This window comes from Streptomyces sp. IMTB 2501, from assembly GCF_001953885.1.
In the GTDB taxonomy this organism is placed as follows: Bacteria; Actinomycetota; Actinomycetes; order Streptomycetales; family Streptomycetaceae; genus Streptomyces.
This window is the reverse complement of record NZ_MQUS01000003.1, coordinates 56,756-113,235: the sequence shown is the minus strand read 5'-3', so window position 1 is coordinate 113,235 and position 56,480 is coordinate 56,756. Positions and strand designations below refer to the sequence as shown.

The following is a 56,480-nucleotide window of genomic DNA, read 5'->3' as shown; positions in this document are numbered from 1 at the left end:
GCGGCTTCGCCATCGCTCAGGCCCGGCTCGGCCCCGGCCGGATCCACCACTGCATGCGGCTGATCGGCATGGCCGAGCGGGCGATCGAGCTGATGTGCCGGCGGGCGGTGTCCCGTACGGCCTTCGGCAAGGCGCTGGCCCAGCAGGGTGTCGTCCAGAACTGGATCGCCGACGCCCGGGTCACCGTCGAGCAGCTGCGGCTGCTGGTGCTGAAGACGGCCTGGCTGATGGACACCGTCGGCAACAAGGGCGCCCACACGGAGATCCAGGCCATCAAGATCGCCACTCCGCGCGCGGTGGTCGGCATCCTGGACCGCGCCATCCAGCTGCACGGCGCGGGCGGCGTCAGCCAGGACTTCCCCCTGGCCGAGCTGTACGCGAGCGCCCGCACCCTGATGCTGGCCGACGGCCCGGACGAGGTGCACCAGCGGTCGCTGGCGCGACGGGAGCTGAAGAAGTACCTGTAGAGGAACACAGGTGAGGGGCGGTCACCCGGGGTGACCGCCCCTTGCACAGCACAGCGGGCCGGGGCTACGGGCGCAGGGCTCGCAGCAGCAGGTCGGCGAGGTGGTCGGCGACCTCCTGCGGGGTGAGGGGGCCGTCGGGGCGGTACCAGGTCGACAGGTGGTGGACGGAGCCGAAGTGGTAGTCCACGACCAGGTCGGCCGGGGTCGCCGTGGAGAAGACGCCCTTCTTCTGGCCCTCCTCGATGAGCGCGCGGAACCGTTCGTGGTAGCGCCGGCGCTCGGCGCGGACCTGCTTGTTCTTCTCCGGGCTCAGATGGTGCATCGAGCGGAAGAAGATCATCGCGTCGTCGAGGTTCTCGATCGTCGTGACGACCACGTCCGCCGCCGCGCCCCGCAGCCGTTGCTCGACCGGCGCGTCCATGTCCGCGAAGTGATCGAGCCGCTCCATCTGGACGCGCAGCACGCGCGCGTACACCTCGTGCAGGAGGTCGTCCTTGGAGCCGAAGTAGTGGTACAGCGCCCCCTTGGTGACGCCGGCCGCCTCCACGATCTCCTGCACGGAGGTGCGGTCGTAGCCCTGCTCGGCGAAGAGCCGGGTGGCGGCGGCCAAGAGCCGCTGCGGGACGGGCGTCCCGTCTCCGTCCGTCGTCCTGGGCACTGCCGCCACCTGCCTTTCGGTCCTGTCGTTAGTTGTCGTCGGTCCGGGAACGCAGTTCCCGACGGAGGATCTTGCCACTCGCCGTCTTGGGCAGGTCGGGCAGGATCTCCACCTGACGCGGGTATTTGTAGGCGGCCAGTCTCTCCTTGCAGTACACCGCGAGTTCGTCCGGGTCCGCATCGGCGCCCGGTCGCAGGCTGATGAAGGCCTTGACCGTCTCGCCGCGATAGCCGTCGGGAACGCCGACGACGGCCGCCTCGCGCACCGCCGGGTGGGTGTACAGCACGTCCTCGACCTCACGGGGCCACACCTTGAAGCCGGACGCGTTGATCATGTCCTTCTTGCGGTCGACGACGTACAGCCAGCCCTGGGTGTCCATGAAGCCGATGTCGCCGGTGCGCAGCTCGCCGTCGGGGAAGGTCTCGGCGGTGGCGTCCGGGCGCCGCCAGTAGCCGGGGATCACCTGCGGGCCGCGTACGACGATCTCGCCCTGCTCCCCGAACGGCACCTCCGCGCCACGCTCGTCCACGATCCGCACGAGCGTGTCGGCGCCGGGCACCCCCACCGACAGCGTCCCGGAGACGGGGTCCACCGGTGCCTCCAGTCCGGGCGGGACGGCGGCGCACGGGCCGGAGCACTCGGTGAGGCCGTAGCCGACGCGGATGTACGGCCCGAAGAGCCCGCGGAACTTCTCCACCAGGGCCGGAGGCACGGGCGCGCCGCCGGAGGACAGGTTCACGAAGGAGGCGAAGTGCTCAGGGGTGGCGTCCGGGTGGGCGGCCAGCGCCATGAAGGCGGTGGACGGGCCGACCGTGTAGTGCGGACGGTGTTCGGCGAAGGCCTCCAGGACGAGTCCGGGCTCGAAGCGATAGGCGAGCACCAGGGTGCCGGCGCTGTTCAGGCAGGCGCCGAACTGGCAGACCATGCCGGTGATGTGGAACAGCGGCGCGAGCGCGTAGTACACGGGCGCCTCGGGCAGCGCGAGCCCGGTCCGCTGCCGCTCGGCGTTGTGCATGATGTTGCCGTGCGTGTTGGTGGCGCCCTTGGGCGTGCCGCTCGTACCCGAGGTGTAGCTGATCAGCGCGATGTCGTCCGGGCGTGGCTCGCGGCCCTCGGGCGCCGTACCGCCCTGCCGGGCCACGGTGACCAGGTCCTCGGCGTCCGGCGCCTGGGGCAGCCGCTCGAATCCGAGCACGCGCGCGTCGTTGCGCATCTGGAAGTCCAGCTCACACCCGGTGAGCACGATCCGCACCGGCGAGTCGGCGGCGGTGTCCCTGAGATACGACTCCCAGGCCCGGTCGGAGCAGACCAGCGCGGCCACCTCGCCGTCCCGCAGGACGTGCCCCACCTCGCCCGACTTGTACATGGGATTGACCGGGACGACGGTCGCGCCGGCCTTCCAGGCCCCGAGGACGGCGAGCACGAAGTGCGGGGAGTTCTGCAGCAGCACGGCCACCCGGTCACCGCGCTCCAGCCCGCGCGCGGCGAGACGGGCGGCGACCGAGTCGCTCATCTCGTCCACCTCGCGATAGCTCAGCCGGGCGTCGAAGTAGGCGAGGAAGGTGCGCTCGGGCGCCTCGGCGACGGCGGCGCGCAGCGCGTGCACCAGGGAGCCGGCGGGCTCGACCGGACCGCGCTGGACGTCGTTGAGCAGCGCCAGCCAGGGCCGGTCCGCGTACCGGGACGCGCTCACCGGGCCTCCTCCCACTTGCGCTGGATGTGGTTCATACCGCTCAGCCAGCGGCCTGGATCGGCGGCCCGCGCCTGGTAGTACTCGGCCACCTCGGGGTGCGGCAGGATCAGGAAGCGGTCCTCCTCGATACCCCGGAACAGCGCCTCGGCGACGGCCTCCGGCTCGATCGCGGTCGACTGGAGCACCAGCTCGCCTGCGCTGCCGGTCGCGTCCAGCATGTCCGTGCGCACGCCCTGCGGACAGATCGCGTGCACCTTCAGACCCCGGTGGCGGTAGGTGAGCGACAGCCACTCGGCGAAGGCGTAGGCACCGTGCTTGGTGACGCTGTAGGAGGGGGCGCCGATCATGGTGAGCAGCCCGGCGGCCGACACGGTGGACACGAACCGCCCGGCGCCACGCTCCAGCCACCCCGGCAGCAGCTCGTGCGCCGCCCGGACATGCGCCATGACGTTCACGTCCCACGACACCGCCCAGGACTTCTCGTCGAGCGGCTCGCCCGCGCCCGCGGCCTCGAAGGCGACACCGGCGTTCGCGCAGTACACGTCGACGGTGCCGCCGAGCGCGTCACGGGCGTCGCGGACGACCGCGGAGGCGTCGCCGGGCACGGCGGTCCCGCCGATCTCCTCGGCCACCGCCTTCGCCTTCCCGGCATCCAGGTCATTGACGACGACCCGCGCACCCGCGGCGGCGAACCGCCGGGCCAACGCGGCCCCGATCCCCCCGCCCGCCCCCGTGACGACCACTCCCGCATCCTGCACGGCTTCCACCATCGGTCTCCTTCGACACGACTTCGCGCGGCGCGCATCGGCTCTGGTTCGATCCAGACTAACCAGTCGGTATGTGTAAAAGGAAGGGGGACTGCACCAACCTCAAGGGGCGCGGGGAACTGCGCGAGCAACCACTGACGGCGTGCACGTCACCCACGACGGAGGCCACCCCCATGCACCTGTCCCGACGCAACCTGCTCGCTTCGGCCACGATGGCAACCCTTCCAGTCCCACCCCAGCACCGCGAACAACTCCGCACAGGGTTCGAAAGGCTCGCAGCCGACGGTTACTCGGCACTGAGCGGCCAGCGCATCGGCATCGTCACCAACCCGACCGGCATCGCCACAGACGCCTCCCACATCGTCGACGTCATGCACAAAGACCCCCGCGTGAAGCTGACGGCGGTCTTCGGCCCCGAACACGGCTTCAGAGGCACCGCACAGGCGGGCGGCTCCGAGGGCCGCTCCACCGACCCCGCGACCGGCCTGCCGGTCTACGACACGTACCTCAAGAGCGGGAAGCAACTCTCCGACATCTTCACCACCGCCGGTGTCGACACGGTCGTCTTCGACATCCAGGACGTCGGCGCCCGCTTCTACACGTACATCTGGACGCTCTACGACTGCATGGAGGCGGCCCAGCCGGCCGGCAAGCGCTTCGTGGTCCTGGACCGCCCGAACCCGGTCACCGGCCGCGCCGCCCAAGGACCCGTGCTGCACAAGGAGTTCGCCACGTTCGTCGGGCGGCAGCCGATCGCGCAGGCGCACGGGATGACCGTCGCGGAGCTGGCCCGGCTGTTCAACAAGGAGTTCCTGAGCAAGCCGGTCACACTGGACACCGTCCTGATGACCGGGTGGCGGCGCTCGGACTGGTACGACACCTCCGTGCTGCCGTGGGTGCCGCCGAGCCCGAACATGCCGACCCCGGACACGGCTCTCGTCTACTCCGGTACCTGCATGTTCGAGGGCACGAACGTCTCGGAGGGCCGGGGCACGACCCGCCCCTTCGAACTGCTCGGCGCCGAGGGCCTCGACGGCCGCTGGGCCGCCGCCGTGAACGAACTCGGGCTGCCCGGGGTGCGGTTCAGGGAGGCGTACTTCGCGCCCACGTTCTCCAAGTTCGCGGGCAAGACGGTCGGCGGGGTGCAGATCCATGTGCACGACCGGGCCGCCTACGACCCCGTACGCACCGGGATCGCGCTGCTGGTGACCGTGCGGAGGGTCTGGCCCGGCTTCGCGTGGCGCCCGGACAACTGGATCGACAGGCTCACCGGCTCCACCCGGGTGCGCACGATGATCGACGCGGGCGCGGCCACCGACGAGGTGACCGGAGCCTGGCAGGACGAGCTGGCCGCGTTCCGGCGGGTTCGCAAGGAATACCTCCTCTACAGGTGAGGAGGTGAGGCGCGGTGTATGGCCAACTTCACCCTGGAGCAGGACGATACGTGCGCGACGCATCGTTACGCATCGTTTCCGGGAGGACGAGGGAGCCCGGCATGGCGGATCCTGGGATGAGCGTGACTCCCTACTGGGAGCTGACCTTCGACGCGGACGGAGACGTGGACGGCCGCGAACGCGACCAGCTGGTGGCGCGGGTGGCGGAGGACGGCGTCCGTGACCTGATCGTCTTCGCGCACGGCTGGAACGACGACCGCTCGGCCGCGACCGCGCTGTACCGCCGTTTCTTCGCCCCGGTCCCGGGGCTCGCCCCGAGGGCCCGCATCGGGTACGTGGGCGTGATCTGGCCGTCGATGCGGTTCAGCGACGAGCCGATCCCGGACTTCCCGAAGTCGGTGGCGGCCGCGTCGCCCCCTACGGCGGCCCTGGACGCGGACACCCGGCGGGCCCTGGTGGCGGTCTTCCCGGACCGCGCGGACCTGATCGGCCAGCTGGGCCGGATGCTGGACGAACGGCCGGGCGGTGCCCAGGGGTTGACGGAGTTCGGGCGGCTGGTGCGGCAGCTGATCGACGGCGAGCGGGGGCCCGGCGTGGCCGACACGGAGGAGGAGGGCGAGCCGGGCGTGTTCACCATGGACCCGGCGGCCGCGTGCGAGGAGTTCGCGGAGGCGCTCGCGGCGGTGCGGTCCGCCGGCACACCGTCCGAGGCATTCAGCATCCCGAACCCCTGGGACGGCGCCAAGGAACTGCTGCGGCAGGCGGCGTACTACACGATGAAACGGCGTGCCGGGACGGTCGGCGAGCAGGGTCTCGGGCCGGTGCTCGGCACACTGGCCGGCGCGGCGCCCGGGGTGCGGGTGCATCTGATGGGGCACAGCTTCGGCGGACGGCTCGTGTCGTTCGCGCTGCGCGGGCTCCCGGACGGGGTGCGCACGGTGAAGTCCGTGACCCTCCTGCAAGGCGCCTTCTCGCATTTCGCGTTCGCGGAGCGGGTGCCGCAGGCCCCGGACAAGGCGGGGGCGCTCAAGGACCAGCAGCGGCGCATCGACGGGCCGCTGGTGTGCTGCTACTCGCACTTCGACACGGCACTCGGCACGTTCTATCCACTGGCCTCCCGGCTCTCCGGGGACAACCGCTCATGTGTGGGCAGCGAGATCGCGGCCGTGCTGGGGCCGGAGTGGGGCGCCATGGGGCACGACGGGGTGCAGGCGGTGCCGGGGACCGCCCGGCTGGACCTCGCGGCGGCCCTGAGGGGACCGCTGCCCGCGTCGGGATGCGTGAACGTCGACGCGGCCGCGGTCGTCTGCCACGGCGGCCCGCCGGCCGGGGCACACAGCGACATCGTGCACCCCGAACTGGCGCGCGTGGTGCTGGCGGCGGGCCGCATCACCTGATACCGGCCCACCGCCGACGGCCGTCGATCTACCGGTGTGAGGTGTACTCGACGACCTGCTGGAAGGTCGGCCGGTTCTGCCAGCTGATGTTGTAGTGCTTGATGCCGCCCAGGGTGCGCTGGACGATCGAGTCGGCGCACCACTGGTCGCCCGCCGAGCACAGGGAGTCCCCGGGGTAGACCGTCGACGCGCCGGTGCCGGCCGCCGTCTTCAGGGTGCTGATCAGGATGTCCCGGCAGGAGCCGAGGTCACCGCCGCCGCAGTACCTCTCGGCGAGCCCGCCCCCCACGTTCTCCCCGAGCACCGCCCGGATGTCCTTGTCGACATAGCTCCACCAGCCGTACTGGAAGGAGCTTCCGGCGTGCGAGCCGGTCGGGCCGTGTCCGGCGGACGGGGCCTCGTCGATCGACAGGTTGCTGGTGAGCGCGGTGTACAGATCGCTGCCGAGGCCCGGTTCGAACTCGGCCTTGACCAGCAGCGGCCACCAGGCGTCCAGGATGCGGATCGCGTCGGCGTCGGCGTACGTCTTCGAACCGGCGGACGTCTCCGTGCGCCTCGCGCCCGCGTCCACCCACGCCTGGAGCTTCTTCACCGCGTCGGCGGCCGTGGAGTCGGTCACCGGCGAGGAGTTGATCACCTTGAGCAGCTTCGGCAGCACGTCCTCGGCGCGCAGATCGGCGAGGGCCGCGTCCGCCATGGCCTGCACCAGCTTGGTACGGGTCACCCCGCCGGCCGCGACCAGCTTCTTCACCCGGTCCTCCAGCAGGTTGCCCCGGTGCACCGAGCCGTCGCCCCAGGACGCGGTCGTGTAGTCCTTGGCCTGCTTGTTGTTCCAGGAGACGTAGTAGTCCTGGTCGACGGAGTTGGGGTGGGCGGAGGCCGGGGTGTAGTCGGCGGTGTTGGTGGCCGGGTCCCAGTTCTGCCACTCGTACGCGGACTGTGCCCAGACCGGGAACTCGGAGTCGACGCCGGCCGCCCGGACCGGGTTGTCCCCGCTGTTGTAGTACGCGGTGTGCTGCGAGTCGGCGTAGAACCAGTTGAACGTGTAGTTGATGTGCTGGGCCGCGCTCTGGAAGTCCTGAGGACCCTTGACGTAACCGGGATCGTTCAGCATCTGGAAGCCGATGATCGAGTCGGCCTCGTGCAGATACGAGGAGCGCAGCGTGGTGTAGGCGACCTTCTTGCCGCCGACGGTCGCGCGGTACTCCACCGGACCGTATTTCGTGCGCCAGACCCGCATGGTGTACGACCCCGCCGGCGTGCTGTCGGCCGTGGTCGGCGACCAGGCGTTCTTCTGCTCGACCTTGTCCATGGCCGTACAGGTGCCGTGATACAGGTAGTGGTAGTCGTCCTGGCACAGTTCGACGGCGTAGGTGTCGATGATGTCCTGGCCGGAGGTGGTCGCGCTCCAGGAGTAGTCCTGGCCGCGGCCCAGCTCGACGTACATGCTCAGGCCCGCGAAGGAGGCGCCGCGCGCGCTGATTCCCGGGCCCTGGATCTCCTGGAGCATGAGCAGCTGCGGGGCGAAGTAGCCGGTCTGCGGCCCGAAGACGGCGACCGGATGCCCGCTCGCGGTGTACTTGCCGCTCACGACGAGGGCGTTGGACATCCCTCGGTGGGCCGAGCTGAGCGTGGCCTTCGCGGCCGAGGCGGAGGTGCTCTTGGCGGCCGCGCCGGACGCGCTGCCCGTGCGGTCGTAGACGAGCGGTTCCTGGGTGACCGTGCCGGGGTCGGGCAGCGCCTCGCCCTTGGCGTCGGCGGGCTTGGTGCCGTACGGGAAGCTCTCGCCGTTGTGGACGGTCAGGACGGCCTCGGGGTCGTTGCGCTCACGGAAGGACTCCCAGACCTTGGTGCCCTCCTCGACACCGTACTTGGACTGCGCGGCGATCAGCGAGAGGGCGTTGTTGACCTCGCCGCCACCGCCGGAGCCGAACAGCGAGCCGATCACGGAGGCCAGCGCCACCAGGTCGGTGATCTTGAAGTGGTCTATGGTCCCGGCGTTGGTGATCGCGTCCTTGTGGCCGGTCAGATCGTATTCGCCGGGGAAGTAGCGGCCGCTGTCCGAGGCGTCGATATAGGCGTTGATACCGTCGAGGTAGGCATTGGCGTCGGTGAGGGCCTGCTGGCCGCGGGCGCCGTTCCTGGCCACCGCGTTGTCGATCTGCGCCTGCAGGTCGGCCTCGGTGTACGGCGCGTCGCGGTAGAACTCCTGCTCCAGGCCCTGGTTGGCGGCGGCGCCGCCGGCGAAGGAGGTCAGCTGGCCGCGGCCGACGTGCCGGAAGACGTCCATCAGCCACAGCCGGTCCTCGGCCGCCGCATAACCGGCACCGTACTCGGTGCCGTACCGGGTGGTGCCGGTGATGTGCGGCACACCGGTCTTCTTGTCCCGGACGATGGTCACATCGCTGCGGCCGCTCGGTTTCTCGGTGGAGGCGACCTGGTCGGACGCGACGCCGAACGAGGAGTCGTTGAAGAAGTTGTTGATCGTCGAATCGGTCACGCCCGAATAACCGCCGGCCAGACCGGCGTACGGCCCGAGCTGGTCCTCGGCGTGCGAGGGCTGGGTGCCGAAGGCCTGGTTGAGCAGGATCTGCGCCAGCGTCGCGTTGCCGTTCTCGCCGGGCGGCAGGATGTCCGAGCACTGGCCGCCGCAGTAGTCGTTCGAGGCGGTGGCCTGGGCGGCGGCCGCCTGCTGGGTGAGGGGGGAGAGAAGTCCGGCGACGAGAACGCATATCGACGCGGTCTTCAGGAACCCGGGGAAGCGGCGGGACGTTCTCAATCTGTCAAGGGCGGTACGTGGGGTTCGCCGTGGCATGTGGCAGCTCCTAGCGACAGGGGTGGCCGAACGTTACCGCCGGTATCCCCAGCTTTAAAGATGAACATGCGTCAGTTTCTGGAGTCCGCAAGCAGAACGAAGAGAAGAGCCCACGAAGAGATGGAGCCGAATCGCCTGTCGATACGTCTATTCGGCGACGTCCGTGCGACGACGCCGAAGTGACCGAAGTACAGGTGCAGGTGTGACGGAGGTGCAGGGCGATGGCCGGTTTCCGGAGTCTGGCGAGACAGGTACGCGATCCGGGCTGCGATCTGGCACTGCGGCGATACTCACTGCGTAAGTGCCTTGAGAAGTTCGCCCCTTACGGGCATCGGGCGACCTGGGACCATCTGTGCTCCCGGGCGGGCTTCGGCCCCGAGGACCGCTCCCCCGACCCGGTGCGGCTCGTGGCCGCGCTGGAGGAGCTGGAGGAGGCACGGTCCGTCTGGCTCGCCTATGAGACCGACTTCACCGAGCGGCGCAGGAAGGAGAAGCACGACGGGCTGCGCCGGCCGGGCAGTGTGGACGACTGGCACCGGCTGACCTGGGGCGGCTTCGGAGTCGCCTGGTGCGACGACCCGCGCGTCCACCCCGGCGAGCAGCTGGCCGAGGTGCTGCGCCGGCTGATCGCCGCCCTGGAGCGGGAACCGGGCGGGGGCTGCCCGGTATGCGGAGAGGACCGCCTGATCTGGCGGTACGGCCTGGACCACGAACCGTCGTCCGGCCCGGTCTGCACGGCCTGCGGGATACTCGTCCCGCGCCCCGTGCTCACACCACAAGCGCTGGCAACGGCCAGGCGGGGGCAACTGCTGATGTCGGCCTGATGGTTGGGGGGATTTCCTGGGGGGTGCGTAGGGGGATGCCGCACCCCTGTCGGCTCGGGGCGCTTTTCAGCGGGGGCTGGGCAACCCCCGAGGGGCGCGGGGCTGTATCGATATGCGGCTCCGCCGCGTGGGCGCGACCAGCCACGACGGAGCCGCAGCCGTCCGACGGCATATCATGGCTGTACGGCATGACGACCCTTCCAACGGAGCCCTTTTGTGCAGGCTTGCCTGAACGGCCGCCGATCGCCGGCGGACAGCGCGGCCGTGCCGATGTCACCCGAGGACATCGCCCGTTGCGCAGCGAAGGCGGTCGCGGCCGGGGCCACGGCGGTGCACATTCACCCGAAGACACCGTGCGGGCACGACAGCCTCTCCCCGCGCGTGCTGGCACCGACGCTGGAGGCGATCCGGGCACGGGTGTCGGTGCCGGTCGGAGTGACGACCGGCGCCTGGGCGGAGCCCGATCCGGCGGCCCGGCCGGCCCGGGTGCGCAGTTGGTCGGTGCTGCCCGACTTCGCCTCGGTCAACTGGCATGAGCCGGGCGCCGAAGCGGTGGCCGAGCAGCTGCTCGCGATGGGCGTGGACGTCGAGGCGGGCATCTGGTCCGGCACCGACGGCGCGGCCCGGTTCGCGGACTCGCCCCTCGGGCCGAGAGTGCTGCGCGTGCTGGCGGAAGTGACCGACCCGGACCCGGCGACCGCCGAGGCCACGGCGCGGGCCCTGCTGGCGGACCTCGGCGAGGCGTTCACGCGGCCGGTCCTGCTGCACGGCGAGGAGGGCGGCACCTGGCCGGTGCTGCGCCTGGCCGGCCGGCTGGGCCTCGCGACGCGGATCGGCCTGGAGGACACCCTGTTCCGCCCGGACGGCGAACGGGCGGCCGACAACGCTCAGTTGGTGGCCGACGGACTGCTCCAGTACGGGTCGTTCCAGCGTTCCTCGTAGGACGGACCGGCGAGCCGGGGCCTTGCCGCCGGGCGAAGGGCGTGACGCTAGCAGACCCGAATCCGGTCGCTCCACCGCTTTCCCGTGCGGACAGTTGGAGGCGATGAAACACATCTGACGGGCATCCCTGTGCCCGCACACCCGAGGAGTTGTGATGTCGACGCTGCGCGTCACCGCCGAAGTGCTGACCGTCCATGAGCATCCGAACGCCGACGCGCTCGAACTGGCCCAGGTGGGCCTGTACCGAGCCGTCGTCGCCAAGGGCGCGTACCGCACCGGTGAGGCCGCCGTCTACATCCCCGAGCAGTCCTTGCTCCCGCCCGCTCTGATCGAGGAACTGGGGCTGACCGGACGGCTGGCGGGCGGCGAGGCCAACCGGGTCAAGGCGGTGCGGCTGCGTGGCGAGCTGTCCCAGGGCATCGTGTGCCGGCCGAACACGCTGGCGGACGTCGATCTGGCGCGGGCGGCGGCCGAGGGGACGGACTTCGCCGAGCGGCTCGGCATCACCAAGTGGGTGCCGCCGATCCCGCCGACCATGAACGGCGACGTGGAGTCCGCTCCCGATCTGCTGCCGTGGGTCGACATCGAGAACATCCAGCGCTACCCGGACATCTTCGCGCCGGGCGAGCCGGTCGTCCTGACGGAGAAGCTGCATGGTTCGGCGTGCCTTTTGACGTATGTCGCCGACGAGGGGCGGGTGTACGTGTCCTCGAAGGGTTTCGGCGCCAAGTCCCTTGCCTTGAAGGAGGATCCACGGAACCTGTACTGGCGGGCGGTGCGGGGCCATGGCGTCGCGGAGGCGGCGGCGCGGCTGGCCGAGCGGCTGGGTGCACGCCGGGTCGGCATCTTCGGGGAGGTGTACGGCGCGGGGGTGCAGGATCTGTCGTACGGCGCCGACGGGCGGCGGGAGACGCTGGGGTACGCGGCGTTCGACGTCTCGGTCGAGGTGGACGGCGCCGTGCGGTGGCTGGACGCGGCGGAGTCGCTGGAGGGGGAGCTGCCGGTGGTGCCCCGGCTGTATGCGGGGCCGTACGACATCGAGCGGGTGCTGGAGTTCGCGAGCGGGCGGGAGACGGTGTCCGGGCGGGCGCTGCATCTGCGGGAGGGTGTGGTCATACGCCCCGCGGTCGAGCGGTACAGCGCGGTGACCGGGGGGCGGGCCATCGCCAAGGCGGTGAGCCCGGCGTACCTGACGCGTAAGGGCGGCACGGAGTACGAATAGGGCAACGGCGCTGCGGTTCCCCAGGAGCGCGGGGGCCGCAGCGCACCGGCTCCCGACGGTTGCAGCCGCGCAGCGCTCAGCGCGGCTCTGCCAACAGCCGTGACCCCGTGAGCCGTTCGCCGAACACGTCGTCCGGGTTGGAGAGGACGCAGTTCTCCAGGGAGAGGCACCCGCATCCGATGCAGTCGGTGAGGTGGTCGCGCAAACGGTTCAGCTGCTTGATGCGTTCGTCGAGCTCCGAGCGCCATGTCTCGGACAACCGCGCCCAGTCCTCCCGCGTGGGCGTCCGCTCCTCCGGAAGTTCCGCGAGGGCGTCCCGGATCGTCGCCAGCGGGATGCCCACCCGCTGTGCCGCGCGGACGAACGCGACCCGCCGCAGGGTGTCACGGCCGTAGCGTCGCTGGTTGCCGGACGTGCGGCGGCTGCTGATCAGGCCCTTGGACTCATAGAAGTGCAGGGCGGAGACCGCGGCGCCGCTGCGCGCGGCCAACTGGCCGACGGTCAGCTCATGGATCTTGTCGGGAATCTGGGGCACTCCTCAGAGCCTAGTGCCGCGGCAGGCAACGTCTGCCCGTCAAGGTGCGGCGTCCGGTGCGTTGACAGGTGCCCCTCGGCCGACCATGCTAAGCAGTTGCTTAGAGACGCGAGCGAGAGGCCGGGATCATGGCAGAACCGAGGACCTTCACCTCCCCCGACGAGCTGAAGGCGGCCGTCGGCGAGCAGCTGGGGTACACCGACTGGCTGGAGGTCGACCAGAAGCGCATCGATCTGTTCGCCGAGGCCACCGGCGACCACCAGTGGATCCATGTGGACCCGGAGAAGGCGGCGGCGGGGCCGTTCAGGACCACCATCGCGCACGGATACCTCACGCTCTCCCTGCTCCCGCTCTTCGGCCCGCAGCTGATCCGGGTCGAGGGCGTGAAGATGGGCGTGAACTACGGCACGAACAAGGTCCGCTTCCCCTCCCCCGTCCCCGTCGGCTCCCGGCTGCGCGCCAGCGCGAAGATCACCGGCGTCGAGGACGTCACCGGCGGCATCCAGGTGACCGTCGCCTTCACGGTGGAGCGCGAGGGCGGCGACAAGCCGGTGTGTGTCGCGGAGTCGGTGTCCCGGTACTACCTCTGAGCCCTGGGGCCGGTTACTTCGCCCCGACCATCCGGAGCACGAGGTCGGCGTAGAGCGCGCCGACCTCCTCGGGGGTGCGCGGGCCGTCCACAGTGAACCAGCGGGCCACGTCGATGCACAGCGACAGCACGGCGAGCGTGGTGCCCTTGACGTCCAGTACGTCGAACTCGCCCGAGGCCACACCGTCCTCGATGATCCCCTGCACCTCGGCGTCGACCTGGCGGCGCAGCGCGACGATCTCGGCGCGGGCCTCGGGACCCAGGGCGTCGAGTTCGTACTGCACGACCCGCGCGGTGGTGCGCCGCCCCGCGTGCCAGCGGACGAAGGAGCTGACCGCGTCGGCGAGCCGCTCCTTGGCCGTGCCCTCGCGCCGCGCCGCGGTGCGCAGGATGTCGAGCGCCTTGTCGTGGCCGATGCGGCTGATCCGGTGAAGCAGCTCTTCCTTGGTCTTGTAGTGGATGTAGAGCGCGGCCGGGCTCATGCCGGCGCGGCCGGCGATGTCGCGGGTGGTCGTCGCGTGGTAGCCGCGCTCGGCGAAGGCCTCCACGGCGGCGACGAGCAGCCGCCGCGCCGCGTCCGGGGTGACCTCTTCCCACGGCTCCACTTCGCCGCCGGTCGTCTCCTCCGCCGTACTCATCGCTCGCTCGCCCCTCTCCGTGACAGGAGCACCACCATACCGCCGAAGGTGAGCGAGCGCTTAGAGCGCCGGCTCAGATCTTCTCGAAGGGGTCGTGCTCGGCGAGGAGCTTCTCGAGGCGTGCCTGGTCGACCCGGCTCACGATCTGCCCCGCCTCCTGCCGGTCCCTGATCACCTTCGCCAGGGTGAAGGCGGAGGTGACGAGATAGAGGACCGCGATCGCGAGGAAGCCCCGGACCCAGGCGTCGGTGTCCAGCTGGTAGATGCCGATGGCGGTGGCGGACATGGCGACCGCGAAGGAGGCGACGGCCTGCCCGTGGAACGCGGCCGTGCTCTGCTGCTTGACGGGTGTCTCACTCATGGGGACGAGCATCGGCGGACACGGCCCGCGCCACATCCGCCGAGGTACTCAGGCAGGTACTCAGTCGTACACGTGCTCAGAACGCCGAAACCCCGGTCAGGGCACGGCCGATGAGCAGTTTCTGGATCTGGCTGGTGCCCTCGTAGAGGGTCATCACGCGGGCGTCGCGCAGGAGTTTGCCGGCCGGGTACTCGTCGATGTATCCGTAGCCGCCGAAGACCTGCAGGGCGTTGTTGGCGGCTCGGACGGCGGCCTCGGAGGCGAACAGCTTGGCCTTGGAGGACTCGACGGCGAACGGCTGCCCGCGGTCGATCAGACCGGCGACCCGCCAGGTGAGCAGCCGGGCCGCGTCCACGTCGACGGCGATGTCGCTGATCAGCTCCTGCACCAGCTGGTGCCGGGCGATCGGCTTGCCGAACTGCTCGCGCTCACCGGCGTACCGCACGGCCGCGTCCAGCGCGGCCTGGGCTATGCCGACGCAGCCCGCGGCCACCGACATCCGCCCCTTGGCCAGCGCGGACATGGCCACCGAGAAGCCCTTGCCCTCCTCCCCCAGCAGCGCCGACGCGGGCACCCGCACGTCCTCGAAGACGAGTTCGGCGGTGGCCTGGCCGCGCAGGCCGAGCTTGCCGTGGATGGTGCGGCGGGTCAGACCGGGGATGTCGGTGGGGACGAGGAAGGCACTGACGCCCTTGTGGCCGGGGGCGTCGGTGGAGCGGGCGAAGAGCAGGACGACGTCCGCCCAGGTCCCGTTCGTGATGAACATCTTCGTGCCGTTGACGACGTAGTCGTCGCCGTCCCGTACGGCACGGGTGGTGAGGTTGCCCGCGTCGGAGCCGGTGCCCGGCTCGGTGAGGCCGAAGCAGCCGACGTGTTCGCCCGCCGTCAGCCCCGGCAGCCAGCGCCGCTTCTGCTCCTCGTCACCCCAGGCGGCGATCGTCTTGGCGACGAGCCCGAGGGACACGGACACGATGCCGCGGACGGAGGAGTCGCCGCGCCCCAGCTCCTCGGTGACCAGGCAGTACGCGAGATGGTCGCCACCGGAGCCGCCGTACTCCTCGGCGACGGTCAGCCCGAGGAAGCCGACCTCGCCGAGCTTCTTCACGATCCCCCGGTCGACCTCCTCGCTCCGGTCCCACTCCACTACGTGCGGGGCGATCTCGCGCTCCACGAAGTCCCGGGCGAGCTGCCGTACGGCGGCCTGCTCCTCGCTCAGCTCCAGGTTCACCACGCGATCACCCCACAGAAGACGACAGAGACGACAGACACGACAGACACGGCGGATCTTGAAAGCCGTACATTTAAATTAGCACTGCTAGTTTCTGTCCGCAGCCCTACTATGTGCGCCATGGCCCGACCACGCAAGCCCCTCCTCAGCACCGACCGGATCGTCGAGACGGCCCGGGACCTCGTGGACCGGGAGGGGCTGGCAGCCGTGTCCACCCGCCGGCTCGCCGCCGAGCTGGGGGTGAGCGGGCCCTCGCTCTACAACCACTTCCGCACCAAGGACGAGATCCTGGAGGTGGTCGCCGACTCGGTGAGCGGGCTGGTCGATCTGTCGATGTTCGAGGACGGCCGCGACTGGCGGACCGCGCTGCACGACTGGGCCGTCTCCTACCGGGCCGCACTGCGCGACCACCCGAACGTCGTCCCGGTGCTGGCCAGGGGTCCGGGGCGCCGGCCGGCCGCACTGCGACTGGCCGACGCGGTGTACGGCGCGATGGTCGACGCCGGCTGGCCGCCCGCCCAGGCGACCTCCATCGGCGCGCTGATGCGGTACTTCATCATGGGCTCCGCGCTCGGTTCGTTCGCCGGCGGCTTCGTGGACGACGCGAGCGCATACGACCCCGCCGACTATCCCCACCTCGGCCGGGCCCATCTGCTCGCAGAGCAGCAGGAGAAGATCGACGAGCGGGCCTTCGAGACGGGGCTGACGGCCCTGCTGGACGGCTTGGCCCAGCAGTACGAGCAGGTACGGGAGAGCGCGCAGCGATAATTCGGTGGGGGCCGAAGAGTCCGTGGCGCATGCTGTGCTGCATGACCGCGAAGGACTCCCGGGCCGCCGGTCTCGCCGCGCTCGCCTCCCTGCTGGCCGACGAGACACGGGCCGCGTGTCTGCTGGCGCTGCTCGACGGACGGGCCTGGACCGCCGGTGAGTTGGCCCGGCACGCTGGGGTCGCCGCGTCGACGCTCAGCGAGCATCTGGGCAAGCTGGTGGCCGCAGGCCTGCTCACGGAGGAACGGCAGGGCCGCCATCGGTATGTGCGGCTGGCCGACGCACGTGCGGCGGGGCTGGTCGAGGAACTCGCGGCGCATGTGCCCGCGGCGGGTGTACGGCCGCGTTCGCTGAGGGAGTCGAGCGCGAGGTCCGCGATGGCCCGGGGGCGTACCTGTTACGACCATCTCGCGGGGCGCCTCGGAATGGCGCTCACGGACGCGCTGACCCTCCGGGGGCTGCTGCGGCAGGACACGGGGTTCGCGCTCACGGATGCGGGGGTGGCGTGGTTCGGGGCGGCGGGTATTCCGCTGGACGTCTCCAGTCGGCGTCCGCTGGCCCGGGCGTGCCTGGACTGGACCGAGCGGCGGCCTCATCTCGCGGGGGCGGCGGGGGCCGCGTTGTGCCGGCATGCGCTGGATGCGGGGTGGTGTGTGCGGATCGGGTCCGAGCGGGCGGTGAAGGTGACTCCTTCGGGGGAGCGGGAGTTGTCGGACCTGCTCGGCATTTCACCGGAAGAGCTGTGCTGATGGCGGCTACCGGCCCCTCGGGGGCGCTTCCCCGTCCGATTTCCGCCAGCCCGGACCACCACCGATACCTAGCCTCGGGAGCATGATGAACACCGTTCCACGCCACCGCCTGCTGCCCGCCGGCGCAGCCGTCGTCACCGTCGTCCTCTGGGCGTCGGCCTTCGTGGCGATCCGGAGTGCGGGACAGGAGTACTCCCCCGGCGCGCTGGCCCTGGGGCGGCTGGCTTCGGGCGCCCTCGTGCTGGGCGTCATATGGGCCGTACGCCGGGAAGGACTGCCGCCCCGGGCCGCATGGCGCGGGATCCTGCTGTCCGGGGTGCTGTGGTTCGGGTTCTACATGGTCGCCCTGAACTGGGGTGAGCAGGAGGTGGATGCCGGTACGGCCGCGCTCGTCGTGAACGTCGGCCCGCTGCTGATCGCCCTGCTCGGCGCCCGGCTGCTCGGTGATCCGATGCCGCCGCGGCTGCTGGCGGGCATGGCCGTGTCGTTCGCGGGTGCGGTGACCGTGGGGCTGTCGATGTCGGGCGGCGGCGGATCCTCCGTTCTCGGCGTGGTCCTGTGTCTGCTCGCGGCGGTCGCGTACGCCGCCGGTGTCGTGGCGCAGAAGCCGGCCCTGGGGCAGGCGAGCGCACTGCAGGTGACGACGTTCGGGTGTCTGGTCGGGGCGGTGGCGTGTCTGCCGTTCGCCGGGCAACTGGTGCACCAGGCCGCGCGGGCACCCGTGTCGGCCACCGTCGGCATGGTCTACCTCGGCGTCTTCCCGACCGCGCTCGCCTTCACCACCTGGGCCTACGCCCTGGCCCGCACCACCGCCAGCCGGATGGGCGCGACGACGTACGCCGTGCCCGCGCTGGTGGTGCTGATGTCGTGGCTGGTACTCGGCGAGGTGCCGGGCGTGTTCACGCTGGCCGGCGGTGTGCTGTGTCTCGCGGGTGTGGCGGTGTCGCGGTCCCGGACGCGCGGTGGCCGTACGGTTCGGGTCGCGGCCGGAGAAGAGCCGCGACCCGAGAAGGTCCGGTGAGCCTCAGAACACCACCAGCGCGCGGCCGCCCTTGCCGGCGAGCATGTTCTCGAAGGCGGCCGGGATGCCTTCGAGGGCGATCCGCTCGGTGACGAGCGCGGAGAGGTCCAGGCGGCCCTCCCGTACGTGCTCGGCGAGCACCGGCAGATCGCGGGCCGGGTCGGAGTTGCCGTAGACGCAGCCGGACAGGGTGCGGCCCCAGTGGAAGATCTCCAGGGCGTTGAAGGTGACCTCCTGGTCCTTGCCGCCGATGCCGACGACCGTCGTACGGCCGCCCCGGCGGGTGGAGTCCCAGGCCGCGCGGATCGACACCGCGCGGCCCACGCACTCGATCGAGACGTCGACGCCCTGCTTGCCGGTGAGGGCGCGGATCTCCCGGGGGGTGGTGTCGGAGGCCAGGACGTAGTCGGTGGCGCCGGCCGTCCGTGCCAGCTCTTCCTTCTCCGGCGACACGTCCACGGCGATGATCCGGGACGCGCCCGCGATGCGGGCCGACTGGAGGGTGGCGAGGCCTACTCCGCCGACGCCGAAGACGGCCACCGTCTCGCCCTCGCGGACCTTCGCCGCGTGGTGGACGGCGCCGTAGCCGGTGAGGACGGCGCAGCCGAGGAGGGCGGCGTCCACCAGGGGTACGCCCTCGGGGAGCGGGAGCACACAGGACGCCGACACGACCGTCTCCTCGGCGAACGCGGCCACGTTCAGGCCGGGGTGTAGGCCGGTGCCGTCGGTGGTGCGGGCGTAGACGTCGGCCGCGCCGGTCAGGGCGTTGGCGCACAGCCAGACCTCGCCGAGTGTGCAGGCGTGGCAACTGCCGCAGGACGGGGCCCAGTTGAGGACGACGGGGCTGCCTACGGCGACATGGGTGACGCCCTCCCCGACTGCCACGACGGTGCCCGCGCCCTCGTGGCCGAGGACGGCCGGGACCGGGACGCGCATGGTGCCGTCGGACAGCGACAGGTCGGAGTGGCAGACACCGGCGGCGGCGAGGCGGACCCGGACCTGGCCGGGGCCCGGGTCGGGCAGGTCGATGCCGGTGATCTCCAGGGGGGCGCCGATGGCGGGCAGGACGGCGGCTCGTACGGCCATGGGTCGGGTACTTCCTTAGAACTGGAGGGACTTGGTCTGGAGGTACTCGGTGAGTCCGTGCGCGCCGAGTTCGCGGCCCACCCCGGACTGCTTGTAGCCGCCGAAGGGGGCGAGGGGGTTGAACCGGCCGCCGTTGATGTCCACCTGGCCGGTGTCCATACGGCGCGCGAAGGCGACGGCCTCCGCCTCGTCGGCGGCCCAGACGGCGCCGGCGAGGCCGTACACCGTGCCGTTGGCGATGCGCAGGGCGTCCTCCTCGTCCTCGTAACGCAGGATGGTCAGGACCGGGCCGAAGATCTCCTCCTGGGCGACGGTCATCCCGGGCGTCACGTCGGCGAAGACGGTCGGACTGATGAAGTAGCCCTTCTCGTGCGGGGATTCGGGGCCACCGGCGACGAGGCGGGCGCCCTCGGCGATGCCCTTCTCGATGTAGCCGCGCACCCGGGCCTGCTGCTTGGCGCTGACCACCGGGCCGATCCGGTCGCCGTACTTGGCGGCCGCCGTCCGGGCCAGCTCGACGGCCTCGTCGTAGCGGTCGCGGTGGACCAGCATGCGGGTCCAGGCGCTGCACGTCTGGCCGGAGTTGGACATCACGTTGGCCACGCCGACGTTGACCGCCCTGGCGAGGTCGGCGCTCGGCAGGATGACGTTGGCGGACTTGCCGCCGAGTTCGAGGGCCACCCTCTTGACGGCAGCGCCGGCCACCGCGCCGATCTGCTTGCCGACCGCCGTGGAGCCGGTGAAGGAGACCAGGTCCACGCCGGGATGCTCGGCGAGGGCCTGGCCGGCTGCCGGGCCGAGGCCGGTGACCAGGTTGAACACGCCGGCCGGTACGCCCGCCTCGTCGACGGCCTCGGCGAAGAGCTGGGCGGTGAGCGGGGTGTCCTCGGCGGGCTTGAGGACGACCGTGCAGCCCGCGGCGAGCGCCGGGGCGACCTTGGCGACGATCTGGTGGAGCGGGTAGTTCCAGGGGGTGATCGCGCCGACCACGCCGACCGGCTCGTGCAGGACGGTGGAGTTGCCGACCTTCTCCTCGAAGGGGTGGGTGGCGGCCAGCTCGGCGTAGGAGCCGGCGACCGCGATAGGCACGGCCGCGTGCACGGCCTGGGAGAACTGCAGCGGGGAGCCCAGCTCTTCGGTGACCGTCTCGGCGATCTCGTCCTTGCGGGCCACGAGGACGTCGCGGAGGGCGGCCAGGCGCGCCGCGCGCTCGGCGGGCGGTGTGGCCGCCCAGCCGGGCAGGGCGGCTCGGGCCGCGCGGACGGCTGTGTCGACGTCCAGGGCGCCGGCCGCCGGGACACGGGCGATGACATGCTCGTCGGCCGGGTTCACGACCTCGATGACATCCGTGCTCGCGGCGGGGCGCCAGGCGCCGTCGATGTACAGGCCGTCATGTGCCTTCATGCTGCTTCCTCCCGGCGGGGTCCGCGTCGTCCGGGACACAAACTAGCGGCGATAGTTTTTCGGCGCCAGACGTTGCCGGACGTCGCCAGACCTTGGCAGACGTTCCCGGACATCATCGCCGGGCGGGCCGGTGCTCACTCGTCCAGGTCGGGCAGCCGGTCGGGGGACGGGCAGATGCGGTCGCCCTGCTGGTCGAAGACGAAGAGATGGGCGAGGTCGACGAGGAGCGGGACCTGCATGCCGTGGTGCAGCCGGAGGTCGGGGGTGGTGCGGACCACCAGGTCGCCGGGGAGCCGGCCCTCCGGGGGCACGTGCCCCGGTTCGGCGTCCCCGGGGTGCGCGAGCACCACCACCGGCCCGGCACGCCACGCACCGGCCCGCTCCCGCAGCCGGTTCAGTACCGTCGGCCCCTCCCTGCGCCGCCGGCGCGGCGGCCGGTCCGCCGGACGCGGGGCCTCCAGTTCGGGTACGACGGCGGGGCAGGAGCCGGTGGTGAAGTGGACGAGGATCTCGTGGCCCTGGAACTCCACATGCTCCACGAGCCCGGTGATGGCCACCTCGCCCGGCCGGGCGGAGCTGTGCCTGGCGATGCGCACCGCCTCCGAGCGCAGCCCCACGATCACCTCGCGGCCCTGCTGCACCCGCAGTAACTGGTGGTCCAGGCAGAGGGGTTCGGGCAGCCGCAGGGCCTGTTTGCCCAGGCTGATGGTCATGGCGCCGTCCAGCGGGGCGAGGACCAGGCCGCGCAGCAGGTTGATGCGCGGGATGCCGATGAAGGCGGCGACGAAGACGTTGCGGGGCAGGGCGTAGACCTCGCGCGGGGTGCCGACCTGCTGGAGCGCTCCGCCGCGCAGCACGGCGACCCGGTCGCCGAGGGACATCGCCTCGGCCTGGTCGTGGGTGACGTACACCGTGGTGACCCCCAACTCGCGGGTGAGCTGGGATATCTCGGCGCGCAGACGGTTGCGCAGCTTGGCGTCGAGGTTGGACAGCGGCTCGTCCATCAGGAATGCCGAGGGGTGCCGGGCGATGGCCCGGCCCATGGCGACCCGCTGGCGCTCGCCGCCGGAGAGCTGGCTCGGGAAGCGGTCGAGGAGGTCCTCGATGCCCAGCATGCGGGCGGTGGCGGTGACGCGCGCGGCGGGGTCGGCGCCGGGGTCCTCGATGCGCAGCGGGAAGCCGATGTTGTCGCGGCTCGTCATGCTCGGATAGAGGGCGAAGTTCTGGAAGACCATGGCGAGTTGCCGCTCGGCGGGCTGCCAGTCGTTGGCGTACTCGCCGTCGAGCAGCAGCTCGCCCTCGTCGATGTCCTCCAGACCGGCGATCATCCGCAGCACGGTGGACTTGCCGCAGCCGGACGGGCCGAGCAGGACCAGAAACTCCCCGGGCGCGATGTCCAGCGAGAGCCGGTCGACCACACGCGGGCCGCGTGCGTAGGACTTGCTCACGTCGTGCAGTGAGATGGCGCGTGTCATGACTGCTGCCCCCGGGGGCTGTCCGGAGCGCCGCTGCTCCGTGGCCTGAGGCCCCGGCGGGTCGAACGGGGCCTGTGGGTCACGGAAGTTAACGGAATGTGGTGGGCCGGGGGAAGGGATGGCGCGGCCCGTCCCATCACTTGGTCGCGGACAGGTGGGCGAAGACCACCACGTTGCTGGTGTAGCCCGTCCGCCGGCTGTAGAGGCCGCCGCAGGTCAGCACGCGCAGTTCCGGTCGCCGGACCGGGCCGTAGACCTCCTTGTCCGGGAAGCCCGCCTTGTCGTAGACCTTCATCCGGTCCACGGTGTAGACGGCGGTACGGCCGTCGGCGCGCCCGACCTCGATGACCTTGCAGGGTTTGACCTGGGCGAGCCCGGCGAAGACGGCCGGGCCGGTCAGGGTGTCCCGGTGGCCGACGGCGATCGCGGTGCCGGGCTCGCCAGGTGTGGGGCCGCCCTCGTACCAGCCGACCAGCCTGGGCTTGTCGACGGGCGGGGTCTCCAGCTCTCGTTGCCGGTCGAGCCCGAGGGCCGCGACCGGGGCGTCGATACCCAGGGAGGGGACGCGGAAGGACGTCGGCCGGGACCGGGACAGCGGTGGGGGCGGGGGCCCGGTGGGGGCCTCGCAGGATTCCTCCCCGCTCGCGCCCGGTCCGCCGGCGGCCGCCGCCGCGTCCGGGTCCCCCGCCCTGCCGGGCCCGGCGTGCCAGCCCCCGCACCGGTGCCCCACCGTCACCAGGACGGTCACCAGCACGGCCGTCCTGGTGAGGCGGTAGGCGCGGGTCCGGTGCCAGGGCCTGCGTCTGCGCCTACGCGACGCCATGAGGCCGTCGGCGGTTTCGCCGGATGTACACGGTGCCGCCGAGCGCGATCAGGCCCACGGCACCCGCGGCGGCCACCGGAGCGTACGCGGCCGCCGTGTCGATGAGCCCGCCGCCGCCCGCGTGCACCCCGCCCCTCGGGGGATCGTCTCTCCTGCCCCAGCCCGGGGCGTCCTGCCGGTCGTGGTCGTGGTCCTCGCGGTGGTCCCCGTGGTCCTGATGGTCGTGGTCCTCGATCTGCCCCGGGCCGTTCTGCCCGTCATGGTCGTGATCGTGATCGTGATCGTGGTCGTGGTCGTGCCGGCCGTCGTGGCAGTTGACGCGGAAGAGCTTCTCCTTGACGGCACCCGCCGCGACCCAGGTGAGCTTGTACTGCCCGTCGGTCAGGCCGATCGGATCCGTGTGTCCGGCGCCGCCGGCGAGCTGGATGATGCCGGTGATGGTGGCGGCGCTGGGCAGCGGGGGCTGGGCCTGGATGATGTAGGCGATGTTGGGCAGGATGTCGAAGTTGACGGCGTCGAGGTAGAACCTGCAGACCGTCGGCTCGTCCCTCGTCACACCGTAGGGCACGCCCACGCTGTGCACCCTGATGTCGCCGTTCTCCCCTTGGGCCGCCGCCTGCGGCGCCGCCACCCACGACGCACCCACCGCAGCCAGGGCGGTGAGGGCGACAGTGGCGCCCGCTCGGGTTCGGAGGGGACGTGGGAGTGTCGGGGTGGCCATGAGCAATCCTCCGAGTCAGACGATTTTCATACAAATCGCTCTTTCGCCTGAACTCTGCGCGATGGAGGCCTCGACCCGCGGCAGCGACGCCGGGCGCGCCGTCAGAGATCGCTCATGCGGCGCAATCCCGAGCGGCGCGCCCGCTTCCCCGCCACCCGTCCGGCCCCCTCGGGCCGCCCCGGCGAGCGCAGGCCCGCCACCGACGACAGCAGCAGCAACGCCCCCAGCATCACGAACGGCGCCGCCACCCCCGCCAGGCCCGCGACCAGCCCCGCGGCGGCCGCGGCGGCGACCTGGCCGAGCCGGTTGCCGGTCAGCCGCAGCGCCAGCGCCGTGGAGCGAGCCTCCGCCGGCGCCGCCTGCACCACCGTCGTCATCGACAGCGGCTGGCCCACGCCCAGGCAGAAGCCCAGGGCTGTGAGCATCGCGCCCAGCGCCCACACCGGCACCGGCAGCGCGAGGCCCGCGCACAGGAGCGCGGCCAGGAAGCAGGTCAGGGTGAGCAGCGCGGGCCGGCCGAGCAGCCGGAGCAGCGGGGTGAGGACCAGCCGGCAGGCGATCGTGGCGGAGCCGAAGGCGGTCAAGATGTTGACGTGTGAGCAATAGGCGCGGAAGTCCGGGTCACAGGCTTGCGGCGAGCTGGACGGGGACGCCGTTGAGGACCGCGTTGCCCGAGAGCGGGTCGAGCAGGCTGCCGTCGAGGAGCTGGTTGACGTTGACGCCGGGGGCCGTGGCGGCGTGGCCGAGGCGGGTGCCGGGCCGGTCGTGGCCCCAGCCGTGCGGCAGGCTCACCACACCGGGCCGCACGGCGTCGGTGATCTCGGCGGGCGCCACCACCTCTCCCCCGGCGCCCTTCACCCGTACCTCCGCCCCGTCCCGGACGCCGAGCCGGGCCGCGTCCTCGGGGTGGATGTGCAGGGTGCAGCGGTTGGAACCGCCGGTGAGGGCGGGCACGTTGTGCATCCAGCTGTTGTTGGAGCGCAGATGGCGTCGGCCCACGAGCACAAGGCCCTCGGGCCGGTCGCGCAGGGCCTGGCGCAGCCGGGGCAGGTCGGCGGCGATGGGCTCCGGCAGCAGCTCGGCCTTGCCGCTCACGGTCTTCAGCGGCTGCGGCAGCCGGGGGCGCAGCGGGCCCAGGTCGATGCCGTGCGGGTGGGCGAGCAGCAGGGCCAGGGTGAGCCCGTCGGGCCGGGCGCCGAAGCCGTCGCCGTACGGGCCGAGGCGGAGCATCATGTCCAGCCGCCGCTCGGGACCGGTCTCGCCGGTGAGCTGTGCGGCGAGTTCGCGCGGGTCGCGGCCGTGCACGGGCGAGTGCTTCTCCTGCACGGCCTTGCCGAGGGTCTGGTCGACGACCATCGCGTCCACGGCGGCCGGGTCGGCGCCGTGCATGCCGGTGGCCGCGAGGACCAGCCGGGCGAGGATCTCGCTCTCGGCCATCCGGCCGGGCTCCAGCGGGACGGCGGGGCGGGTGTAGCGGACCTGGTTGCGCACGGCGAGGGTGTTGAAGGCGAAGTCGTGGTGCGGGCTCTGGGAGGGCGGGGGCGGGGGCAGTACGACATCGGCGTGGCGCGAGGTCTCGTTGAGGTACGGGTCGACGCTGACCATGAAGTCCAGGGAGTCCAGGGCCTTGTCGAGGCGGTCGCCGTCGGGTGCGGACAGCACCGGGTTGGCGGCCACGACGATCAGCGCGCGGACCGGCTCGCCCTCGGCGGTGGCGGTGTCGATCTCCTCGGCGAGCGCGGAGAGCGGCAACTCGCCCTTCGCCTCGGGAAGTTGCCGAACCCGGGAGTGCCAGCGGCCCAGCGCGAAGCCACGCCCGGGGCCCGCCGGGCGGGGCGTCCTGTCGGTGGCGGCCTGCGGGAAGAGGGCGCCGCCGGGCCGGTCCAGGTTGCCGGTGAGGATGTTGAGGACGTCCACCAGCCAGCTGGCGAGGGTGCCGTGCGGGACGGTGCAGCTGCCGATGCGGGCGTAGACGGCGGCGGTGGGGGCGGCGGCGAGTTCGCGGGCGAGGGTGCGGATGACGTCGGCGTCCAGGTCACAGGCCTCGGACACGGCTTCGGGGGTGAAGTCCTCCATCGCTTCCCGGAGTTCGTCGAGCCCCTGGACGTGCGGGGCGAGGTGGGCGAGGTCGGCCAGGTCCTCCGCGAAGAGGGTGTGTGCCATCGCCGCGAGCAGCAGGGCGTCGGTGCCGGGGCGGATCGCCAGGTGCCGGTCGGCGAGCTTCGCGGTGCGGGTGCGGCGCGGGTCGACCACGGTCAGGTGTCCGCCGCGGGCCTTGAGCGCCTTGAGCCTGCCGGGGAAGTCGGGGGCGGTGCACAGACTGCCGTTGGACTCCAGGGGGTTGGCGCCGATGAGCAGCAGATGGTCGGTGTGGTCCAGGTCCGGCACGGGGATGGCGTTCGCGTCGCCGAAGAGCAGCCCGCTGGAGACGTGCTTGGGCATCTGGTCGACCGTGGAGGCGGTGAACAGGCTGCGGGTGCGCAGGCCCGCGAGGAGGACCGGCGGATAGAGGGCGCCGGCCACGGTGTGCACGTTGGGGTTGCCGAGGACCACGCCGACCGAGTCCGGGCCGTGGCCCTCCACGACCGGGCGCAGACCGGCGGCGACTGCGTCGAAGGCCTCCGCCCAGGTGGCCTCGCGCAGTTCGCCGTCCCTGCGGACGAGCGGGGTGCGCAGCCGGTCGGGGTCGGAGTCGACGGCCGCGAAGGAGGCACCTTTGGGGCAGATGAAGCCCTTGCTGAAGACGTCCTCGCGGTCACCGCGGGCGCCGGTGACACGGGTGCCTTCGAGGGTGAGGGTCAGCCCGCAGGTGGCCTCGCACAGGGGGCAGATACGCAGGGCGGTGCGGGACACGGGTCCTCCCGGAGGGTCGGCGGCGATGCCGGGCGAGCGCGGGGCCCGGGGCGAGCACGGAGGGCTCTGGCCGAGCGTGGGTCTCGGAGCGAGCATACCGACCGGTATGCATGGAGGGGAGTCCTTCGGGTGACTGTTCGGATTCGGTCGGGTGACCGTTCAGTCGAGGACGCGCCCCAGATACACCCGCAGCAGCTCCCGTGTCTCGGTGATGATCGCCTCGTCCCCGTCCGGGTCGGTCCGGAAGGCCAGCTGGACGAGGGTGTCCGCGGTCTCCACGGCGACCAGGAAGACCCGGCGCAGCTCGTCGTCGGGCGTGCGGTCGAGGTAGCCGGAGAGCAGCTTGGTGAGCCGGTCGGCGACGCGGGTGTTGGGCTCGGTGTGACGGGCGCCGACCGGTATCTGGTTGCCGAAGTCGACCAGGGAGAAGCCGGGCGCGGTGCGCTTCATGGCCAGGTACTCGTCGAGGACGGCGTCCATCGCCGCCCGCCAGTCTCCCTTGTGCGCCGCCTTCAGCCGCTCGGTGACGCGCTCGGTGTACCGCTCCAGGTTGCGCTGGGCGAGGGCGTCGGCCATCTGCCGCTTGTTGCCGAAGAACCGGTAGACGGAGCCGATGGGGACACCGGCGCGCAGGGCGACGGCGCGGGTACTCAGGGCGTCGTAGCCGACCTCGTCGAGGAGTTCGGCGCAGGCGTCGAGGATCCTGGTCAGCCGTTCGGCGCTGCGCCGCTGAACGGGCGCGCGGCGGAGCGATGTCGCATGGGGCACGGACTTCATGATGCCTCTCCCCCGGGGTCCGGTGAACCTCGCCCTCCCGTACGGAGAAGAGTGGCGGATGCACTCATTTCCCGGCGACCGGGGCCTCCGTACCGGTCGGGGGCCCGGCCGTCGCCGTCCCCACGTCGGACACCGTTATGTCGGCGGTGCTCTGCACGGGTCTGCCGTGGACGGCCCAGACGGTGCCGTCGTCGGCGTACAGGCGCGCGGTGACGTGGTGGGTGCCGTGCGGGACGAGGCGGTCGGGCAGGTGGTATGCGCGGGTGCGCAGCCCGGTGACCTGGTGGCCGTCGACGAGGAGGTGCACGAGCCCGCGCCCGGTCACCGCCGTCGGCGTGGCGCCGGGTGCCGAGCAGCGGAAGTGACGGAAGGTCAGCCGGACGTCCCAGCCGCCGCCGGTGTGCGGGGTCACCTCGACCCCGACCTCGGGCGCGTTCCTCTTGCCGACCTCGCGCAGATGCCGGCCGGTCTCGTCGGTGCCGTCCAGCACCTTGCCGACCGGCGAGGGCGAGACCGTGCCGCCGTGGGCGTGTCCGGTCGCACAGTCCGCCGCGCCGAGCGGCAGCAGGACGCACACCGCGAGCGCGGCGAGCGTCCTGCGGGTCCACGGCGTCATGGGCATGCCCGGGAGAGTAGAACAACGCTCCGGTCCCGCGAATCCGTCTGAGGTCTGGTTCCGGCCACCCCGCGCAGTCCGCCGGGCGGAGTACCCGGTCCCTCTTGCGCACACCCCGAGCTATTCCTACGGTGATACATAGGAATGAGGAGCGCATCAGGTGCGCACCGGGAGCGCAAGGGAGCGATCATGAGCGATGGGGGTACCTCGCGCGCGAGCGAATTCGAGCGTGGGGGAGCGCGGAAGACCGCCGCGGGACTGTCGTATCTGACCGGGTTCGGCAATGAACACGCCTCCGAGGCGGTGCCGGGCGCCCTGCCCGCGGGCCGCAACTCGCCGCAGCGGGCGCCGCTCGGGCTGTACGCGGAGCAGCTGAGCGGTTCGGCGTTCACCGAGCCGCGCGCACACAACCGCCGCTCCTGGCTGTACCGCATCCGCCCGTCGGCCGCGCACCCGGCGTTCACCCGCGCCGACAACGGCGCGATCCGTACGGCCCCGTTCAGCGAGACCGTGCCCGACCCCAACCGGCTGCGCTGGAACCCGCTGCCCGAGCCGCCGGCCGGCACCGACTTCCTGGCCGGTCTGTGGACGCTCGGCGGCAACGGCGACGCCACCCAGCGCACCGGCATGGCCGTGCACCTGTACCACGCCAACGCCTCGATGGAGCGCGTCTTCTCCGACGCCGACGGCGAGCTGCTGATCGTGCCGGAGCGCGGCGGACTGCTGCTGCACACCGAGTTCGGCCTGCTGCATGTGGAGCCCTCCCACGTGGCGTTGATCCCACGTGGGGTGCGCTTCCGTGTGTTGCTGCTGGACGAGTCCGCCCGGGGCTATGTGTGCGAGAACTATGGGGCGCCGTTCCAGCTGCCCGATCTCGGCCCGATCGGTGCCAACGGGCTTGCCAACGCCCGGGACTTCCGGGCGCCGGTCGCGGCGTACGAGGACGTGACCGGCCCGGTGGAGGTGGTGAACAAGTTCTGCGGCAACCTCTGGACGGCGACGTACGACCACTCGCCCCTGGACGTGGTCGCCTGGCATGGCAACCATGTGCCGTACAGCTATGACCTGCGCCGTTTCAATGTGATCGGCTCCATCTCGTACGACCACCCGGACCCGTCGATCTTCACGGTGCTGACCTCGCCCTCGGACACCCCGGGGCTGGCCGGCGTCGACTTCGTGGTCTTCGCCCCGCGCTGGCTGGTGGGCGAGGACACGTTCCGGCCGCCGTACTTCCACCGGAACGTGATGAGCGAGTACATGGGCCTGATCGAGGGCGCGTACGACGCCAAGACTGCCGGTCCAGGGGGCTTCGTCCCGGGCGGCGGCTCGCTGCACAACATGATGTCGGCACACGGCCCGGACCGGGAGACCTTCGACAGGGCGAGCACGGCGGAGCTGAAGCCGCAGAAGATCGACGACGGGCTGGCGTTCATGTTCGAGACCCGCTGGCCGGTGACGCTCGCTCCGCTCGCGGCCCGCGCCGAGCACCTCCAGCAGCGCTACGACGACGTGTGGCAGGGGCTCCAGCGCCATTTCCACGCCTGACGCCTCTGTTGCGCCTGACGTTCATCGACAGGTACGGATAGCCGCGTGACCTCCTTCGCTCCGGATTCGATCGTCCTGAACCGCAAGCTGCCGCTGTGGTACCAGGTGTCGCAGTCGCTGCGCGCCTCGATACTCGGCCGCTCCCCCGAGGACCCGTTGCGGCTGCCCACGGAGGAGCAGCTGGCGGAGCACTACGGCGTGAGCGTGCTGACGATGCGGCAGGCGCTGAAGGAGCTGGAGGACGAGGGGCTGATCAGCCGCCACCGGCGGCGCGGCACGTTCATCGAGCCCGGGGTGCGGCGCGGGGCGCCCGTGCGGCTGCTGGGCTCGGTGGACGCGATCGTGGCCCAGCAGTCCGGGATGACGACCGAGCTGCTGGACCACGGCCCGGTGCCCGTGCCGGCCGGGCTCGCCGAGTACTTCCCCGGCCTCGCCGAAGTGGCGGCGTACCACCGCCTGCGCCGTGACGAGAAGACCGGCGAGCCGACGAACCACGCGGTCAACCACATCCGCCCCGAACTCGCCGCGCGGGTCGACCTGGACGACCTGGTCCGCTGGCCGATGACCAAGGTGCTGCGCGATGTCGTCAAGGCGGACATCAGCCGGATCACGGACACGGTGGAGGCCCGCCTCGCCGACCCGGAGACCGCCCGCCTCCTCCAGGTACCGCTGCTCAGCCCGATCCTGCACTACACAGGTGTCACGTACGACACCGAGGGCAGGGTGCTGGACGTGGCGGTGATCCACTACCGGGGGGACCGGTTCTCGTTCACGGTGACTCTGGATGCGTAGGCGCTCCGCTGGTTCGGCCGCGATGCGTCGTCGAACGTCCGCGGACGCGTCGTGGCTGGTCGCGCAGTTCCCCGCGCCCCTTCGAGGCGCCGCCTTGCCCGGCAGGCCGTAGCATGCCCTGCGTGACGTACGACGACGCTCCGCTGCTGGCGGACCTCATGCCGTGGTCCGTCGCACCGCTGCGGCCTGGCCGCGCCTGGCCGACGGCACCCGACGCCGGCTCCCTGAAGGCCCGCTGGGACGCCCTGCTGAAGGCCGAAGGACCGGACCGGGAGGCCCTGTTCGAGCCGACCCGTGCCCGTACGACCGGCTCGGCGGTGGGCCAGCTGCCCGGCCAGTCCACCGGCACCCAGCGGCTGGCCCGCGCCGAGGGGCCCTGCGCGGATCCCGTGCGCGTCCTCGCGGCCCCCTTCGACGAGCAGTGGCTGATCCCGGACCACCGGCTGATCGACACCGCGCGGCCGGAGCTGTGGCGGGTGGCGGACGCACACCAGGTCTTCACGGTGGAGACGGGAGCCGAGGACGACCCCCTGCTGGTCAGCTCCCTGCTCCCCACCCTCCGCACGGGCCGCGTCCGCCCGCTGTACCGCCGCCCCGGCGGCACGGAGCCCAACCTCGCGCCGGGCCTGACGGCCCACCTGGCCGACCGTCTGGGGGCCGCCCCCGCTCCGGCGGACGTCCTGTCCTGGATCCTGGTGGCCACCGGCCCCAACCTCACCGTCCCGCTCACCGACGACCCCGCCCTGTGGTCGGCCGGTGTCGAACTGGGCCGCCGCATGCTGTGGCTGATGCGCCGCGACGGCGAGCGTCCCAAGCTGCCCGGCGGCCGCCGCCCCTACGTCCGCGCACCCCTGCCGGCCCGGCCCCTCACCCTGCACTACGACGAGGACGAGGAGACCCTGCACCTCGACGAGGGCCGCATCTCCCCCGTCCCGCCGGACGCCTGGGACTATGAGCTGGCCGGGGCCCGGGTTCTGGAGTCCTGGTTCACGGCCCGCACGGCCCCGCCCGAGGCGGGCACCCTCGCCGCGATCCGCCCGGCGACCTGGTCGCAGACCTGGACCTCGGAACTGCTGGAGCTGATCACGGTCCTGGCTCTGTTGGCCGAACTGCGCCCGCAGCGGGCTGAGTTGAAGGTGACATCACCGATCACGGCGACGGACCTGCGGGCGGCGGGCGTCCTCCCGGCGCCGGAGGCGTCCCGCCGCCCCGCGTCGGTCCTGGACCACCACGAGGAGGGCCCGGAAGGCCAGTTCGCCCTGATCTGACGGCAGCGACCAGCCGCGACGCGCCCGCACCCGCACCCGCACCCGCACCCGCACCCGCACCCGCCGAAACAGCGAAGCTAGCGCGGCGAGAACGCGTCCAGAAGCCGCCCCAGCGCCCGCTCGAACACCGCCTCCAGATCAATCGGCCCCGCGTCCTCCCCGAACGCCGCGGCCATCCTCGGATACGCACCGGAGGCCACCTGACGGCCGAGGTAGGTCCCGCGCACCGCGTTCTCCTCGTCCTCGGACCACGGCAGCGCCCGCACCCGCTCGGCGGTGTCGAGCTCATTGCGGACGTACGTCGTCACGATGCCGTTCAGCATCGCGATCAGCTCCAGCTTGGTGCCGTAGGACGCCTCCAGGGGGTCCAGGCAGGCCAGACAGTGCTCCAGGTAGCGCAGAGCGTGCGGGCTGATGCCGTACACGGGTGACATCAGGCGCGGCAGCCAGGGGTGCCGGCGCATCAGCTCACGCGTCTGCCGTGCCACCCGGAGCATGTCGGCCCGCCAGTCGCCGCTCGGCTCCCACAGCTCGTGCTCCGCGCTGATCGCGTCCACCATCAGCTCGTACAGGTCCTCCTTGCGGGGGACGTAGTTGTAGAGCGACATGGTGCCGCAGCCCAGCTCGGCCGCGACATGCCGCATCGACACCGCGTCGAGCCCCCGCTCGTCGGCGATGCGGACGGCGGCGGCCGCGATGTCGTCGCGGGTGTACGCCGGTTTCGGGCCCCGGCCGGTGCGCTCGGGGCGCGCCCAGATCACCTCGGGGACGGCCCCTCGGACTGCCATCGATCATCACCTCGGCCACCATCCTAGTTACGTACAGCGTACGTAGTGCGATATGGTCACGACATGACTACTACGTACGCTGTACTTAGTGAGGGTCTGGAGAAGCGCTTCGGCGCCGTACCCGCCCTCCGCGGGCTGGATCTGGCCGTGGCCGAGGGCACGGTGTGCGGGCTGCTGGGCCCGAACGGCGCCGGCAAGACGACGGCTGTACGGCTGCTGACCACGCTGCTGCGACCGGACGCCGGTTCCGCGCGGGTCGCCGGGCACGACCTGGTTCGGGAGGCCGCCGCCGTGCGGAGCCGGATCGGGGTCACGGGGCAGTACGCCTCGGTCGACGGTGATCTCACCGGCCGTGAGAACCTGCGGCTGTTCGCCCGGCTGCACCGGGTGCGCGGGCCGGCCGCGCGGGCCGACGAGCTGCTGGAGCGCTTCGGCCTGGCCGAGGCCGCCGGCCGCAGGGCCTCGACCTACTCGGGCGGCATGCGGCGCCGGCTGGACCTCGCGGCGAGTCTCGTCCGCGCCCCCGACGTCCTCTTCCTCGACGAGCCGACCACCGGCCTCGACCCGGCCAGCCGCGCCCGCATCTGGCAGGCGGTGCGCGATCTGAAGGCGGACGGTACGACCGTGCTGCTGACCACCCAGTATCTGGAGGAGGCCGACCAACTCGCGGACGGCATCGCCCTGGTGGAGCGGGGCCGGGTCTCGCACACCGGCTCGCCCGCCGAGCTCAAGGCGCTCGTCGGGTCGTACGCGGAGGCCGTGGTCACGGACGTCGACGCGCTGCCGAAGGCGGCGGCCGTGCTCGATCAACTCACCGGCAGCGAGCCCGTGTTCGACCACGAACGCGGCGCAGTCGGCGCCCTCTCCACCGACCCCACCCTGACCTTGCCGCGCCTGGTGCGCGAACTCGACGCGGCGGGCGTGCCGTTGCTGGACGCAGGCCTGCGCCCGCCCACACTCGACGACGTCTTCCTGCGGCTCACCGGAGCGCCGGCACCGACCAAGGAGCTTGCCGCATGAGCGCGTTGGCCTACGACGGCATGGCGATGACGGGCCGGCAGCTGCGCCGGGTCCGCAACAGTCCGGGCCTGGCGATCCTGACCCAGATGATGCCGGTCAACATGCTGCTGTTCTTCGGCTATGTGTTCGGCAGCGCGCTGGCGATGCCCGGCCGCGAGTACCGGGCCTTCCTGGTACCGGGGCTGCTGGCCGCGACCGCGGCCGGCGGGCTGATGACCGGCATGTTCCAGGCCGCCGCGGACACCCACCGGGGTGTGATGGACCGGTTCCGCACGATGCCGGTGAGCCGGGCCGCCGTACCGCTCGGGCAGGCGGTCGCCGACCTGGTCGTGACGGCCGTCGGCACGGTGCCGCTGCTGCTGGCCGGGCTCGCGGTGGGCTGGCGAGTCGAGGGGTCCGCGATCGACGCGGCCGGCGCCGTGGGACTGCTGCTGCTCTTCCGGTTCGCCTGCACCTGCGCCGGGATCTTCCTCGGGCTGCTCACCCGCAGCGAGGACGCCGCCGGACAGCTCGGCGCCTCCTCCTTCGTGCTGCCCCTGCTGTCCAACGCCTACATCCCCACGGTCAACCTGCCCGGCTGGCTGCGCACGCTCGCCGAGTGGAACCCGATCAGCGCGGTGACGACCGCCCTGCGCGATCTCTTCGGCAACGCGCCCGTACCGCCTGACTCCTCCTGGCCGGTGGCCCACCCGGTCGCCGGGGCGCTCGTCTGGAGCCTGGTCCTCGTCGCCGTCTTCCTGCCGCTGGCCGTGCACCGGTACAGCCGCGGCGACTGAATCCGCACTGCTGACAAAACCGCCGCTCAGGGGCATGATCCCTGCATGGATCAGCCCAGGTGTCAGCCCATGGACAAGCAGCCCCTGCCTCTTGCGGGCATCACCGTCGTCGCCGTCGAACAGGCCGTGTCCGCTCCCTTCGCGACCCGGCAGCTCGCCGACCTGGGCGCCCGGGTCATCAAGGTGGAGCGGGTCGACGGCGGCGACTTCGCGCGCGGCTACGACACGGCGGCCCGCGGTCTCGCCTCGCACTTCGTGTGGTGCAACCGCGGCAAGGAGTCCCTCGCACTGGACCTGAAGGACCCGCGCGCCCTGGAGGCCGTGCGGCGGCTGATCGCGGACGCGGACGTGTTCGTGCAGAACCTGGCGCACGGGGCGGCGGCCCGGCTCGGCCTTGACGCGGCCACGCTGTGCGCGGCGCATCCGCGGCTGATCGCCGTGGACATCTCCGGATACGGCTCCTTCGGGCCGTACGCGGACAGGCGGGCGTACGACATGCTCGTGCAGTGCGAGGCGGGTCTCGTGTCGGTGACCGGGACGCCGGAGCAGCCGGTGAAGGCGGGGGTTCCGGCGGCGGACATCGCGGCGGCCATGTACGCGTTCTCGGGTGTCCTGGCGGCTCTCGTGCGGCGCGGGACGACCGGGCGGGGCGGGCCGGTGGAGGTGTCGATGCTGGAGGCGCTCGCCGAGTGGCTGGGGCATCCGCTGCACCATGCGATGCATGGGGGTGAGCCCCCGGCGCGCACGGGCCTCGCGCACGCCGTCATCGCGCCGTACGACGCCTATCCGACGGCGGACGGCGGGCGGGTGCTGCTGTCCGTGCAGAACGACCGGGAGTGGCGGCGGCTGGCCGAACAGGTCATAGGACGCCCGGAATTGGGGACAGATCCGGCGTATGCGACGAACGCGTCACGGGTCGCGAACCGGGAGAAGACGGACGAGCTGGTGGCACGGGCGCTCGGGGCGCTGGATGCCGAGGAGGCACTGAACCGGCTGGAGAAGGCGGGCATCGCCTGTGCCCGGCTGCGGGATCTGCACGAACTGGCCGCGCATCCGCAGCTCGCGGCCCGGGAGCGGTGGCGTGCGGTGGGGTCGCCGGTCGGACCGTTGCAGGCGCTGCTGCCTCCCATCACACTGCCGGGCGGGGACGAGGCGCGGATGGGTGATGTGCCCGCGCTCGGACAGCACACCGGGGCGCTGCTGCGTGCCGTGGGGATGACGGACGACGAGATCGCAGCGATGCGCCAGGACGGTGCGGCGGCCTGAGCACGGGCACCCCGGAGGACTCCTGGGGGGCCGTCGACCGGGTCGACGGCTGCTCAGTGGCCGTTCAGTGGCCGCCGAACAGCGAGCGCCGCAGTCGGCGCAGCGGTGCGAACAGGGAGACGCGGCTGACCCGCCTGCCCCGGTCACTGCGCTGGTGTGCGGTGTCACGCGCCGTCAGCTCGCGCATCAGCGAGGTCGCCTCGACCGTCTCCCGCTGCGGTATGGCGGGGCCCGCCAGCACCGAGAGATGGCGGTCCAGACGCGAACTGGTCGCGCTGCTCCCGCAGGTGATCGCAGGGACCCTGGCCCTGCTGCGCATTGTTATCTGATCCATGTCACTCCCCACCCGTACGAGTCCACCCGGCCCGGGCAGGGTAACCCTATCGCCCCACCGGGGCACGCGGGTATCTCGGGCACAGGATTCACCTTCTCCATAAGGCTGTTGACCGTCCCACTTTGACTACTCTCCGAATCCGACCGATTTCAGGGTGAGTTGGACAATGGGCTGGCCGGTGGGCTGCGCTGAGCCGCCATCAGGCTCGACGGTTACGGCGAGTGACGTCGAGGAGGAGTCCAGACCCTTCGCGACCAAGGGCGTGTCGCCCGCGAAGAGCCCGAGGGAGCGCGGTTGCACGCGGGGGCGCATGAGCCAGAGCTGGCGGACGCGGCCGTCGGGCGGGGTGCCGTATCCGCTGAGGGTGACGACGGCTTCCCGCTGCGAGGCGGAAGCGATCACTCCGATACCGCGGCCCCGCGCGTCCTCGCTGGTGACGGTGCGGGCGTCGGGCGCGGCCAGAACGTGGGCGATCTCACGTGCCCGGGACCGCTCGGCGTCGAGCCGGTCCTGGGTGCGGTGCGCCTGGACGGCGAAGAGGGAGGCGACGACGAGGGCCGCCGCCGCGGTGGCCGTGGCGAACGGCACGAAGAGCGGGCGCGTGCGGGGCGTACGGGTGCGTCGCGGCGGGGGCTGGGTGCCCCAGACGTGCGGCGGCAGCTGGGGCGTGCGCTCCCGGGCCGGCGTCCGGTCCGGGGCCTGGTCCTGCGCGGTGGTGCGCACGGCGGCCAGCACCCGCTCGCGCAGGGCGGCGGGCGGCGGGGCCGCCGTGGACCAGGCGAGGCGCACGGCGTCCTCGGCCAGCTCCCGCACCTCGGCGGCACAGCGGTCGCAGCCCCGCAGATGTTTCTCGAAGCGGCGCCGCTCGTCCGGTTCGAGGGCGTCGAGCGCGTAGGGCGCGGCGAGGGAGTGCGGGTCCTCGCGGCGCAGCAGCCTGCCCAGGATGCTCATGCCGCTCCTCCCAGGCACTCGCGCAGCCGGGTGAGTCCGTCGCGCATCCGTGTCTTGACCGTGCCCAGCGGCAGCGCGAGCCGCTCCGCCACCTCACGGTAGGTGTAGCCGTCGTAGTAGGCGAGGGTCACGGACTGGCGTTGCAGGGCCGTGAGCCGGTGCAGACAGCGGCGCACCCATTCGCGTTCCAGACCGGCCTCGACCTCCTCGGCGACCTGGTCGAAGGCGGGCTCCCCGGCGCGCAGGGCCTCCCGCTGCTCGCGTTCGCCGGCCGCGCGGGCGCTGCGCACCCGGTCCACGGCACGGCGGTGGGCGAGGGTGAGGATCCAGGACAGCGCGCTGCCCCGGCCGGGGTCGAACCGGGCGGCCGAACGCCACATCTCCAGCAGCACCTCCTGGGCGACCTCCTCGGACTGGGCGGGGTCGCGCACCACCCGCCGGACGAGCCCGTACACCGGCCCGGACACCAGTGCGTACAGGTCCTCGAACGCTCTCTGGTCGCCGCCCGCGACGAGCACCAGCAGCTCGTCCGCCTGCATGCGGGCCCCCTCTCCGTGGCCGCATCCGGCCCCTCCGCGCACTCCACGCATCCGCACGAACGCACACCTCCGGCCGGTGATACGGATCAGCGGGCCGAAAACGCGGGTCGGGACATGTCCAAAAGTTTTTCTCCGGCCGACCAATCCGAGCGGCCGGCCGGCTCCGAAGACCCGTCCGTCAGAGGCAAGTCGGCACTGAGGACGGACGGCATGACACCTCTCTTCTCCAGGGGTCCCTTCTCCGGGCGCGGCCCGGGACGCACCGGCCTGGTCACGCTCATCTGCGGGGCGGTGGCCGCCGGAGCGCTCACCGCCGCCGGCGTCACCGCGCTGGCACCCCAGGCGGCCTCCGCCTCCTCCCACCGGGAGGCCCCGCTGATCTCGGGGACGCCGCAGTACGACAACACCGACCTGTACGCGTTCGCCAGCCCGGACAAGCCCGACACGACGACGATCGTGGCCAACTGGATCCCGTTCGAGGAACCGGCGGGCGGACCGAACTTCTACACGTTCGCCGACGACGCCCAGTACGACATCCACATCGACAGCAACGGTGACGCGCAGGACGACCTGTTGTTCCGCTACACCTTCAAGACGCACACGAGGAACGGCAACACGTTCCTGTACAACACGGGCGTCGTGAAGAGCCTCGACGACCCCAACCTCAACATCACGCAGACGTACGACATCGATCTGATCCGGCTGAAGCACGGGCGCGAGGTGTACAGGACCAGGGTCGCGGACAAGGTGCCGGTCGCGCCGTCGGACGTCGGCAAGGCGTCCATGCCGGACTACGGCAAGCTGCGCGCGCAGGCCTTGTACAAGACGGCGGGCGGCGCCACGACCTTCGCCGGGCAGGCGGCCGACCCGTTCTTCGCCGACCTGCGCGTCTTCGACCTGCTGTACGGCGGCAACCTCAGCGAGGTCGGCAACGACACCCTCAAGGGCTACAACGTCAACACCATCGCCCTCCAGGTGCCCAACGACCTGATCCGCGAGTCGTCGAAGCAGCCGGTCGTCGGCATCTGGTCCACCACCCAGCGCCGCAACGCCCAGGGCTACTACACCCAGGTCTCGCGGCTGGGCAACCCGCTGGTCAACGAGGTCGTGAACCCGCAGAAGGACAAGGACAAGTTCAACGCGTCCCAACCCGCCTACGACGCCCAGTTCCTGAAGAACGTCACCAACCCCGAGCTGCCCAAGCTCATCGAGTCGATCTACAAGATCAAGGCGCCCAGTGAGCCCCGCAACGACCTGGTCGACGTGTTCCTGAAGGGCGTGAAGGGCCTCAACCAGCCGCCGAACGTGCGTCCTTCGGAGGAACTGCGCCTGAACACCTCGATCAAGCCGAGCATGCATCCCAAGCGGCTCGGCGTCCTGGACGGGGACAAAGCGGGCTTCCCGAACGGCCGTCGTCTCACCGACGACGTGGTGGACGAGGCGCTCCAGGTGATGGAGGGCGCACTGGTCGGCCAGAAGACCGGCCTGAGCGACGGGGTCGACAAGGCCGACGGGACCTTCGAGAAGTCCTTCCCGTACGTCGCCGAACCCGACTCCGGTTCGCACGGCCCGCTCGCCAAGGGCACGACCGCGGGCACGGACGTGCGCAGCCAGCTCGGTGACGCCCTCCAGCCGGCCGGCTCCGGCTCGGGCGGTTCCGGCAACACGGTGCTGATCGCCGCGTCGGCGGCCTCGGGCGCGGCCGGGATCCTGCTGCTCGGCACCGCCGTGGGCTGGTGGCGCCGCCGCATCCGCCGCCCGTACTAGAGCCAGTCCGACGATTCCCGTCCGCCCGGAGGGCGGGCCCCGCGGCGATGGGGGCTCCCCGCGCGAGCGAAGCCGAGCGTGGGGGAGCGCGTGCCAGGCGTCGCGGGACAGACGCGAATCGTCGGACAGGCCCCAACCCCGCCCCCACCCCAGACCGGCGCGGCCCGTACCTTCCCCTCCCCCACGGCGGGCCGCGCCTTCCCCTTCCGACCAGTAGCAGGCGACCGAGGAGAGGCCATGTCTCCGCGTACGAACGACGACGAGGCGGACGAGCGGCAGGTGCACCCGGAGCATGACGGGACGGCACCGCCGACCGGGACGGCGCCGGGCTCTGAAGGACCCTGCGCCTCCGACACTCGCGTGGCCGCCTTCCGGCGGTTCGCCGCCGCGGGGCGGCGCTGGCGGGCCGGGCGACTCGCCGGGTGTGCGGCCCTGTTGGCCGTCGCGCTGACCGGTGGGGCGATCGCCGTCGGTGCGAGTCGGGCGCCGGACCAGGTTCCGGTCGCCTCCAGTGCCGTGGACCCCGGTGTGCTGGGCGGCGGCAACCTGGACGCCTCGGTCGCCGCGCTCCAGGCGCATCTGCGCACCCAGCCCAACGACTCCGGCAGCTGGGCCACCCTGGGCCTGGCCTACGTCGAGCAGGCGCGGACCAACGGCGACCCCGGCCGCTACCCGCAGGCGGAGCAGGCGCTGAAGCGGTCCCTGTCGCTGGCCCCGGACAGCGACCAGGCGCTGGCCGGCCGCGCCGCCCTCGCCGCCGCCCGGCACGACTTCACCGGCGCCCTGACCTACGCGGACGCGGCGCTGCGGCAGAACCCGTACAGCGAGCGCGCCCTGTCCTCCCGTATCGACGCCCTGGTCGAACTCGGCCGGTACGCCGAGGCGGCCAAGGCCGCCGAGACCGCCGACGCCCGCAAGCCGGGCGTACCCGTTTTCACGCGGTACGCGTACGTGCACGAGCTGCGCGGCGACGTGACGACGGCACGCCGGGTCCTGCAGCAGGCCCTGGCGAGTGCGGCTTCGCCGGGCGACATCGCGTACGTGGCCGCCCAGCTCGGCCAACTCGCCTGGAACCAGGGCGACTACAGAACCGCTCTCGCCTCCTACGCCCGTGCCCTCGCCGCCGACGACACCTACCTCCCGGCGCTGGAGGGCCGGGCAAGGGCGCAGGCGGCGAGCGGCGACCGCGCGGCGGCGATCAAGGGGATGGAGACGGTGGTGTCCCGTTATCCGCTGCCCGGCCCACTCGTCGAGCTGGGCGAGCTGTACGAGGCGCGGGGCGCGGCCGGCGACCGGGCCAGGGCACGGCGGCAGTACGCCCTCGTGGACACCTGGATCACTCTGGCCCGCGCCAACGGCGTCAACGCCGACCTCGACACCGCGCTGGCCGCCGCCGACCACGGCGACAAGGGGGCCGCCCTGCGCGCGGCCCGCGCCGAATGGGCCCGGCGGCACACCGTGCACACCGCGGACGCGCTGGCCTGGGCGCTGCACGTCAACGGCCGTGACACGGAGGCCCTGGCATACGCCCGCCGGGCCACCGCCACCGGTTACCGAAACGCCGCCTTCCTGTACCACCGCGGCATGATCGAGCTGGCCACGGGCCACCGGACGGCGGGCCGCGCCTCGCTGACCTCGGCTCTGAAGCTGAACCCGGGCTTCTCCCCCTTGGGCGTCGCCCGGGCCCGTAAGGCGCTGGAGGCCGCGAAGTGAGGCTGCGTCCCGCGTTCGTCCTCGGCGCCGTGTGCGCCCTCGTGCTCCTGCCCGCCACCGGGGCGAGCGCGCATCCCCTCGGCAACTTCACCGTCAACCGGTACGACGGCCTCGTCGCCGCGCCCGGCCGGCTACGGGTCGACCATGTCGAGGACCTGGCCGAGATTCCGGCGACCCAGGCCAAGCCGGACATGGCGCGGCTGGGCACGGCGGAGTGGGCCCGGCAGCGCTGCGCGCAGGCCGCCCGGGGCAGCGAGGCGACCGTGAACGGTCGTAAGGTCCCCCTCACCGTGCGGGACAGCCGGGCCGCCCTGCGCCCCGGGCAGGCGGGTCTCAACACCCTGCGGGTGGAGTGCCGTTGGACGGCGCCGCTTCCCCGGGCCGGCTCGGTCGCCCTCGGCTTTCGCAGCGCGACGAACTGGTCCGGGCCCGGCTGGCGGGAGATCACCGCGCGCGGCGACCGTATGACGCTCACCGCGACGGACGTACCGAGGACGTCGGTCTCGCACGAACTGACCACATATCCGAGGGACTTGCTGTCCTCCCCGGCCGACACCACCGCCGCCTCCGTACGGCTGCGCCCCGGCGGTCCGGCCCTCACCGAGGAGCCGCGGGCGGAACCGGGAGCCGCCGTCCTGCCGCGCGGCGCCGACCGCTGGACCCGTGCGCTGGACGACCTCGTGGCCCGCCATGACCTCACCGTCGGCTTCGCCGCGCTCGCGCTGCTCATCGCGGTCGTGCTCGGCGCGCTGCACGCGCTCGCGCCGGGCCACGGCAAGACCCTGATGGCCGCGGCCGCGGCGGCGCGCGGGGGCCGGGCCCGGCCCCGGGACGTGCTGCCGCTGGCGGCCTCGGTCACGGTGACCCACACCCTCGGCGTGGTCGCTCTGGGCCTGCTCGTCACGGCCGGTTCCGCCGCCACGCCCTCGGTGATCGCCTGGCTGGGCATCGCCGGCGGCGCACTGGTCCTCGCGACCGGCGCCGGCCTCGTACGAAGGGTGTGGTCCGCCCGCCACCATCACCCCGTTCACCATGGCGAGCACACCCATGGCGAGCACACCCATGGTGAACACGACCATGGCGAGCACACCCATGGTGAACACGACCATGGCGAGCACACCCATGGTGAACACGACCATGGTGGGCACACCCATGGCGAGCACCACGGTGGCGCACACACCCATGGCGGTCACACCCACACCCACCCCGCCGCCCCCACCCTCCGCGGCACGATCCTGCTCGGGTTCGCCGGTGGGCTCGTGCCCAGTCCGTCCGCCGTGGTCGTCCTCGTCGGTGCCGCCGCGCTCGGGAAGGCCTGGTTCGGGCTGCTGCTCGTCGTGGCCTACGGTGCCGGGCTCGCGCTGACGCTCACGGCGGCCGGGTTCGCCGTGGTCCGGCTGGGCTCGGGGGTGACCCGGGTGCTGGAGCGGCGTCCGCGCTGGACCGCCCATCCGGTGGCCACGCTGGTACGCCGGTCGGTGCCGCTCGTGTCCGCGCTGGTCGTCATGGCCCTGGGTGCCGGATTGGTGCTCAGGGGGGCCGTATCCGCGCTGGGCTGAGCTACTTTTGTGGAGAAATCACGTGACATGCCTTGGGGGCGCCCGTGTCCGAAGAGCCGGGCCGTGAACGTGTGATCGCGGGCCGCTACCGTCTGCTGTCCGCGCTGGGTGAGGGCGGCATGGGCACGGTGTGGCGCGCCCGGGACGAGGTGCTGCACCGCGAAGTGGCCGTCAAGGAGGTGCGGGCCCCTGCCGGGCTGCCAGCCGCCGATGTGGAGCGGATGTACGCACGCCTGGAGCGCGAGGCGTGGGCGGCGGCCCGGGTCTCGAACCGCAATGTGGTCACGGTGTACGACGTGGCGCTGGAGGGCGGCCGGCCGTGGATCGTGATGGAGCTGGTGCGCGGGCTGTCGCTCGCCGACCAGTTGGAGGCGGAGGGTCCGCCGACGCCGCAGCGGGCGGCGCACATCGGTGCCGAGGTGCTGTCCGCGCTGCGTGCCGCGCACGCCGTCGGAGTGCTGCACCGGGACGTGAAGCCGGCCAATGTGCTGCTCGCGAACGACGGCCGGGTGGTGCTGACCGACTTCGGCATCGCCTCGGTCGAGGGCAGCTCCGCGCTGACCATGACCGGCGAGGTGGTCGGCTCCCCCGAATTCCTCGCCCCGGAGCGGGCGTTGGGGCGGACACCGGGGCCGGAGTCCGATCTGTGGTCACTGGGGGTGCTGCTGTACGCGGCGGTGGAGGGCGTCTCGCCGTTCCGGTACGACACCCCGATCAGCACCCTGCGTGCCGTGGTGGACGAGGAGTTGCCGCCACCGCGCCGGGCCGGGCCGCTCGCCCCGGTCATCGAGGGGCTGCTGCGCAAGGACCCCGCCGAGCGGCTGGATGCCGAGCGGGCGGAACACGAGCTGCGGATCGTCGCGGCTGGGGGCGCCCTCTCCGGGGAAGGAACGCCCCGCGCGGCCACGATGCCACTGCCGCCGCCGTACATCGCCCCGACGGCCGTGGACCGGGAGTACGCCACCGCCTACCCCCAACCGCCCTCTCCCACCCCGCCGGCGCTGTCCGGCACGACGACGTCCGCGGCGCCGGGACGACCCCGGCGGGCCGGTGTGGTGCTGGTGGCGGGCCTGCTCGCGGTGTTGCTCGCGCTGGCGGGGCTGACGTACGCGCTGCTGCACCGCGACAACGGCGGCGGCCGGGGGAACGCGGGCGGCGCCTCGGCGAGCGACAGCGCGCACGCGCCGACCGCGCGCGACAGCACCGACTCGAACACCGGGACGCCGTCGGCCGCGAGCACCAGCGCGTCACCGAGCACGCAGCCGGCGCAGTCCGTGCAGGTCACCGTGGCCGGCGCGCACACCACGCACTCCGGGACCTGTCCCCCGCCGGCCGCGCAGACGCCGGCCTTCACGGCGACGTTCACGGTGGGGCGGCTGCCGGCGCGGGTGGAGTACCGCTGGGTGTCGACGCGCGGGTCGGTGTCGGACCCGGGGTGGCGGACGCTGCCCTTCCCGGCCGGCGGAGGCAGGACGCAGAAGGTGCGGGTGACCCTGACGGTGTACTCGGGCAGCGGGACGACCGAGGACCAGATCAGTGTGAAGGTGCGCGGCCCGGTGCGGATGGCGTCGAACTCCGTGCCGTTCTCGGTGAGTTGCTCGCAGACGGCGACGGAGACCCCGACGGGCGGGGCCTCCGCTTCGGCGTCGGGCTCACCGGGGAGTTCACCCTGAGGGCGGGAAAGCTCACCCCGGGGGCGAGCCCGTTCGGGTCACGCGTTGTTCGTGAGCGCCGGCAGATAGCCGCCGGACTGGCCGGCCGCGGTGGGGTGGTACGACTCGCTGATGTCGAGCCAGTTGACGCTGTGCAGCCAGGAGTCTCCGGAGCAGATCTCGTGGCTGGAGAACGCGGAGCGGACGTCACCGAAGACGAACCCGTGGGCCTGGGCGCGCTTCTGGATGGCGGCGTCGATGTAGTCGGCCGCGCCGTTGATCGCGGACCGCTTGGTGTCGGAGAGGCCGAGACAGGTCTGGCCGAGCAGGTAGAAGCGGGGGTAGCCGAGGACGACCACCTCGGCGTCGGGGGCCTTGGCGGTGATCGCGTCGTAGACGGTGTCCAGTTTGCCGGGGAGCGTGGAGTCGACGTACGCCTTGGCGGTGTCGATGCGGGAGAGACAGGCGCTGTCGGACTGGATCACACAGGTCGTCATGACGTCGGAGAAGCCGGCGTCGTTGCCGCCGATGGTGAGGGACACCAGTGAGGTGGAGGAGTTCAGCGAGCCGAGCTGATTGGCCATCACGTCGTCCGTCGTGGCGCCGGAGCAGGCGTCGAAGGCGAACGAGGACGGGCCGTGGGCGGCGTTCCACAGGTACGGGTACGCCTTCGTGCTGCGGTCGCAGCTGCCGCTGGAGCTGATGTAGCTGCCCGAGCCGACTCCGGACGAGTAGGAGTCGCCGAGGGCGACATAACCGCCGGTCGCGGCTGTCGAGGAGGCCTGCGCCGACGCGGCTCCGGTGAGTCCGAGGCCGGCGGCGAGGAGGAGTGAGGTAACGAGTCCGGTAAGTCGGGAACGTCTCATGGAACCTCCCTTTAGCAGGATCTCTGCCGCAACTGTCGTAGCAACTACGCGTGTTGACGGGAAGTGTCCATGCCAAGACTTTTAGGGTCTCAACAGGATCAACCAGAAACATTCACCGTTCATCTATTGCGCGTACATGTCACCTCTGGTGACGGTTCGACAACCGTCGTCTTGACGGCGCCGCTTGGACTGCGCCACATTGAAGCCCGGCATCCGGCGCGTCGGGGGGCAAAGTCGCCAATGCAGACCTTACGCATCAAGACATCTTCATTGCCGCTGCTCGCGGGGGCCGGGACCGCCGTGGCAGCCGTCGGCGCGCTGCTCGCCCTCATCGACTCGGCCTCTCCGCTGCGCGGCCCGTGCACCCTCTTCTTCCTGCTGGCGGCGCCGGCCGTGGCGATCGCCGCGGCACTGCGCGGGCTGGATCCCTTCGGGCGGGCGCTCTGTGCGCTCGCGGGCTCGGTCGTCGTCAACATGCTGGTGACCCAGGGCATGCTCGCGGTCCATCGCTGGTCGGTCCACGGCGGGGTGGTCGCGGTGACCGTGCTGAGTGTGCTGCTTCTGTTTCTGGTGTCACTCCGGGAACAAATTTCCGGAAAACGCGCACAACACTGACTAAGAGCGGCCAAAGTTGTGTAACGGCCAAACCAACAAAAGCGTGAGGCAGCCTTCCAGGGGTTGCCTTTCGGGTTCAATCGTCAATACCGTCATACAACTCACCCGCACCGGCACGTCGGCACACGGCTCCAGGGGAGGGCTCAGGGCCGCGACGTTCACCGGTGCGGGGCGCGGTAGGGGGGTGCCGTGCTCGGTGACCGCAACTGTGACCGAGTCGTGCCGCGCGACCGGCTGCCATTTTTCTCCGGCAGACCGGCCAGCTTTGCCAGCTCATCTGGGGATACGGAGATCAATTCGCCGGAGATCGATTCAGCAGGGATCGAACCATCGGCGATCAATTCGCCGTGCCGAAGATGAGAAACCCCCCTTTCGAACCGGACACAGAGCCGGGCCGCCCGGGGGTGGGCGGTCCACCGGACGAGAGGGAAAAGACTCATGAGTTCCGTTCTGCGACCGCCCAGTTCAGGGCAACAAGATCCGTCGATCGCCGCACACTATCGGCCGATCTCCTCTCACCTGGCGATCACTCCGCCGGTGAGCGTGGTGATTCCCGCCATGAACGAGGCGGAGAATCTTCCGTACGTCTTCAAGACACTTCCGCACTGGATACACGAAGTCGTGCTGGTGGACGGCAATTCCACCGACGACACCGTCGAAGTGGCCCGTTCCCTGTGGCCGGGCGTCAAGGTCGTCGAACAGCACGGCAAGGGCAAAGGGGATGCCCTGATCACCGGGTTCGAGGCCTGCAGCGGCGACATCATCGTCATGGTCGACGCGGACGGCTCGGCCGACGGCGGCGAGATCGTCAGTTACGTCTCCGCGCTGGTCTCCGGCGCAGACTTCGCCAAGGGCTCGCGCTTCGCCAACGGCGGCGGCACCGACGACATGACCTTCATCCGCAAGCTCGGCAACTGGGCGCTGTGCACGGTCGTCAACCGCAAGTTCGGCGCCCGCTACACCGACCTGTGCTATGGCTACAACGCGTTCTGGCGGCACTGCCTGGACAAGATCGACCTCGACTGCACCGGCTTCGAGGTCGAGACGCTGATGAACATCAGAGTGGTCAAGGCCGGTCTGAAGGTCCAGGAGATCCCGAGCCACGAGTACCTCCGCATCCACGGCACCAGCAATCTGCGGGCCGTGCGCGACGGGTTCCGGGTGCTCAAGGTCATCCTCGGGGAGCGCTCCAACCGGCGCGAGCTGCGCCGCCAGGAACAGCACTCGCCGATGCTCGACACGGTCCGGGGAGAGCTGTCTTGACAGATCCCGGCATCTCCGTCGTGATCTGCGTGTACACCGAGGACCGCTGGGAGGACATCCTCGCGGCGGTCTCCTCGGTGCGCGCGCAGTCGTATCCGGCGCTGGAGACGCTCCTGGTTGTGGACCACAACCCGGCCCTGAGGGACCGGCTGGCCCGCGAGTACAAGGAGACCGAGGGCGTCCGTGTGCTGGACAACGCGGGCCCGCGCGGCCTGTCCGCCGGCCGCAACACCGGCATCGCCGCCTCCCACGGCGAGGTCATCGCCTTCCTGGACGACGACGCCGTGGCCGAACGCGACTGGCTGCGCCGCTTCGCCGAGGGGTACGCCGACCCGCGCGTCATGGCGGTCGGCGGCCGCACCGAACCCGTCTGGGCGTCGGGCCGGCGGCCGGCCTGGTTCCCGGAGGAGTTCGACTGGGTGGTCGGCTGCACCTACAAGGGGCTGCCGCCGGGCCGGGTCCGGGTCCGCAATGTGCTCGGAGGAAACGCTTCCTTCCGGCGTACGGCGTTCGACGCGGCGGGCGGCTTCGCCACCGGCATCGGCCGCGACGGCGACCGCCGTCCGCTGGGGTGCGAGGAGACGGAGCTGTGCATCCGGCTCACCCGGGCCCGCCCCGACGCCGTCCTGCTCATCGACGACCGCGCGGTCATCCACCACCGGGTGCCCGCACCCCGCGAGCACTTCGCCTACTTCCGCACCCGCACCTACGCCGAGGGCCTGTCCAAGGCGCTGGTCGCCCGCAGCGTGGGCGCCGGCGAGGGGCTGCAGTCCGAACGCCGGTACACCACAAGGGTGTTGCCCGCAGGGGTCGCCCGTGGCCTGCGGGACGCCCTGCTGGCCCGGCCGGGCGGCGCGGGCCGCGCGGGCGCGATCGTCGCCGGTGTCCTCACCGCGGCGGGCGGCTATGCGGTGGGAAGCGTGCGGGCGCGGCGCAGTGGTACGTCGTTCTCGTCGGCGCCGATCCCGGAGAGCCCCGAGGCCCGCACCGGTTCCGAAGGGGGCACCCATGAGTGACACTCCCGTCCCCATCCTCATGTACCACTCCGTGGCGACCGCGCCCAACGACGCCACCCGCGCCCTGTCGGTCGCGCCGGAGGCGTTCGCGGAGCAGATGGCGCTCATCGGTGACCTGGGCCTGACCCCGGTCACCACCGCCGACCTCGCGGACCGCTGGCGCACCGGCGCCCCGCTGCCCGCCCGGCCGGTGCTGATCACCTTCGACGACGGCTACGAGGGCGTGCACCGGCACGCGCTGCCCGTGCTCGCCAAGCACGGCTTCCCCGCCACGCTGTTCGTCTCCACCGGCTGGATCAGGGGCGCGTACGACACCGGAGGCGGCCTGGACACCATGCTCGACTGGCGGCAGGTGCGCGAACTGGCCGCCGCCGGCGTCGAGATCGGCGGACACAGCCATACCCACCCGCAGCTCGACCAGCTCGACGACGACGCCCTGCGCACGGAGCTGACCCGCTGCACGGAGATCGTCACGGACGAACTCGGCGGCCGCCCGGTGTCGTTCGCCTATCCCTACGGCTACTCCAGCCGCAGGGTCCGCCAGGCCGTGCGCGCGGACGGCTACGCCCAGGCGCTCGCCGTCGGCAACGCGCTCGCCCGCCGCCGCCAGGGGCCGTACGCGCTCGAACGGGTCACGGTGCGGCGCGCCACGGGTGCCGAGGAGTTCGAGCGGCTGCTGCAGGGCCGTGCCGTCACCCGCGCCTTCGCCAGGGACCGTGCCCTCACCAAGGGGTACGCCCTCGTCCGCAGAGCCCGCCAGGTCCGCCGGAAGGCCATCCGTTCCCGTGTCTGACACGACCACAACAACCGAGGCCGCGACGCCCGACGCCGAGGCGCCCGAGAAGTCCGGGCGGCGCCTCCGGCTGCCCGGCACGGGCCGGTCCGCCGACGGCAGCCCGCTGTTCCGCAACGCCTATGCGCTGATGCTCAACACGGGTATCAGCGCCGTCCTCGGGCTCGGCTTCTGGCTGGCCGCGGCGCGCTACTACTCCGAGTCGGCGGTCGGGCAGGGCTCGGCCGCCATCGCCGCGATGAAGTTCCTCGCCGGGCTGACCGCGGTGACCCTGACCGGTGCCCTGGCCCGCTTCATCCCGGTGTCCGGGAAACGCACCGGCACGCTCATCTTCCGTACCTACGCGGGCAGTTCCCTGGTCGTTGCGCTCGCGGCGGGCGGCTTCCTGCTCACCCTGGACACCTGGGGGCCGTCGTACCGGTTCCTGCACGGCACGGTCAACGGGCTCGGCTTCATCGTGGCCGTCGTCGCCTGGAACCTGCTCACCCTGCAGGACGGGGTGCTGACCGGGCTGCGCAGCGCGACCTGGGTGCCGGTGGGCAACACCGTGTTCTCGGCCGTGAAGCTGGCCCTGCTCGTCGCGCTCGCCGTCGCCATCCCGACCGCCGGTGTCTTCGTCTCCTGGGTGGCCGCCATCGCCACCTCGGTGGTGCCGCTGGGCTGGCTGGTGTTCCGGCGGCTGGTGCCCCGGCACATCAAGGCGACCGAGGGCCGCGCCCAGCCGCCCACGCTGAAGCAGGTCGGCCGGTTCCTGGCCGGGGACTACACCGGCTCGCTGTTCTCGCTCGCCGTGATCTACCTCGTGCCGGTGCTCGTCGCCTCGCAGGTCAGCTCCGCCGAGAACGCCTACTTCTACATCGCCACCACCATCGGCGGTACGACCGACCTGCTCGCCATCAACATGGGCGCGTCCCTCACCGTCGAGGGCTCGCACGACCCGGACCGCCTGGCCGCCAACACCCGTGCCGCGCTGCGGCGGATGGCCCGGATCATGCTTCCGATCGCGGCCCTGCTGATCACCGGCGCGCCCTGGATCCTCGGCGTGTTCGGCGCGGGCTACGCGTCCGCCGCGACCCCGCTGCTGCGCTGGCTCGCGGTCGGCTCGATGCTGCGGGTCGTCATCGAGACGTACTTCGCGGTGCTGCGGGCCCGCAGCCGCACCGCCGGACTCGCCCTGTTCCAGGGCCTGTTGTGTGTGCTGACGCTGGGTCTGACCCTGCTGCTCCTGCCCCGGATGGGGCTGACCGGCGCGGGCATCGCCGAGGCCGGCAGCCTCGCGGTGATCGCGGCGATCGCCGCGCCGCGGCTGTGGAAGACGATCCGAACCGCCTCCGACGCCGTGCCCGACACGGCCGCGGCCGACGGGGACCTCGCCGACCTGGGGGCGCCCGAGATCCCGTCCCCTCCCTCGGCCCACCGGCACAGCCCGGCCTGGGCGCTGGACACCGACACACTGGCCCTCGGCATCCATGTCGACTTCGACCATGTGGAGCGCCGCCCGGACGTCCGCCCGGGCCCGGGCACCCCACCCGCCGGTACACCGGCGCCCCCTCCGGTGCTTCGGGCCGGGCTCCCGGTGGGGCTTCCGGTGGAGGAGAGAGAGCCCGGCAGCGAGACCTCGCTGGGCCCGGCCGAGGCCCGACTGCTGCGCGAGGCCGAGGCGGCGGAGGTCGACGCGCCGTTCACGACGGAGGAGCTGGACGCGTCCCTGGCCAAGCGCGACGCACTCTCGCCCGAGCCCGCCGTACCTGACGAAGCCGGGCCCGAGGAACCAGCGGCACCCGTATCCCCCCACCGGCGGCTGCTGCCCACCCGCTCCGGAGTCGTCCTCGGCTGCCTGCTGATCGCCGCACTGCTGCTGTACTGGGTGCCCGCGCTGCGGCTCGGCGAGGCCGATCTGGACCGGATGGGCGGCCTCGGGCTGATCTCGGTGCTGCCGCTGCCCACCCTCGTCGGAGCGGGGCTGCTGGTCGCCGCCTTCACCGCGCTGCTCTGGCTGCGCCGTGAGCACCGGGCGCTGCTGCTGCTCACCCTGCTGGCGACGGTCGTGTCACTGCACGCGCTGCCCGCCGTGATCGAGACCCAGCCACGGTTCCCGACGGCCTGGCAGCATCTCGGCTTCATCGACTACATCGACCGCACCGGCTCCGCCGTACCGGGCCTGGACGCCCGCTGGAGCTGGCCGGGCTTCTTCGCGGTGGCCGCGTTCGTCGGCCGGGCCTGCGGGGTCACCGACTTCACCGAGGTCATCCGCTGGTGGCCGACGGCGATCCAACTCGCCTATCTGGCACCGATGTTCCTGCTCACCCGGTCGATGCGGGCGAGCTGGCGGGCGAAGTGGACCGGCGTCTGGCTCTTCGTGCTGTGCGGCTGGGTCGGCCAGGACTACTTCTCGCCGCAGGGCTTCACCTATCTGCTGTATCTGATGTTCGTGGCGATCCTGCTGGTCTGGTTCCGCCCGCCGCGCGTGATCTGGACGAAGTTCCGTCCGGGCGAGGCGGAGGTGGAGCCGACGGACCGGCGCCAGCGTGCGGTCCTGCTCCTGGTGCTGATCGGCCTGTACGTGGCGAGCGTGCCCGCGCACCAGCTCACCCCGTTCATCATGCTCGGCGTGCTCGCGGCCCTGGTCCTGTTCGGCCGGTCCGAACTGCGCGGGCTGCCGTTGCTCTGCGCGGTGCTGGTCGCGGTGTGGGTGGGCTTCATGGCCGAGCCGTACTGGTCCGGGCACTTCAACGACCTGTTCGGCGGGGTCGGCGGGGTCGGCAGCAATGTCTCCACCTCCGTCTCCGGCCGTATCCAGGGCGGCAGTTCCACGCACAAACTGGTGCTGTACACCCGGGTGCTGCTGGCCGGCTCGGTGCTGGCGTTCGCCTGCTGGGGCTGGTGGCGGCGCCGCTTCCACCGCTACCGCGAACGCTCCCTGCTGGTGCTGACCTTCGTGCCGTTCCTGGGCTTCGGCATGCAGTCGTACGGCGGTGAGATGGCGCTGCGCGTCTTCATGTTCGCGGTGCCGGGCGCGACTCTGCTCGGCGCCCTCGCCCTCTTCCCGCGCACCGGCGTCACGGCGAAGGAGCGCGAGAAGGACCGGGTGAGCCTCGCTCCGCTGGCCGCGCTGCTGGCCGGGCTGCTGCTGATGGGCGGCTTCCTGGTGGCCCGCTGGGGCAACGAGCCGTTCGAGCGCACCCGGCCCGGCGAGGTCGCCGCCATGAACTGGGTGTACGCCCATGACAAGCCGACGGTACGGCTGCTGTGGCTGACCCAGGACACGGTCAACGACGTGACCCCGGCGATGCCGTGGGGGTCGAAGGACATGGAGCGCGTGTCCTATGTGCCCACTCTGGCCCCGACCGACCCGGTGCTGGTGTCGGGCCTGGTCAAGGCGCTGAAGGACGCGGGCCCGCACTCGTATCTGATGATCAACCGGAGTCAGGTGACCTACCTGCAGCTGGACGCGGGCTACTCCGCGACCTGGGAGCCCCGGCTGATCGAGCACCTGGACAACCGGCAGGAGCTGACGAAGGTCCTGGTCAACGACGACGTCACGGTGTTCGCGCTGCGCAGGCAGCCGGCGGGCGCGGTGCCGAAGCCGCATCCGGGGCCGATCGGGCCGCAGGTGACGTGGACGCCCTGGTCGGTGGTCGGCGCGCTGTCCGCCGTGCTTCTGGTCCTGCTGCTGGCCGCGCGGGAGGTGGTCCGGGTCGCGGCGCGGCCGGGGGTGCGCCAACTGCGGCTGCTGCAGGGCATGTTCTGGTTCTCGCTGCCGCTGCTGGCGGTGGTGCTGGCCTCGCTGGTGCAGCGGTTCCTGACCCTGAAGTGATGACGCCGAGGTGACGGGTGTGGGGTGGCTCAGCGGTCGAGCCACTTCACCTCGTACGGCTGCATGCCGAACCGTTTGCCGTCGACCTGGGCGCTGATCGCCCGGTTCTGCGTGTTGACGACGAGGACGGTCCTCCCGCTCGCCAGGACGCGGACATGGGGCACGTCGTCGGCCGCGACGGACACGTTCCGGTACGCCGTTCCGGGCGGGAACGCCTTGGCGAACCGGGACACCAGGTCGTACATGGGCAGGGCTTTGCCTCCGCCGGAGCCGTCGGTCGGCGTCCACAGGCAGCCGGCGCAGCCGGAACCGGTCTTCTCCTCCGGGTTCCAGTAGAAGCCGGATCCGGCGCCGCCCCTGACCATGGCGATCATGCCGGTGGCCTGTACGGCGACGCGGTGCGGCTCGGTCCAGCCGGTGCGGTCGCCGTTGCCGTCGCCGGGCTCCACGTAGTACTCGGCCCACCACAGCGGCAGGCCGTGGGTCTGCCGCCGCAGCCACTCGCTGACCGCCGTCAGCTTGTCGGTGGCCCCGAACTCGTCGGGCAGCAGGTCGTCGTCGTGGGTGTAGCTGGAGCCGTCGACGACGGTGAAGTCGGCGCCGGCCTTGTGCGCGTTCCAGTACGAGAAGGCGTCGAGCACCCGCCGGTCCACGGCGCCCCACGGGCCTTTCAGCGCGCCGGAGGCGTTCTGGTCACGCGGGTCGAGGCTGTCCATCACCAGATACGGCCCGCCGACCATGATGTCCTTGTCGACCTTCTTCAGCGCCGTGTACACGAGGTTGTACAGCCTGGTGTATCCCTCGTAGTCCCAGCGGGACTCGGCGTCGTTCCAGAAGCCCTTGAACTCGTTCCAGACGATGAAGTGCTTCACATCCGGATAGCGGCGGGCGACGGTCGCGGCGAGGTCGGCGAAGTCCTGGTAGTGGTCGGGGGCGGGCGCCTTCTCCAGGGCGGACTGGCTCCAGTCCGTACTGTCGACGCCGGCCCTGCCGCCCTTCATCCAGTCCGGGGAGCAGCACAGGGTGATCACGGGGGTGGCGCCGGAGGCGCGCATGAAGTCAAGGCGGCGGTCGAGGGCGCCGAAGTCGTAGTGCCCCTTGACCGGTTCGGGATTGTCGGCGCCCCAGCCCATGATGTGCTGGTTCTGCGCCAGCCCGCCGCTCCGGCCGAGCAGCTGCTCCACGCTCTTGGTGGCCGCACCGGCGCCTTCGTCGGCGCTGTACTGGGTGTGGGTGAACCCCCAGCCGACGTACGGCTCCGGTTTCGCGCCCGGGCTCGCGGGGGTGCCGTGCACCTTGTCGCCGTCACGTGTGGTGCCGGCGGTGCTGGGACCGCCGGTCAGCGTGCCGAACAGGGTCACCGCCAGGGCCAGCACGGCCGCGCCGACACCGAGCAGGGCGGTGAACCGCCACCGCCGAGTATCCGAATCCCACCCATGTCGTCCCATCGAGGACAACGGTAACGGCGGAGGGAGGTCGTCCGGCGGGCTTTGGGGAGACCCGGAACAAACGGAGAATTGCCGTGCGCGGAGCCGGTCCGTGCCCGATCATGGCGGCATGTCTGCGAACCCACACGACGCACTGCCGATCCGGCTCCACGTCGACGACTCCGACTCGCCGTCCGACGTCGTCGACGCGCTGTTCCTCGGCCGCTTCGCGACGGGCGAGCAGCCGTACTCGCACGCGGCCAACATCGACCGCGTCCGCTCCGACGCCACCCTGCTGCCGGACGGCGCCCGCGTACTGCGGGTCGCCCGCGACGACGACCGCAGCGCCACCCTCGCCGAGGGCGACGGCTGGACCCTGCTGGTCTCCCGCTGGAACCGCGGCGCGGACGTCACGGTGACCGCGACCAGCGCCGAACTGGCCAAGCGGGTCCTCGACCAGGCCACGGACGGCGCGGCGGACGAGCCCGAGCCCCAGCCCGAGAACGTGACGATGGGCTTCTGGTACGTCTCCCCCCGGCGCGGCCCGCACCGCACCACCCGGCAGATCTCCGCCGGCACCTGGGACGAGGTCCGGCCCAACTACACGGCACCGGTGGCGGACGCCATGGACCGCCTGATGAAGACGACCCCGGAGGACATCGCCGGCCGGCTGCTCCTCCTGCACGGCCCGCCCGGCACCGGCAAGACCTCGGCCCTGCGCACGCTGGCCCGTTCCTGGCGCGACTGGTGCCAGGTGGACTGCGTCCTGGACCCCGAACGCCTCTTCTCCGACGTCGGCTATCTGATGGACATCGCGATCGGCGAGGAGGACAGCGCGGGAAAGGGCCGCTGGCGGCTGCTGCTCCTGGAGGACTGCGACGAGCTGATCCGCGGCGAGGCCAAGCACACGGCGGGCCAGGCCCTGTCCCGGCTGCTCAACCTGACCGACGGCCTGCTCGGCCAGGGCCGCAACGTGCTGGTCGGCGTCACCACCAACGAGGATCTGGAGCGTCTGCACCCGGCGGTGGTCCGCCCCGGGCGCTGCCTGGCCCGTATCGAGGTGGGCCCGCTGACCCGCCGCGAGGCGGTGAACTGGCTCGGCGTCGAGGAGGGCGTCGGCCGCGAGGGCGCGACGCTGGCCGAGCTGTTCGCGCTGCGCCGGGGCACGGCGCCGACCTCGGTGCCGGGGGCGCGGGACGGCGCGGACGCGGGCCTGTATCTGTAGTGCTTTGATGGTGCTGTGACCTTGTTCGTCGGCACCTCGGGGTGGCAGTACAAGGACTGGCGGGACCTCGTCTATCCGGCCGGGGTCCCGGCTCGGCTGTGGCTGGAGGAGTACACCCGGCTCTTCGCGACGGTGGAGATCAACAACGCGTTCTACCGTCTCCCGTCCCGCGAGAACTTCGAGACCTGGCGGGAGCGGGTCCCGGCGGACTTCGTCGTCGCGGTCAAGGCCAGCCGCTATCTGACCCACATCAAGCGCCTGAAGGACCCCGCCGAACCGGTCGACCGCCTGATGACCCACGCGGCGGGCCTCGGCGACCGCCTGGGCCCAATCCTCCTCCAGCTCCCGCCGACCCTGCGCGCCGACCCCGCGCTCCTGGACACCTGCCTGGCCTGCTTCCCGCGCGGTACGAGGGTCGCCGTGGAACCGCGCCACGACTCCTGGTGGACAGCGGAAGTCCGTGAGGTCCTGTCGGCCCGGCACGCGGCCCTGTGCTGGGCGGACGTCCAGGCCCACCCGACGACGCCCCTGTGGCGCACCACCGACTGGGGCTACGTCCGCTTCCACGAGGGCCGAGCCACCCCCTGGCCCCACTACGGCCGCCGCTCCCTGGAGACCTGGGTGGACCGCATCGCGACGACATGGCGGGAAGGGTCGGGGGACGACGTGTACGCGTACTTCAACAACGACCCGGGAGGTGCGGCGGTACAGGACGCGGTGACGTTCGCAAGGGCGGCGGAGAGGGCGGGCCTGCGGGTGACACGGTTCCCGGAGCCGGCGAAGCGCCACTGATTCTCGCGACCGGTTCTTCTCCGTCGCTCCGGGCAGCGCTCCAGCCCGCTATTTCCCGTAGGCAGCCCGCAGGGCATCCCGCACGGCGGCCAACGCGTCATCCTCGGTGAGCCCGAGCCGCCGGACACGCTCGGCGTAAGCCTGTGCGGCCAAGGACGCCTCACGCTCCGCGGCCGAGCCGGCGGCAGCCACGAACGTTCCGTTGCGCCCCCGCGTCTCGATCACCCCGTCGGTCTCCAGCGCCCGGTACGCCTTGGCCACGGTGTTCACGGCGAGGCCCAGGGACTCGGCCAGCCCCCGCACGGTCGGCAACCGGTATCCCACCGGCAAGCCCCCGGACCGGGCCTGTGCGGAGATCTGCGCCCGCACCTGCTCGTACGGGGGCGCGCTGTCATCGATGCGGATCTTCAGGCTCACGGGCCGATTGTCCCCCACGGGTGGAAAATCAGAGGCATCCCCGGCACGTATCCCCGTACGGTGCATCCCCATGACTGTGATCGTGCGTGACCTCCGCCCCGGCGTCCCCGCGGACACCGAGGGCTTCGCCCGGGTCCGCCATCTCGCCCTTCCGTACATCCTGTTCACCTCGGACTCGATCCGCCACGACGCGCTCCGCATGCCGCCCGAGGCGCGCTATCGCCCGTTGATCGCGGAGGAGGACGGCGAGGTGATCGGCACGGCCCAGGTCCATCTGGCCCACGACAGCACGGAGCCGGGCCAGGGTCTCCTGAACGTCTACGTCCGACCGGACCGGACCGGTCGCGGCGCCGGCGGGCTCCTGCTGCGGGCGGCCGAGGAGCACCTAGCCGCCCAGGGAGCGACCAGGGTGTTCAGCTGGGTCCTCGACGATCCGGCCAACCGCGCCTTCGCGGA

General features: G+C 71.8%; 51 protein-coding genes and 1 pseudogene (2 of these 52 running past the window's edge). 28 read left to right on the top strand and 24 right to left on the bottom strand.

All coding sequences use genetic code 11. The features are described from left to right. Positions 1–467: the 3' portion of an acyl-CoA dehydrogenase family protein gene (locus AV521_RS06945; protein ID WP_076085024.1), read on the top strand. The gene continues 748 nt to the left of window position 1, outside the view; the window shows 467 of its 1,215 coding nt (coding positions 749–1,215); the start codon falls outside the window, past its left edge; the stop codon is at positions 465–467. Positions 468–531: 64 nt separating this feature from the next. On the opposite strand, the gene AV521_RS06940 is transcribed toward AV521_RS06945, so the two are convergent. The 3 genes from AV521_RS06940 to AV521_RS06930 are packed head-to-tail and all read right to left on the bottom strand — an operon-like array spanning position 532 to position 3,588. Beyond that, positions 532–1,125 carry a TetR/AcrR family transcriptional regulator gene (locus AV521_RS06940; RefSeq protein ID WP_076085793.1) on the bottom strand — a complete coding sequence of 198 codons (594 nt, stop codon included), beginning with the start codon at positions 1,123–1,125 and terminating at the stop codon, positions 532–534. Positions 1,126–1,153: 28 nt separating this feature from the next. After that, positions 1,154–2,818, bottom strand: a complete 1,665-nt coding sequence (locus tag AV521_RS06935; RefSeq protein ID WP_076085021.1) for a class I adenylate-forming enzyme family protein — start codon at positions 2,816–2,818, stop codon at positions 1,154–1,156. Then, the gene (locus AV521_RS06930) at positions 2,815–3,588 is read right to left on the bottom strand and encodes an SDR family oxidoreductase (RefSeq protein WP_076085018.1); all 774 of its coding nucleotides are present in this window, start codon (positions 3,586–3,588) and stop codon (positions 2,815–2,817) included. Before AV521_RS06930 ends, AV521_RS06935 begins: the two co-directional genes overlap by 4 nt. A gap of 170 nt (positions 3,589–3,758) precedes the next feature. Between AV521_RS06930 and AV521_RS06925 the strand changes: the two genes are divergently transcribed. Next, positions 3,759–4,979, top strand: a complete 1,221-nt coding sequence (locus AV521_RS06925) for an exo-beta-N-acetylmuramidase NamZ domain-containing protein (RefSeq protein WP_076085015.1) — start codon at positions 3,759–3,761, stop codon at positions 4,977–4,979. A gap of 101 nt (positions 4,980–5,080) precedes the next feature. Continuing rightward, the gene (locus tag AV521_RS06920; RefSeq protein WP_076085012.1) at positions 5,081–6,376 is read left to right on the top strand and encodes a serine-threonine protein kinase; all 1,296 of its coding nucleotides are present in this window, start codon (positions 5,081–5,083) and stop codon (positions 6,374–6,376) included. Between the two features lie 28 nt (positions 6,377–6,404). On the opposite strand, the gene AV521_RS06915 is transcribed toward AV521_RS06920, so the two are convergent. Beyond that, on the bottom strand, positions 6,405–9,191 hold the full coding sequence (locus tag AV521_RS06915) for a penicillin acylase family protein (RefSeq protein ID WP_076085010.1): 2,787 nt from the start codon (positions 9,189–9,191) through the stop codon (positions 6,405–6,407). Positions 9,192–9,412: 221 nt separating this feature from the next. Here AV521_RS06915 and AV521_RS06910 point away from each other — a divergent pair, with 221 nt between their 5' ends. The 3 genes from AV521_RS06910 (at position 9,413) to AV521_RS06900 (ending at position 12,179) form a co-directional block, all read left to right on the top strand. After that, complete coding sequence (locus AV521_RS06910; RefSeq protein WP_076085007.1) at positions 9,413–10,015, top strand: hypothetical protein; 603 nt, start codon at positions 9,413–9,415, stop codon at positions 10,013–10,015. A 216-nt stretch (positions 10,016–10,231) separates the two neighbouring features. Next, on the top strand, positions 10,232–10,957 hold the full coding sequence (locus AV521_RS06905; RefSeq protein WP_076085004.1) for a 3-keto-5-aminohexanoate cleavage protein: 726 nt from the start codon (positions 10,232–10,234) through the stop codon (positions 10,955–10,957). A 154-nt stretch (positions 10,958–11,111) separates the two neighbouring features. Then, positions 11,112–12,179 (top strand): RNA ligase (ATP), encoded by a 1,068-nt coding sequence (locus AV521_RS06900; protein ID WP_076085001.1) that lies wholly within the window; start codon positions 11,112–11,114, stop codon positions 12,177–12,179. A gap of 76 nt (positions 12,180–12,255) precedes the next feature. On the opposite strand, the gene soxR is transcribed toward AV521_RS06900, so the two are convergent. Further along, positions 12,256–12,714 carry a redox-sensitive transcriptional activator SoxR gene (gene soxR / locus AV521_RS06895; RefSeq protein WP_076084998.1) on the bottom strand — a complete coding sequence of 153 codons (459 nt, stop codon included), beginning with the start codon at positions 12,712–12,714 and terminating at the stop codon, positions 12,256–12,258. Between the two features lie 128 nt (positions 12,715–12,842). Between soxR and AV521_RS06890 the strand changes: the two genes are divergently transcribed. After that, positions 12,843–13,304, top strand: a complete 462-nt coding sequence (locus tag AV521_RS06890) for a MaoC family dehydratase (protein WP_076084994.1) — start codon at positions 12,843–12,845, stop codon at positions 13,302–13,304. 13 nt (positions 13,305–13,317) lie between these two features. Here AV521_RS06890 and AV521_RS06885 read toward each other — a convergent pair whose 3' ends face one another. From AV521_RS06885 to AV521_RS06875, 3 genes are all read right to left on the bottom strand, one after another. Further along, the gene (locus AV521_RS06885) at positions 13,318–13,941 is read right to left on the bottom strand and encodes a TetR/AcrR family transcriptional regulator (protein WP_076084991.1); all 624 of its coding nucleotides are present in this window, start codon (positions 13,939–13,941) and stop codon (positions 13,318–13,320) included. Between the two features lie 73 nt (positions 13,942–14,014). After that, positions 14,015–14,302: a YiaA/YiaB family inner membrane protein gene (locus AV521_RS06880; RefSeq protein WP_076085791.1), complete on the bottom strand. Its 288-nt coding sequence runs from the start codon at positions 14,300–14,302 to the stop codon at positions 14,015–14,017. 76 nt (positions 14,303–14,378) lie between these two features. Continuing rightward, a complete protein-coding gene (locus tag AV521_RS06875; protein ID WP_076085789.1) occupies positions 14,379–15,530 on the bottom strand; it encodes an acyl-CoA dehydrogenase family protein in 1,152 nt (383 codons plus the stop codon). A gap of 120 nt (positions 15,531–15,650) precedes the next feature. Between AV521_RS06875 and AV521_RS06870 the strand changes: the two genes are divergently transcribed. The 3 genes from AV521_RS06870 to AV521_RS06860 all read left to right on the top strand — a co-directional run bounded on the left by AV521_RS06870 (position 15,651) and on the right by AV521_RS06860 (position 18,068). Then, on the top strand, positions 15,651–16,298 hold the full coding sequence (locus AV521_RS06870) for a TetR/AcrR family transcriptional regulator (RefSeq protein WP_076084988.1): 648 nt from the start codon (positions 15,651–15,653) through the stop codon (positions 16,296–16,298). A gap of 41 nt (positions 16,299–16,339) precedes the next feature. Then, positions 16,340–17,047, top strand: a complete 708-nt coding sequence (locus AV521_RS06865) for a helix-turn-helix transcriptional regulator (RefSeq protein WP_076085787.1) — start codon at positions 16,340–16,342, stop codon at positions 17,045–17,047. Between the two features lie 82 nt (positions 17,048–17,129). Beyond that, positions 17,130–18,068: a DMT family transporter gene (locus AV521_RS06860; protein ID WP_076084985.1), complete on the top strand. Its 939-nt coding sequence runs from the start codon at positions 17,130–17,132 to the stop codon at positions 18,066–18,068. 3 nt (positions 18,069–18,071) lie between these two features. Here AV521_RS06860 and AV521_RS06855 read toward each other — a convergent pair whose 3' ends face one another. The 9 genes and pseudogenes from AV521_RS06855 to AV521_RS06815 form a co-directional block, all read right to left on the bottom strand. Then, positions 18,072–19,154, bottom strand: coding sequence for a Zn-dependent alcohol dehydrogenase (locus AV521_RS06855; RefSeq protein ID WP_076084982.1), 1,083 nt, complete (start codon positions 19,152–19,154; stop codon positions 18,072–18,074). 15 nt (positions 19,155–19,169) lie between these two features. Continuing rightward, complete coding sequence (locus AV521_RS06850; RefSeq protein ID WP_076084979.1) at positions 19,170–20,558, bottom strand: aldehyde dehydrogenase family protein; 1,389 nt, start codon at positions 20,556–20,558, stop codon at positions 19,170–19,172. Positions 20,559–20,692: 134 nt separating this feature from the next. Next, the gene (locus AV521_RS06845) at positions 20,693–22,033 is read right to left on the bottom strand and encodes an ABC transporter ATP-binding protein (protein ID WP_076084976.1); all 1,341 of its coding nucleotides are present in this window, start codon (positions 22,031–22,033) and stop codon (positions 20,693–20,695) included. Between the two features lie 136 nt (positions 22,034–22,169). Continuing rightward, entirely contained in the window at positions 22,170–22,856 is a 687-nt protein-coding gene (locus tag AV521_RS06840; RefSeq protein WP_076084973.1) for a class F sortase, read from the bottom strand. Further along, positions 22,843–23,577, bottom strand: a complete 735-nt coding sequence (locus AV521_RS06835; protein ID WP_076084970.1) for a hypothetical protein — start codon at positions 23,575–23,577, stop codon at positions 22,843–22,845. Before AV521_RS06835 ends, AV521_RS06840 begins: the two co-directional genes overlap by 14 nt. Positions 23,578–23,678: 101 nt before the next feature. Then, positions 23,679–24,146, bottom strand: a pseudogene (locus AV521_RS06830) (MFS transporter); the annotation flags it as partial. Between the two features lie 52 nt (positions 24,147–24,198). Continuing rightward, complete coding sequence (locus AV521_RS06825; RefSeq protein ID WP_076084967.1) at positions 24,199–26,430, bottom strand: molybdopterin oxidoreductase family protein; 2,232 nt, start codon at positions 26,428–26,430, stop codon at positions 24,199–24,201. Positions 26,431–26,589: 159 nt separating this feature from the next. Next, the gene (locus AV521_RS06820; protein ID WP_076084965.1) at positions 26,590–27,207 is read right to left on the bottom strand and encodes a TetR/AcrR family transcriptional regulator; all 618 of its coding nucleotides are present in this window, start codon (positions 27,205–27,207) and stop codon (positions 26,590–26,592) included. Between the two features lie 64 nt (positions 27,208–27,271). Next, positions 27,272–27,829 (bottom strand): hypothetical protein, encoded by a 558-nt coding sequence (locus tag AV521_RS06815; RefSeq protein WP_076084962.1) that lies wholly within the window; start codon positions 27,827–27,829, stop codon positions 27,272–27,274. Positions 27,830–28,012: 183 nt separating this feature from the next. On the opposite strand from AV521_RS06815, the gene hmgA reads away from it, so the two are divergent. The 3 genes from hmgA to AV521_RS06800 all read left to right on the top strand — a co-directional run bounded on the left by hmgA (position 28,013) and on the right by AV521_RS06800 (position 31,428). Further along, complete coding sequence (gene hmgA / locus AV521_RS06810; protein ID WP_076084959.1) at positions 28,013–29,368, top strand: homogentisate 1,2-dioxygenase; 1,356 nt, start codon at positions 28,013–28,015, stop codon at positions 29,366–29,368. A gap of 45 nt (positions 29,369–29,413) precedes the next feature. Further along, positions 29,414–30,160 carry a GntR family transcriptional regulator gene (locus tag AV521_RS06805; RefSeq protein ID WP_076084956.1) on the top strand — a complete coding sequence of 249 codons (747 nt, stop codon included), beginning with the start codon at positions 29,414–29,416 and terminating at the stop codon, positions 30,158–30,160. A gap of 113 nt (positions 30,161–30,273) precedes the next feature. Continuing rightward, a complete protein-coding gene (locus tag AV521_RS06800) occupies positions 30,274–31,428 on the top strand; it encodes a type ISP restriction/modification enzyme (protein ID WP_076084953.1) in 1,155 nt (384 codons plus the stop codon). Positions 31,429–31,505: 77 nt separating this feature from the next. On the opposite strand, the gene AV521_RS06795 is transcribed toward AV521_RS06800, so the two are convergent. Next, positions 31,506–32,216 carry a TetR/AcrR family transcriptional regulator gene (locus AV521_RS06795; RefSeq protein WP_076084951.1) on the bottom strand — a complete coding sequence of 237 codons (711 nt, stop codon included), beginning with the start codon at positions 32,214–32,216 and terminating at the stop codon, positions 31,506–31,508. A 63-nt stretch (positions 32,217–32,279) separates the two neighbouring features. On the opposite strand from AV521_RS06795, the gene AV521_RS06790 reads away from it, so the two are divergent. The 3 genes from AV521_RS06790 to AV521_RS06780 all read left to right on the top strand — a co-directional run bounded on the left by AV521_RS06790 (position 32,280) and on the right by AV521_RS06780 (position 35,278). After that, on the top strand, positions 32,280–33,236 hold the full coding sequence (locus AV521_RS06790) for an ATP-binding cassette domain-containing protein (RefSeq protein ID WP_076084948.1): 957 nt from the start codon (positions 32,280–32,282) through the stop codon (positions 33,234–33,236). Beyond that, positions 33,233–34,012 carry an ABC transporter permease gene (locus AV521_RS06785; protein ID WP_076084945.1) on the top strand — a complete coding sequence of 260 codons (780 nt, stop codon included), beginning with the start codon at positions 33,233–33,235 and terminating at the stop codon, positions 34,010–34,012. Before AV521_RS06790 ends, AV521_RS06785 begins: the two co-directional genes overlap by 4 nt. A gap of 69 nt (positions 34,013–34,081) precedes the next feature. Further along, positions 34,082–35,278, top strand: coding sequence for a CaiB/BaiF CoA-transferase family protein (locus AV521_RS06780; protein WP_076084942.1), 1,197 nt, complete (start codon positions 34,082–34,084; stop codon positions 35,276–35,278). 64 nt (positions 35,279–35,342) lie between these two features. Here AV521_RS06780 and AV521_RS06775 read toward each other — a convergent pair whose 3' ends face one another. From AV521_RS06775 to AV521_RS06765, 3 genes are all read right to left on the bottom strand, one after another. Next, complete coding sequence (locus AV521_RS06775) at positions 35,343–35,612, bottom strand: hypothetical protein (RefSeq protein ID WP_076084939.1); 270 nt, start codon at positions 35,610–35,612, stop codon at positions 35,343–35,345. A 126-nt stretch (positions 35,613–35,738) separates the two neighbouring features. Then, positions 35,739–36,563 carry an anti-sigma factor domain-containing protein gene (locus AV521_RS06770; protein ID WP_076084936.1) on the bottom strand — a complete coding sequence of 275 codons (825 nt, stop codon included), beginning with the start codon at positions 36,561–36,563 and terminating at the stop codon, positions 35,739–35,741. Beyond that, a complete protein-coding gene (locus tag AV521_RS06765; RefSeq protein ID WP_023551844.1) occupies positions 36,560–37,102 on the bottom strand; it encodes a sigma-70 family RNA polymerase sigma factor in 543 nt (180 codons plus the stop codon). The genes AV521_RS06770 and AV521_RS06765 overlap by 4 nt, the downstream gene beginning before the upstream one ends. Before the next feature lie 210 nt (positions 37,103–37,312). Between AV521_RS06765 and AV521_RS06760 the strand changes: the two genes are divergently transcribed. From AV521_RS06760 to AV521_RS06745, 4 genes are all read left to right on the top strand, one after another. Further along, positions 37,313–38,869 carry a DUF4331 domain-containing protein gene (locus tag AV521_RS06760; RefSeq protein WP_076084933.1) on the top strand — a complete coding sequence of 519 codons (1,557 nt, stop codon included), beginning with the start codon at positions 37,313–37,315 and terminating at the stop codon, positions 38,867–38,869. A 237-nt stretch (positions 38,870–39,106) separates the two neighbouring features. Beyond that, positions 39,107–40,582, top strand: coding sequence for a lipopolysaccharide assembly protein LapB (locus tag AV521_RS06755; RefSeq protein WP_256725459.1), 1,476 nt, complete (start codon positions 39,107–39,109; stop codon positions 40,580–40,582). Further along, positions 40,579–42,141, top strand: a complete 1,563-nt coding sequence (locus AV521_RS06750; RefSeq protein ID WP_076084930.1) for a nickel transporter — start codon at positions 40,579–40,581, stop codon at positions 42,139–42,141. The genes AV521_RS06755 and AV521_RS06750 overlap by 4 nt, the downstream gene beginning before the upstream one ends. 44 nt (positions 42,142–42,185) lie before the next feature. Beyond that, a complete protein-coding gene (locus AV521_RS06745; RefSeq protein ID WP_076084927.1) occupies positions 42,186–43,814 on the top strand; it encodes a serine/threonine-protein kinase in 1,629 nt (542 codons plus the stop codon). A 38-nt stretch (positions 43,815–43,852) separates the two neighbouring features. On the opposite strand, the gene AV521_RS06740 is transcribed toward AV521_RS06745, so the two are convergent. Beyond that, the gene (locus tag AV521_RS06740) at positions 43,853–44,659 is read right to left on the bottom strand and encodes an SGNH/GDSL hydrolase family protein (protein WP_076084924.1); all 807 of its coding nucleotides are present in this window, start codon (positions 44,657–44,659) and stop codon (positions 43,853–43,855) included. A 171-nt stretch (positions 44,660–44,830) separates the two neighbouring features. Between AV521_RS06740 and AV521_RS06735 the strand changes: the two genes are divergently transcribed. The 5 genes from AV521_RS06735 (at position 44,831) to AV521_RS06715 (ending at position 52,163) form a co-directional block, all read left to right on the top strand. Next, the gene (locus tag AV521_RS06735; protein WP_256725458.1) at positions 44,831–45,274 is read left to right on the top strand and encodes a hypothetical protein; all 444 of its coding nucleotides are present in this window, start codon (positions 44,831–44,833) and stop codon (positions 45,272–45,274) included. Positions 45,275–45,712: 438 nt separating this feature from the next. Further along, positions 45,713–46,537 (top strand): glycosyltransferase family 2 protein, encoded by an 825-nt coding sequence (locus AV521_RS06730; protein ID WP_076084918.1) that lies wholly within the window; start codon positions 45,713–45,715, stop codon positions 46,535–46,537. Then, positions 46,534–47,553 (top strand): glycosyltransferase family 2 protein, encoded by a 1,020-nt coding sequence (locus AV521_RS06725; protein WP_076084916.1) that lies wholly within the window; start codon positions 46,534–46,536, stop codon positions 47,551–47,553. The genes AV521_RS06730 and AV521_RS06725 overlap by 4 nt, the downstream gene beginning before the upstream one ends. Then, the gene (locus tag AV521_RS06720; RefSeq protein ID WP_076084914.1) at positions 47,546–48,346 is read left to right on the top strand and encodes a polysaccharide deacetylase family protein; all 801 of its coding nucleotides are present in this window, start codon (positions 47,546–47,548) and stop codon (positions 48,344–48,346) included. The genes AV521_RS06725 and AV521_RS06720 overlap by 8 nt, the downstream gene beginning before the upstream one ends. Next, positions 48,339–52,163, top strand: a complete 3,825-nt coding sequence (locus AV521_RS06715; protein ID WP_076084912.1) for a lipopolysaccharide biosynthesis protein — start codon at positions 48,339–48,341, stop codon at positions 52,161–52,163. Before AV521_RS06720 ends, AV521_RS06715 begins: the two co-directional genes overlap by 8 nt. 29 nt (positions 52,164–52,192) lie before the next feature. Here the strand turns inward: AV521_RS06715 and AV521_RS06710 are convergent, their stop codons facing one another. Beyond that, positions 52,193–53,611, bottom strand: a complete 1,419-nt coding sequence (locus tag AV521_RS06710) for a xylan 1,4-beta-xylosidase (protein ID WP_076084910.1) — start codon at positions 53,609–53,611, stop codon at positions 52,193–52,195. Positions 53,612–53,720: 109 nt separating this feature from the next. Here AV521_RS06710 and AV521_RS06705 point away from each other — a divergent pair, with 109 nt between their 5' ends. Together AV521_RS06705 and AV521_RS06700 are read left to right on the top strand one after the other, a co-directional pair. Beyond that, positions 53,721–54,815, top strand: coding sequence for a DUF5925 domain-containing protein (locus AV521_RS06705; protein WP_076084908.1), 1,095 nt, complete (start codon positions 53,721–53,723; stop codon positions 54,813–54,815). 15 nt (positions 54,816–54,830) lie between these two features. Further along, the gene (locus tag AV521_RS06700) at positions 54,831–55,607 is read left to right on the top strand and encodes a DUF72 domain-containing protein (RefSeq protein WP_076084906.1); all 777 of its coding nucleotides are present in this window, start codon (positions 54,831–54,833) and stop codon (positions 55,605–55,607) included. A gap of 48 nt (positions 55,608–55,655) precedes the next feature. Here AV521_RS06700 and AV521_RS06695 read toward each other — a convergent pair whose 3' ends face one another. Next, positions 55,656–56,024 carry a GntR family transcriptional regulator gene (locus AV521_RS06695; RefSeq protein WP_076084904.1) on the bottom strand — a complete coding sequence of 123 codons (369 nt, stop codon included), beginning with the start codon at positions 56,022–56,024 and terminating at the stop codon, positions 55,656–55,658. Between the two features lie 70 nt (positions 56,025–56,094). On the opposite strand from AV521_RS06695, the gene AV521_RS06690 reads away from it, so the two are divergent. Next, positions 56,095–56,480, top strand: the beginning of a protein-coding gene (locus AV521_RS06690; protein WP_076084902.1) for a GNAT family N-acetyltransferase. 544 nt of this gene lie beyond the right edge of the window; 386 of the gene's 930 nt are visible here — the first part of the coding sequence; the start codon lies at positions 56,095–56,097; its stop codon lies off the right edge, out of view.

Coding starts and splice junctions, on each gene's coding strand:
- AV521_RS06865 (WP_076085787.1), top strand. CDS start 16,340: ATGACCGCGAAGGACTCCCGGGCCGCCGGTCTCGCCGCGCTCGCCTCC.
- AV521_RS06900 (WP_076085001.1), top strand. CDS start 11,112: ATGTCGACGCTGCGCGTCACCGCCGAAGTGCTGACCGTCCATGAGCAT.
- AV521_RS06775 (WP_076084939.1), bottom strand. CDS start 35,612: ATGGATCAGATAACAATGCGCAGCAGGGCCAGGGTCCCTGCGATCACC.
- AV521_RS06800 (WP_076084953.1), top strand. CDS start 30,274: ATGCCCTGCGTGACGTACGACGACGCTCCGCTGCTGGCGGACCTCATG.
- AV521_RS06705 (WP_076084908.1), top strand. CDS start 53,721: ATGTCTGCGAACCCACACGACGCACTGCCGATCCGGCTCCACGTCGAC.
- AV521_RS06785 (WP_076084945.1), top strand. CDS start 33,233: ATGAGCGCGTTGGCCTACGACGGCATGGCGATGACGGGCCGGCAGCTG.
- AV521_RS06855 (WP_076084982.1), bottom strand. CDS start 19,154: ATGGCCGTACGAGCCGCCGTCCTGCCCGCCATCGGCGCCCCCCTGGAG.
- AV521_RS06890 (WP_076084994.1), top strand. CDS start 12,843: ATGGCAGAACCGAGGACCTTCACCTCCCCCGACGAGCTGAAGGCGGCC.
- AV521_RS06815 (WP_076084962.1), bottom strand. CDS start 27,829: ATGCCCATGACGCCGTGGACCCGCAGGACGCTCGCCGCGCTCGCGGTG.
- AV521_RS06720 (WP_076084914.1), top strand. CDS start 47,546: ATGAGTGACACTCCCGTCCCCATCCTCATGTACCACTCCGTGGCGACC.
- AV521_RS06730 (WP_076084918.1), top strand. CDS start 45,713: ATGAGTTCCGTTCTGCGACCGCCCAGTTCAGGGCAACAAGATCCGTCG.
- AV521_RS06770 (WP_076084936.1), bottom strand. CDS start 36,563: ATGAGCATCCTGGGCAGGCTGCTGCGCCGCGAGGACCCGCACTCCCTC.
- AV521_RS06880 (WP_076085791.1), bottom strand. CDS start 14,302: ATGAGTGAGACACCCGTCAAGCAGCAGAGCACGGCCGCGTTCCACGGG.
- AV521_RS06780 (WP_076084942.1), top strand. CDS start 34,082: ATGGACAAGCAGCCCCTGCCTCTTGCGGGCATCACCGTCGTCGCCGTC.
- AV521_RS06740 (WP_076084924.1), bottom strand. CDS start 44,659: ATGAGACGTTCCCGACTTACCGGACTCGTTACCTCACTCCTCCTCGCC.
- AV521_RS06795 (WP_076084951.1), bottom strand. CDS start 32,216: ATGGCAGTCCGAGGGGCCGTCCCCGAGGTGATCTGGGCGCGCCCCGAG.
- AV521_RS06925 (WP_076085015.1), top strand. CDS start 3,759: ATGCACCTGTCCCGACGCAACCTGCTCGCTTCGGCCACGATGGCAACC.
- AV521_RS06820 (WP_076084965.1), bottom strand. CDS start 27,207: ATGAAGTCCGTGCCCCATGCGACATCGCTCCGCCGCGCGCCCGTTCAG.
- AV521_RS06840 (WP_076084973.1), bottom strand. CDS start 22,856: ATGGCGTCGCGTAGGCGCAGACGCAGGCCCTGGCACCGGACCCGCGCC.
- AV521_RS06845 (WP_076084976.1), bottom strand. CDS start 22,033: ATGACACGCGCCATCTCACTGCACGACGTGAGCAAGTCCTACGCACGC.
- AV521_RS06850 (WP_076084979.1), bottom strand. CDS start 20,558: ATGAAGGCACATGACGGCCTGTACATCGACGGCGCCTGGCGCCCCGCC.
- hmgA (WP_076084959.1), top strand. CDS start 28,013: ATGAGCGATGGGGGTACCTCGCGCGCGAGCGAATTCGAGCGTGGGGGA.
- AV521_RS06885 (WP_076084991.1), bottom strand. CDS start 13,941: ATGAGTACGGCGGAGGAGACGACCGGCGGCGAAGTGGAGCCGTGGGAA.
- AV521_RS06870 (WP_076084988.1), top strand. CDS start 15,651: ATGGCCCGACCACGCAAGCCCCTCCTCAGCACCGACCGGATCGTCGAG.
- AV521_RS06760 (WP_076084933.1), top strand. CDS start 37,313: ATGACACCTCTCTTCTCCAGGGGTCCCTTCTCCGGGCGCGGCCCGGGA.
- AV521_RS06920 (WP_076085012.1), top strand. CDS start 5,081: ATGGCGGATCCTGGGATGAGCGTGACTCCCTACTGGGAGCTGACCTTC.
- AV521_RS06765 (WP_023551844.1), bottom strand. CDS start 37,102: ATGCAGGCGGACGAGCTGCTGGTGCTCGTCGCGGGCGGCGACCAGAGA.
- AV521_RS06710 (WP_076084910.1), bottom strand. CDS start 53,611: ATGGGACGACATGGGTGGGATTCGGATACTCGGCGGTGGCGGTTCACC.
- AV521_RS06930 (WP_076085018.1), bottom strand. CDS start 3,588: ATGGTGGAAGCCGTGCAGGATGCGGGAGTGGTCGTCACGGGGGCGGGC.
- AV521_RS06790 (WP_076084948.1), top strand. CDS start 32,280: ATGACTACTACGTACGCTGTACTTAGTGAGGGTCTGGAGAAGCGCTTC.
- AV521_RS06835 (WP_076084970.1), bottom strand. CDS start 23,577: ATGGCCACCCCGACACTCCCACGTCCCCTCCGAACCCGAGCGGGCGCC.
- AV521_RS06910 (WP_076085007.1), top strand. CDS start 9,413: ATGGCCGGTTTCCGGAGTCTGGCGAGACAGGTACGCGATCCGGGCTGC.
- AV521_RS06860 (WP_076084985.1), top strand. CDS start 17,130: ATGATGAACACCGTTCCACGCCACCGCCTGCTGCCCGCCGGCGCAGCC.
- AV521_RS06755 (WP_256725459.1), top strand. CDS start 39,107: ATGTCTCCGCGTACGAACGACGACGAGGCGGACGAGCGGCAGGTGCAC.
- AV521_RS06915 (WP_076085010.1), bottom strand. CDS start 9,191: ATGCCACGGCGAACCCCACGTACCGCCCTTGACAGATTGAGAACGTCC.